This window comes from Laspinema olomoucense D3b (genome assembly GCF_025370785.1).
In the GTDB taxonomy this organism is placed as follows: Bacteria; Cyanobacteriota; Cyanobacteriia; order Cyanobacteriales; family Laspinemataceae; genus Laspinema; species Laspinema olomoucense.
On sequence record NZ_JAMXFA010000036.1, the window covers coordinates 1 to 57004 of the forward strand.

61 protein-coding genes are annotated in these 57004 nt (G+C 46.4%); 37 read left to right on the forward strand and 24 right to left on the reverse strand.

Annotated features, from left to right (window positions below; all coding sequences use genetic code 11):
* Window positions 1–116 precede the first annotated feature (116 nt).
* From NG792_RS21890 to NG792_RS21920, 8 genes are all read left to right on the forward strand, one after another.
* Complete coding sequence (locus NG792_RS21890; RefSeq protein ID WP_261236780.1) at window positions 117–239, forward strand: hypothetical protein; 123 nt, start codon at window positions 117–119, stop codon at window positions 237–239.
* Window positions 240–291: 52 nt separating this feature from the next.
* Window positions 292–657, forward strand: a complete 366-nt coding sequence (locus NG792_RS21895) for a hypothetical protein (RefSeq protein WP_261236781.1) — start codon at window positions 292–294, stop codon at window positions 655–657.
* Between the two features lie 3 nt (window positions 658–660).
* Window positions 661–2250, forward strand: coding sequence for an NACHT domain-containing protein (locus NG792_RS21900; protein WP_317619519.1), 1590 nt, complete (start codon window positions 661–663; stop codon window positions 2248–2250).
* A gap of 96 nt (window positions 2251–2346) precedes the next feature.
* Window positions 2347–2592, forward strand: coding sequence for a hypothetical protein (locus NG792_RS29010; protein WP_317619520.1), 246 nt, complete (start codon window positions 2347–2349; stop codon window positions 2590–2592).
* Between the two features lie 70 nt (window positions 2593–2662).
* A complete protein-coding gene (gene vap15 / locus NG792_RS21905; RefSeq protein WP_261236782.1) occupies window positions 2663–2911 on the forward strand; it encodes a type II toxin-antitoxin system VapB15 family antitoxin in 249 nt (82 codons plus the stop codon).
* A gap of 143 nt (window positions 2912–3054) precedes the next feature.
* Window positions 3055–3324: a hypothetical protein gene (locus NG792_RS21910; protein ID WP_261236783.1), complete on the forward strand. Its 270-nt coding sequence runs from the start codon at window positions 3055–3057 to the stop codon at window positions 3322–3324.
* Window positions 3321–3749: a type II toxin-antitoxin system VapC family toxin gene (locus tag NG792_RS21915; RefSeq protein ID WP_261236784.1), complete on the forward strand. Its 429-nt coding sequence runs from the start codon at window positions 3321–3323 to the stop codon at window positions 3747–3749. The genes NG792_RS21910 and NG792_RS21915 overlap by 4 nt, the downstream gene beginning before the upstream one ends.
* Window positions 3750–3833: 84 nt before the next feature.
* The gene (locus NG792_RS21920) at window positions 3834–4055 is read left to right on the forward strand and encodes a hypothetical protein (RefSeq protein ID WP_261236785.1); all 222 of its coding nucleotides are present in this window, start codon (window positions 3834–3836) and stop codon (window positions 4053–4055) included.
* A 206-nt stretch (window positions 4056–4261) separates the two neighbouring features.
* On the opposite strand, the gene NG792_RS21925 is transcribed toward NG792_RS21920, so the two are convergent.
* From NG792_RS21925 to NG792_RS21935, 3 genes are all read right to left on the reverse strand, one after another.
* A complete protein-coding gene (locus NG792_RS21925; RefSeq protein ID WP_261236786.1) occupies window positions 4262–4675 on the reverse strand; it encodes a putative toxin-antitoxin system toxin component, PIN family in 414 nt (137 codons plus the stop codon).
* Window positions 4665–4892: a hypothetical protein gene (locus NG792_RS21930; protein WP_261236787.1), complete on the reverse strand. Its 228-nt coding sequence runs from the start codon at window positions 4890–4892 to the stop codon at window positions 4665–4667. Before NG792_RS21930 ends, NG792_RS21925 begins: the two co-directional genes overlap by 11 nt.
* Window positions 4893–5151: 259 nt before the next feature.
* Window positions 5152–6963: a serine/threonine protein kinase gene (locus NG792_RS21935; protein WP_261236788.1), complete on the reverse strand. Its 1812-nt coding sequence runs from the start codon at window positions 6961–6963 to the stop codon at window positions 5152–5154.
* Between NG792_RS21935 and NG792_RS21940 the strand changes: the two genes are divergently transcribed.
* The 4 genes from NG792_RS21940 (at window position 6895) to NG792_RS21955 (ending at window position 9952) form a co-directional block, all read left to right on the forward strand.
* Window positions 6895–7299 carry a hypothetical protein gene (locus NG792_RS21940; RefSeq protein ID WP_261236789.1) on the forward strand — a complete coding sequence of 135 codons (405 nt, stop codon included), beginning with the start codon at window positions 6895–6897 and terminating at the stop codon, window positions 7297–7299. The genes NG792_RS21935 and NG792_RS21940 overlap by 69 nt on opposite strands.
* Before the next feature lie 173 nt (window positions 7300–7472).
* A complete protein-coding gene (locus NG792_RS21945) occupies window positions 7473–8903 on the forward strand; it encodes a form I ribulose bisphosphate carboxylase large subunit (protein WP_015147336.1) in 1431 nt (476 codons plus the stop codon).
* 255 nt (window positions 8904–9158) lie between these two features.
* The gene (gene rcbX, locus NG792_RS21950; protein WP_261201882.1) at window positions 9159–9548 is read left to right on the forward strand and encodes a RuBisCO chaperone RbcX; all 390 of its coding nucleotides are present in this window, start codon (window positions 9159–9161) and stop codon (window positions 9546–9548) included.
* Window positions 9549–9616: 68 nt separating this feature from the next.
* Window positions 9617–9952 carry a ribulose bisphosphate carboxylase small subunit gene (locus tag NG792_RS21955; protein ID WP_261201881.1) on the forward strand — a complete coding sequence of 112 codons (336 nt, stop codon included), beginning with the start codon at window positions 9617–9619 and terminating at the stop codon, window positions 9950–9952.
* A gap of 125 nt (window positions 9953–10077) precedes the next feature.
* Here NG792_RS21955 and NG792_RS21960 read toward each other — a convergent pair whose 3' ends face one another.
* The 6 genes from NG792_RS21960 to NG792_RS21985 all read right to left on the reverse strand — a co-directional run bounded on the left by NG792_RS21960 (window position 10078) and on the right by NG792_RS21985 (window position 16719).
* Window positions 10078–11196, reverse strand: a complete 1119-nt coding sequence (locus tag NG792_RS21960) for a fatty acid desaturase family protein (RefSeq protein WP_261201880.1) — start codon at window positions 11194–11196, stop codon at window positions 10078–10080.
* 218 nt (window positions 11197–11414) lie between these two features.
* Window positions 11415–11903, reverse strand: coding sequence for a PIN domain-containing protein (locus NG792_RS21965; protein WP_261236790.1), 489 nt, complete (start codon window positions 11901–11903; stop codon window positions 11415–11417).
* A complete protein-coding gene (locus NG792_RS21970; protein ID WP_261236791.1) occupies window positions 11900–12145 on the reverse strand; it encodes a UPF0175 family protein in 246 nt (81 codons plus the stop codon). The genes NG792_RS21965 and NG792_RS21970 overlap by 4 nt, the downstream gene beginning before the upstream one ends.
* A 58-nt stretch (window positions 12146–12203) precedes the next feature.
* Window positions 12204–12887, reverse strand: a complete 684-nt coding sequence (locus NG792_RS21975; RefSeq protein WP_261236792.1) for a hypothetical protein — start codon at window positions 12885–12887, stop codon at window positions 12204–12206.
* 87 nt (window positions 12888–12974) lie between these two features.
* Window positions 12975–15029, reverse strand: coding sequence for a twin-arginine translocation signal domain-containing protein (locus NG792_RS21980; protein WP_261236793.1), 2055 nt, complete (start codon window positions 15027–15029; stop codon window positions 12975–12977).
* 412 nt (window positions 15030–15441) lie between these two features.
* Window positions 15442–16719, reverse strand: coding sequence for a valine--pyruvate transaminase (locus tag NG792_RS21985; protein WP_261236814.1), 1278 nt, complete (start codon window positions 16717–16719; stop codon window positions 15442–15444).
* Window positions 16720–17383: 664 nt separating this feature from the next.
* Between NG792_RS21985 and glgP the strand changes: the two genes are divergently transcribed.
* Window positions 17384–19603: an alpha-glucan family phosphorylase gene (gene glgP / locus NG792_RS21990; protein WP_261201861.1), complete on the forward strand. Its 2220-nt coding sequence runs from the start codon at window positions 17384–17386 to the stop codon at window positions 19601–19603.
* A 95-nt stretch (window positions 19604–19698) separates the two neighbouring features.
* Window positions 19699–20532, forward strand: coding sequence for a Tab2/Atab2 family RNA-binding protein (locus NG792_RS21995; RefSeq protein WP_261236794.1), 834 nt, complete (start codon window positions 19699–19701; stop codon window positions 20530–20532).
* Window positions 20533–20814: 282 nt separating this feature from the next.
* On the opposite strand, the gene NG792_RS22000 is transcribed toward NG792_RS21995, so the two are convergent.
* Window positions 20815–21018 (reverse strand): hypothetical protein, encoded by a 204-nt coding sequence (locus tag NG792_RS22000; protein ID WP_261201859.1) that lies wholly within the window; start codon window positions 21016–21018, stop codon window positions 20815–20817.
* Window positions 21019–21418: 400 nt separating this feature from the next.
* Between NG792_RS22000 and NG792_RS22005 the strand changes: the two genes are divergently transcribed.
* The gene (locus tag NG792_RS22005; protein WP_261201858.1) at window positions 21419–21997 is read left to right on the forward strand and encodes a Uma2 family endonuclease; all 579 of its coding nucleotides are present in this window, start codon (window positions 21419–21421) and stop codon (window positions 21995–21997) included.
* 124 nt (window positions 21998–22121) lie between these two features.
* Here the strand turns inward: NG792_RS22005 and NG792_RS22010 are convergent, their stop codons facing one another.
* Entirely contained in the window at window positions 22122–22655 is a 534-nt protein-coding gene (locus NG792_RS22010; protein WP_261201857.1) for a helix-turn-helix domain-containing protein, read from the reverse strand.
* Window positions 22656–23037: 382 nt separating this feature from the next.
* Here NG792_RS22010 and NG792_RS22015 point away from each other — a divergent pair, with 382 nt between their 5' ends.
* The 6 genes from NG792_RS22015 (at window position 23038) to NG792_RS22040 (ending at window position 25902) form a co-directional block, all read left to right on the forward strand.
* Window positions 23038–23367, forward strand: a complete 330-nt coding sequence (locus NG792_RS22015) for a hypothetical protein (RefSeq protein WP_261201856.1) — start codon at window positions 23038–23040, stop codon at window positions 23365–23367.
* A complete protein-coding gene (locus NG792_RS22020; protein WP_261201855.1) occupies window positions 23367–23582 on the forward strand; it encodes a hypothetical protein in 216 nt (71 codons plus the stop codon). The genes NG792_RS22015 and NG792_RS22020 overlap by 1 nt, the downstream gene beginning before the upstream one ends.
* Window positions 23579–24115 (forward strand): hypothetical protein, encoded by a 537-nt coding sequence (locus NG792_RS22025; RefSeq protein ID WP_261201854.1) that lies wholly within the window; start codon window positions 23579–23581, stop codon window positions 24113–24115. Before NG792_RS22020 ends, NG792_RS22025 begins: the two co-directional genes overlap by 4 nt.
* A gap of 154 nt (window positions 24116–24269) precedes the next feature.
* Entirely contained in the window at window positions 24270–25127 is an 858-nt protein-coding gene (locus NG792_RS22030; protein WP_261236795.1) for an Rpn family recombination-promoting nuclease/putative transposase, read from the forward strand.
* A 90-nt stretch (window positions 25128–25217) separates the two neighbouring features.
* A complete protein-coding gene (locus tag NG792_RS22035; protein ID WP_261199694.1) occupies window positions 25218–25508 on the forward strand; it encodes a DUF2887 domain-containing protein in 291 nt (96 codons plus the stop codon).
* An 85-nt stretch (window positions 25509–25593) separates the two neighbouring features.
* Complete coding sequence (locus NG792_RS22040) at window positions 25594–25902, forward strand: DUF2887 domain-containing protein (RefSeq protein WP_261199693.1); 309 nt, start codon at window positions 25594–25596, stop codon at window positions 25900–25902.
* Between the two features lie 244 nt (window positions 25903–26146).
* Here NG792_RS22040 and cobJ read toward each other — a convergent pair whose 3' ends face one another.
* Together cobJ and NG792_RS22050 are read right to left on the reverse strand one after the other, a co-directional pair.
* Complete coding sequence (cobJ, locus tag NG792_RS22045; RefSeq protein ID WP_317619521.1) at window positions 26147–28045, reverse strand: precorrin-3B C(17)-methyltransferase; 1899 nt, start codon at window positions 28043–28045, stop codon at window positions 26147–26149.
* 172 nt (window positions 28046–28217) lie between these two features.
* Window positions 28218–31811 (reverse strand): DNA gyrase subunit B, encoded by a 3594-nt coding sequence (locus tag NG792_RS22050; RefSeq protein WP_261236796.1) that lies wholly within the window; start codon window positions 31809–31811, stop codon window positions 28218–28220.
* Between the two features lie 215 nt (window positions 31812–32026).
* Here NG792_RS22050 and miaA point away from each other — a divergent pair, with 215 nt between their 5' ends.
* From miaA to glcD, 4 genes are all read left to right on the forward strand, one after another.
* Window positions 32027–32962, forward strand: a complete 936-nt coding sequence (miaA, locus tag NG792_RS22055; RefSeq protein ID WP_261236816.1) for a tRNA (adenosine(37)-N6)-dimethylallyltransferase MiaA — start codon at window positions 32027–32029, stop codon at window positions 32960–32962.
* A gap of 51 nt (window positions 32963–33013) precedes the next feature.
* The gene (locus NG792_RS22060; protein WP_261199691.1) at window positions 33014–33754 is read left to right on the forward strand and encodes a GDSL-type esterase/lipase family protein; all 741 of its coding nucleotides are present in this window, start codon (window positions 33014–33016) and stop codon (window positions 33752–33754) included.
* Window positions 33755–33872: 118 nt separating this feature from the next.
* A complete protein-coding gene (locus tag NG792_RS22065) occupies window positions 33873–34595 on the forward strand; it encodes a class I SAM-dependent methyltransferase (RefSeq protein WP_261199690.1) in 723 nt (240 codons plus the stop codon).
* 92 nt (window positions 34596–34687) lie between these two features.
* Window positions 34688–36163, forward strand: a complete 1476-nt coding sequence (gene glcD / locus NG792_RS22070) for a glycolate oxidase subunit GlcD (protein ID WP_261199689.1) — start codon at window positions 34688–34690, stop codon at window positions 36161–36163.
* A 121-nt stretch (window positions 36164–36284) separates the two neighbouring features.
* Here the strand turns inward: glcD and NG792_RS22075 are convergent, their stop codons facing one another.
* Complete coding sequence (locus NG792_RS22075) at window positions 36285–36944, reverse strand: ribonuclease H-like domain-containing protein (RefSeq protein WP_261199688.1); 660 nt, start codon at window positions 36942–36944, stop codon at window positions 36285–36287.
* Between the two features lie 330 nt (window positions 36945–37274).
* Here NG792_RS22075 and NG792_RS22080 point away from each other — a divergent pair, with 330 nt between their 5' ends.
* Complete coding sequence (locus NG792_RS22080; RefSeq protein WP_261199687.1) at window positions 37275–37919, forward strand: HD domain-containing protein; 645 nt, start codon at window positions 37275–37277, stop codon at window positions 37917–37919.
* 32 nt (window positions 37920–37951) lie between these two features.
* Here NG792_RS22080 and NG792_RS22085 read toward each other — a convergent pair whose 3' ends face one another.
* Window positions 37952–38824: an S-methyl-5'-thioadenosine phosphorylase gene (locus NG792_RS22085; RefSeq protein WP_261199686.1), complete on the reverse strand. Its 873-nt coding sequence runs from the start codon at window positions 38822–38824 to the stop codon at window positions 37952–37954.
* An 86-nt stretch (window positions 38825–38910) separates the two neighbouring features.
* Window positions 38911–39264 (reverse strand): phage holin family protein, encoded by a 354-nt coding sequence (locus NG792_RS22090; protein WP_261236797.1) that lies wholly within the window; start codon window positions 39262–39264, stop codon window positions 38911–38913.
* Between the two features lie 129 nt (window positions 39265–39393).
* On the opposite strand from NG792_RS22090, the gene NG792_RS22095 reads away from it, so the two are divergent.
* Window positions 39394–39894 (forward strand): pentapeptide repeat-containing protein, encoded by a 501-nt coding sequence (locus NG792_RS22095; RefSeq protein ID WP_261236798.1) that lies wholly within the window; start codon window positions 39394–39396, stop codon window positions 39892–39894.
* A gap of 142 nt (window positions 39895–40036) precedes the next feature.
* Here the strand turns inward: NG792_RS22095 and NG792_RS22100 are convergent, their stop codons facing one another.
* The 3 genes from NG792_RS22100 to trpC all read right to left on the reverse strand — a co-directional run bounded on the left by NG792_RS22100 (window position 40037) and on the right by trpC (window position 42596).
* Window positions 40037–41182 (reverse strand): pyridoxal-phosphate-dependent aminotransferase family protein, encoded by a 1146-nt coding sequence (locus tag NG792_RS22100; protein WP_261236799.1) that lies wholly within the window; start codon window positions 41180–41182, stop codon window positions 40037–40039.
* A 153-nt stretch (window positions 41183–41335) separates the two neighbouring features.
* Window positions 41336–41599 carry a DUF5340 domain-containing protein gene (locus NG792_RS22105; RefSeq protein ID WP_261199681.1) on the reverse strand — a complete coding sequence of 88 codons (264 nt, stop codon included), beginning with the start codon at window positions 41597–41599 and terminating at the stop codon, window positions 41336–41338.
* Between the two features lie 112 nt (window positions 41600–41711).
* Window positions 41712–42596 carry an indole-3-glycerol phosphate synthase TrpC gene (trpC, locus tag NG792_RS22110; RefSeq protein WP_261199680.1) on the reverse strand — a complete coding sequence of 295 codons (885 nt, stop codon included), beginning with the start codon at window positions 42594–42596 and terminating at the stop codon, window positions 41712–41714.
* 258 nt (window positions 42597–42854) lie between these two features.
* Here trpC and NG792_RS22115 point away from each other — a divergent pair, with 258 nt between their 5' ends.
* Window positions 42855–43040 (forward strand): hypothetical protein, encoded by a 186-nt coding sequence (locus NG792_RS22115; RefSeq protein ID WP_261236800.1) that lies wholly within the window; start codon window positions 42855–42857, stop codon window positions 43038–43040.
* 97 nt (window positions 43041–43137) lie between these two features.
* Here the strand turns inward: NG792_RS22115 and NG792_RS22120 are convergent, their stop codons facing one another.
* The 3 genes from NG792_RS22120 to NG792_RS22130 form a co-directional block, all read right to left on the reverse strand.
* A complete protein-coding gene (locus NG792_RS22120; RefSeq protein WP_261236801.1) occupies window positions 43138–43776 on the reverse strand; it encodes a type I restriction endonuclease in 639 nt (212 codons plus the stop codon).
* A 65-nt stretch (window positions 43777–43841) separates the two neighbouring features.
* Window positions 43842–44270, reverse strand: coding sequence for a hypothetical protein (locus NG792_RS22125; protein ID WP_261236802.1), 429 nt, complete (start codon window positions 44268–44270; stop codon window positions 43842–43844).
* Window positions 44271–44300: 30 nt separating this feature from the next.
* On the reverse strand, window positions 44301–44621 hold the full coding sequence (locus NG792_RS22130; RefSeq protein WP_261236803.1) for a hypothetical protein: 321 nt from the start codon (window positions 44619–44621) through the stop codon (window positions 44301–44303).
* Between the two features lie 57 nt (window positions 44622–44678).
* Between NG792_RS22130 and NG792_RS22135 the strand changes: the two genes are divergently transcribed.
* Window positions 44679–44846 (forward strand): hypothetical protein, encoded by a 168-nt coding sequence (locus tag NG792_RS22135; RefSeq protein ID WP_261236804.1) that lies wholly within the window; start codon window positions 44679–44681, stop codon window positions 44844–44846.
* Window positions 44847–45177: 331 nt separating this feature from the next.
* Window positions 45178–45891, forward strand: coding sequence for a biliverdin-producing heme oxygenase (locus NG792_RS22140; protein ID WP_261199670.1), 714 nt, complete (start codon window positions 45178–45180; stop codon window positions 45889–45891).
* A gap of 180 nt (window positions 45892–46071) precedes the next feature.
* Here the strand turns inward: NG792_RS22140 and NG792_RS22145 are convergent, their stop codons facing one another.
* Window positions 46072–47577 (reverse strand): glycosyltransferase, encoded by a 1506-nt coding sequence (locus tag NG792_RS22145; RefSeq protein ID WP_261236805.1) that lies wholly within the window; start codon window positions 47575–47577, stop codon window positions 46072–46074.
* Window positions 47578–47805: 228 nt separating this feature from the next.
* Between NG792_RS22145 and rpiA the strand changes: the two genes are divergently transcribed.
* From rpiA to ftsH, 7 genes are all read left to right on the forward strand, one after another.
* Complete coding sequence (gene rpiA / locus NG792_RS22150) at window positions 47806–48504, forward strand: ribose-5-phosphate isomerase RpiA (protein WP_261199667.1); 699 nt, start codon at window positions 47806–47808, stop codon at window positions 48502–48504.
* Between the two features lie 182 nt (window positions 48505–48686).
* Window positions 48687–49868: an aldo/keto reductase gene (locus NG792_RS22155; RefSeq protein WP_261199698.1), complete on the forward strand. Its 1182-nt coding sequence runs from the start codon at window positions 48687–48689 to the stop codon at window positions 49866–49868.
* A 12-nt stretch (window positions 49869–49880) separates the two neighbouring features.
* A complete protein-coding gene (locus NG792_RS22160; protein WP_261199666.1) occupies window positions 49881–50477 on the forward strand; it encodes a GDSL-type esterase/lipase family protein in 597 nt (198 codons plus the stop codon).
* 8 nt (window positions 50478–50485) lie between these two features.
* Window positions 50486–51382, forward strand: a complete 897-nt coding sequence (locus NG792_RS22165) for a hypothetical protein (RefSeq protein WP_261199665.1) — start codon at window positions 50486–50488, stop codon at window positions 51380–51382.
* A 206-nt stretch (window positions 51383–51588) separates the two neighbouring features.
* The gene (locus NG792_RS22170) at window positions 51589–52731 is read left to right on the forward strand and encodes a ferrochelatase (RefSeq protein ID WP_261199663.1); all 1143 of its coding nucleotides are present in this window, start codon (window positions 51589–51591) and stop codon (window positions 52729–52731) included.
* Between the two features lie 382 nt (window positions 52732–53113).
* Window positions 53114–53536, forward strand: coding sequence for a hypothetical protein (locus NG792_RS22175; RefSeq protein ID WP_261199662.1), 423 nt, complete (start codon window positions 53114–53116; stop codon window positions 53534–53536).
* Between the two features lie 403 nt (window positions 53537–53939).
* A complete protein-coding gene (gene ftsH / locus NG792_RS22180) occupies window positions 53940–55940 on the forward strand; it encodes an ATP-dependent zinc metalloprotease FtsH (protein ID WP_435387604.1) in 2001 nt (666 codons plus the stop codon).
* A 75-nt stretch (window positions 55941–56015) separates the two neighbouring features.
* Here ftsH and NG792_RS22185 read toward each other — a convergent pair whose 3' ends face one another.
* On the reverse strand, window positions 56016–56666 hold the full coding sequence (locus tag NG792_RS22185) for a M23 family metallopeptidase (protein ID WP_261236806.1): 651 nt from the start codon (window positions 56664–56666) through the stop codon (window positions 56016–56018).
* Window positions 56667–57004 lie beyond the last annotated feature (338 nt).

The window sequence follows — 57004 nt, forward strand, 5'->3', positions numbered from 1 at the left end:
TGTTTATTGGTGCAGGAATAGGGGCCTCTTGTTCATTTACCCCCCCTGCTTTTTATAACTTTTTCAGCAAACCCTAACTATGGATGTAGGGCGATCGCTCCTAAAACTAACCATCGGTGGTACTTGTGCCTGGGAGTGATGGCAGAGGGGATGAGGGAGTTTCCCTAGAAAATCAGGATTTAACCAAAGCGGTGGGGAAAGCCATAGCCGCCGTCATCACCCTCGCCGCCAAATCCTAAAAAGAGCAAGATCGATTCAGATCAATTTCAGCTCAACTAATGAGGAAATATAATGTCAGAAGGGAAAAAGCAACAGTTTAACGCTCCAGTGGGCAGTGTGGATAATCAAGGTACTCAACATAATGTGGCGGGAGTCAACCACGGGATTCAGCAGACTAACACCTCGGCTCCTGAACTACAGGCTACAGTACAAGAGATTCAAACTTTGCTTTCCAGTTTAGACGTGACTCAGGCAACCACTACGAGTGAACAGATGAGGCTCGCGGGAATAGTCATTGCCAAAATTGAGGATCAGCCCACCTTTAAGCAACGAGCAATCCGGGCGGCGCAGGGTGGACTGATGGAATTACTCAAGCAAACTCCAGTCGGGGCGTTCGTTGCTGGGGCGATCGAGGGTTGGACAAAAGAGAAAGATTAGTCTATGTCAGAGCCAACTAATCAAAATACAGGAAGTCAAGGAAACCAGGGCCAGCAAGGGAATGTTGCTGGTGTTAATTATGGTGTTCAAAATACTTTCAACGTTAGTGAGGGGCGATCATTATCTAAACAGGAGTATCGCAATCGTCAAAATATATTGACTCAGATGCGAACCGAGGTAGAAAGCCGTTTAACCCAGTCTATCCACCGGGCGGCGTTCGTGAATTTGGGCAAAGAACAGCAACCCCAGCAGGTGCAACGTCCTTGGGATATGTCGGTGAAGGTGGGTGAACAGCGCAGCGTTCAGTTACCCCCCCAGACGACGATTCTGGATGTATTTGATAATCCCACCATTTCCGGCAAGTTCCTGATTTTAGGCAAACCGGGGGGCGGCAAAACCACGACCTTATTAGAGTTAGCGGAAGCCTTGATTGCGCGCGCAGAAGGGGATAGCGATGCCCCCATTCCGGTGATTTTGGAGCTTTCGACTTGGCAGGAGGTGACCAAACGGGAGTTTCCCAAAGTCTGGAAACAGAAAAAATATGACCCTTCGATTAAGGAGTGGGTTCTGTCTCAGCTTATCAGTAAGGGGGTGAGTCAGAACATCGGGGAACAGTGGCTTCGGGAGAAGGAGTTAGTGCTGTTGTTGGATGGGTTGGATGAATTGCAGCCGGAACGTCAGGGGAAGTGTGTCCGAGCAATTAATCAGTTTTTAGGGGGTGAGTTTTCGCCGTTGCATTTGGTGGTGTGCAGTCGCAAGGAGGAATATGAAAACTATGAGGAAATGTTGCAGTTAAATGGGGCAATTTGTTTGGAGGATTTGACGAATGAGCAAATTCGGGATTATTTTGCTTCGGTCAATCTAGGGGAGTTTTGGGAGAGCATCAAGGAGTCGGAGAAGATTGTCAACTTTATTCGTCAACCGTTGTTTTTAGCCATTACGAGTCTTGCTTATCAGCAGATTGATGTTGAGGAGTGGCGGACTTTAAATACCGAAGAGGAAGCAATCAATTATTTGCTTGGCGTTTATCGGTTTGAGAGACTGGGTAAAAAGCACAAAAGTACATTGTATCCCAATCAGGTGCCTGAATGGTTAATTACAAAAAATAGATTGATTAAGATTTCCAAAATTATGGAAAAATATGAATCAAATTCATTTAATTTTTCCGAAAAAAACTTGGAAATCATAGATTCTTCTATTCAAAAGACAATAATAAATACAATCCCATTATTGCCTTATCTTTTAGTTCTATTTTATATTTTATTGTACTTAACTTTTTTTGCATTCAACCCAACTATTGCAAAGATATTAATGAATTTAGAGACTATTTTTGTGATCTGCTTAACTTTATTTATTATGTTTGATTCTTCTAAGACATTACGAAGAAATATTAAAATTAAAGTAATAGACACTATACTTCCGAGATTTGTTGTTATTAAAACTTTTAAATTATATATTTTAGAATTTTTTATTTTAGGTTTAATAGAGATAAAAAATATCTTTCTAAAAAGTCTTAAAATTCAAAAATCGCTCAAAAAATCAGAACGAAAACTAGATAGAAAAAATAGGGGGGTAAGTGAAATAAAAAATTAAATTTTTTATTTAGATTTTATGTTATTGTTGGCATGGATTGCAAAAATTTTTATAAGGGTAATAGTTGCTACAATAGTTACTATTATTCTATATCCGGTGTTTTTCTTTATAACGTCGCTTATAGTTTTTATCATTATTCTTGGGTTAGAATTATATAACTTTTTTCGCCGCTTTATTTTACGTTTAACCCTGTGGCTAACAGGTCAAATGCCCTGGAATATCACTCGCTTCCTCGACTACTGTACAGAACGCCTCATCCTGCAACGAGTCGGCGATCGCTACCGCTTCATCCATCGCCTCGTGCAAGAACACTTCGCCAACCTGGAAATCCAGAAAGAGTAAAACCCAATCAAAGAAAACCCTTCCTCAAAACTCAATTAAAATATCACTGTATCCTCAACCCCATAAAACGATGAACCCAACTCAATATCAACTCTCCCTCAGCTTTGAACAAGTGTTGAGCCTCGTCAAACAACTACCGGAGGCTGACAAATTAAAACTCAGTGAAGCATTATCCAAAGAATTGCTAGATAGCAAACTGACTCATCTTCTCCAATCCTTCAAGACTGATGAACTCTCCTTAGCAGAAATCACCCAAGAAGTCGAAGCGGTAAGAACAGAAATTCATGCCCAGCAAACCGCCCATTTTTGTGCATTCTAATCCAGCGACATAGAAACCCGGTTTCTGGCAACTTGGCTATAATAGTCGTAACCCCCTTAGCCACTCCTCAACTTAAATCAGTTTAATGATGAGTTGGCGTAAATCAAGTACAATTATAAATCAATCACTACTCAGAAAAATTCATGCTGAACATAGAACTAGACCAAGAAACCGAAGCCCGTTTAGTGGAAATTTTAGCCAGGGAAAAAACGACTAGCGATGAATTGATTAAACGCTTGGTTAAAGAACGCTGGTTGAGTTTGCAACCCCGCCAAACTATTGTCGAAAGATTGGGCGGACATCCTGAACATCTGTTAGAAGATGCGCCTCCTGATTTATCAGAACGGGCCAATCGAAAAAAGGCGATCGCTGATTATTTGAAAAAGAGACATCCTCAATACGATTTGCAATGACCTACTATCCTGTAATTCTTGTAGATAGTGGAATTTTAGTCGCTTACTACAGTGCTAAAGATCCCTATCATCAACAGGTACGAGTCTTCTTTGAAAGATGTACCAGTAACCTAGTCACTACTGTTGGCTGTGCTACTGAGGTTATGTGGCTTTTAAGTTCTAATTGGCGAATACAAAATCTGTTTTTAGAGGCAGTTGCTAAGGGGGTTTTTGAAACAATCCCACTGCTGCCTGAAGATTTTTCCCGCATTGCTGAACTGAATCAGCAATATGCAGATTTGCCCGGAGATTTTGCGGATTTGTCTCTAGTTGCTATTTCAGAACGACTGAATATTCCAGCTATTGCTACTTTAGATAGTGATTTTGATGTGTATCGCCGTTATCGAAAACAGGCTTTTGAACGCGCATTTATCCCTGAATCATGAAGCGATTTTTACGGTTATAGATGATTTTTAGGAGCTAGTGATAAAACCTCAAATCAATACTTGAGTAACGACAACGGCACGAGGATGGAAGTTTTCAAAGAATTTGTTGTTTGCATCAAAAATACAGACTATGCGGATTCCCTAGAAGTTCGCAAGATTTATCAAGTCTTACCCGGCTCAAAAGCGAATAGTCATCAAATGCTGCGGATAATTGATGAATCAGGGGAAGATTATCTCTATCCTAACTCCTATTTTATGCCCATTGAACTATCCGCTCCTCTGCAACAAGTTCTGGAAATGTCTTAGGTTGAGTGGAATCAAAGAAACCGGGTTTCTGGAAAATTGGCTACAATAGTATCAACCCTTACCCTCTCCTCAAGATGACATTCACGACCGATACTCCTGTAACTTGGCAATACCTAGAGATTGATGCTCAAAATCAGGCAACCATTGCCCAGAGTCGCGTTTCAGTTGCCCAACTGATTCAAGAAAAACACGCCCACGCCTGGAGTTTATTCAGTACATTTATCAACAAACCTATCTGGAGTCAGAATTTCTATGGATTGAAAAGGATTTAACACCAATAAATCCAAATCTCCGGTAATCATGAAATTAGCATTACCACTAACAGCTAACTCTAAAAATTTATTGTCTTTTTTATCTCTACAAATTGTGATTGCCTCTGTAATCTTGACCAATTGGCAGGAATTGATGAATTTAATTAAAAACAGTTGTCTTTCTTCCGGAGAAAGGTATTTGTCAAACTTGGGACGATTCAGAACTTGCCCTAATTCACTTAAAGTTGCTTCAGAGTATAAAATTATTCCTTGTTCTTCTGCTAACTCTAACGCCCGAAATGGAACTGATGACTTAAACAGTAAAGCACTGATTAACACATTGGTATCGATGACAAATTTACTGGTCATTGTCATCGTCTAAAATATCTTGTAAAATTTCTGGGGTTAAGCCTCGTTGTTGTGCTTTGTCTGAAATTTCTGCCATCACCTCAGTGAAACGCTTGTCGTATAAGTTTCCTCGTAAAAATAACTGAACAATATGACTTAGCTGTTTCTGGATTTCCGGGTTAGCCTGTTCAAATGCCGCCTTAATCTCTTCATCAACCTGAAGAATAATACTAGCCATAGTTTTCTTGTCAATTGGCAATTTAGGGTTTGACCCAATTATAGCATCACATCCTGCCCCGCTTTAGACATCCCCCTGTGACGGTGGTTGTCCCTCAACCCCTCGCCGAGTGGCGACTGCCGCAATACCTAGAAAGGGACCCAGGTTTTCTCTCCATACTGACGAATTCCTAAAAGTGTCTTTAACTTTAATGATTTGCCCCAGACAGAATAACTTTTGAGAAAAACTCAGGTTTTTTCCCTCAATCATTAAATTTATTCTATCGAAATCCTAATAGTCTCAACACGGGCATTAGTAAATAGTAACTACAACCCAGACAAAAACTGCCGGTCATTCCGAGGAGGGCAAAAAAGGCGATGCTATCCCAGAATTGCGGCATTCCGATTCCCGAGGTGGCGGAAAATAGGTCTAAAATTAGGGGAAAATATGAACTATAGAGAAAGACGGCCATCACGATCGCAGTCCCGATCGCACTCATGGTCGCATGGAATAGTTGTGGTTTGGGTAATCCTAACCCCAGGGTAATAGAGGCGATCGCAATTGCTGTAAATCCAACTAAATCCGGTGCAGCTAGGGTCTCACTGGTTGAACTCACCGCTAATACAAACCATCCCAATCCATACCCAAATACTCCCATCAAGCCAGCCACGATAAATCGTCTTTGTTGTCCAAAACTTCCCGCTTCAGTTAATCCCAAAGCTGTACCTAAACCTGCCATTCCAAATAAAATTGCCACCGGATCAACGGCCAGTTGTAGATTAGGAAACCATTGTGCGATTAACTCACTTAGGCGGCTGCTGAGTCGGCTGCCCACAGGTAACCAATAGGCTAAGGCAAATCCGACTCCGGCACCGACACTCGCACCTAATCCGCCTAAGATAGTTCCTAATAAGGTATCAAAGCAGGCTGTAAATACCCAACTAATCAGATCTAAGGTGGTGCTCAGGATGCTTTCTAGGGTTTTGTAACTGACTATGCCTAGGGTGGCGATCGCCTTAATCGTCAATGTACCCACTCCCCAGCAAAATTTGATACTGTGCCTAGATGCCACCGCCGCAAACTCCGCCAAACGTCCACCCAGTCCCTGGTTGCGCTTGCGGACTAAGGTTTTTAAATACGAACCTTGTCCCAGTCGTCCTTGCAGTTCTGTTGCACTATCTAATCGCTTGTCAACCTGAAACTCCAGCATTTCATCGATGACCTTCACGAGATTCAGACTCACCCTGGCATGAGGATGCCAGCGACATTCTCCCGACATTCCATCATCGAAGTCCGTTGGAGATCGCCCGGTTAGCAGAAAAATTGCCGTTCGTCCCAAGGCATAAAAATCCGCTGCCGGTCCCACGGAACTCCCCATCATCTGTTCTGGAGGACTGTAACCCGGGGAGAACAACCGCGTGGAACTCGCCTGCTTGCCGCTGAGTTGTTTCACCCCGCCAAAATCGATCGCCACCAGTTGACCCACTGCACTTCCCCCCATCCTTCTATTAAATAAGGAGAAAGGAGTACCCGTATTTGTCGGAGTCGCCGCCATGCGAACCATCAAATTTGTCGGTTTCAGGTCCCGGTGAATAATGGAATGGCGGTGCAACTCTTCCAGAATATCTGCTGCCTGCATCAACCAATCCACCACCAACGCCTCGGGAAACCCTTGGGGATAATCTCGGTGTAGCATCTCATCCAATGTAAACCCCTCGATTTTTTCCATGACGAGACAAGGAAGGGTATGGGGTTGGGGATGTTTGAGAGAAATCTGAAAATAACCATCGCGATCGACCTTGGGAATTCCTGGGTGGGTCAGACTCGCCAAAACCGATGCCTCTTGTTCAAAGAGTTCCAAGGCTTTAGGCGATCGCTCACCCAACACCTTTAAGACTCGTTCCCGGTCCGTCCGCCGGTCATAAACGGTGAAAGTGACAGCAAAACCGCCGGTCCCTAATTTTTGTAAAGGAAGGTAACGGCCATTTAAAATCAGGGGGGTTCCACAACTATCACAAAAGTGATGACTCCGACTTTGGCCGGTGGGACTTGGACAATCCGGGTTGATGCAGTGGAGGAAAGCTGGCTGCATAAGTTTTTTAAAATCACCCCCAAGGGCGATCGCGCAACAAAGGGGATCAGGATTAAAGGGTCTCAAGGCCAGGGTTGCGATCGCATTGTGGAACGTTCGTCCCCCCTGTATCCGGGTCAGGAAGCAGAACCCATCGCCTTCTTAACTGCGATCAATTGTATCGTTCCTGCTGCTCCCCACACCGAAATTCTGCCCGTCCTCGCCAAACTGAGCGTTTTATTATATCAGAAAGTTACCGTTTTATATTATAACAAAAAATTAATATTTATAACGAAAAATAAAGAAATATTATCGAGGAATAAAAGAACAATGATGTTTAACTTATTGTTTTCCTGATACTATTGTTATGCAGCAAAACGAAGCAGCCGACTGATTTCGCTCCACCGATCCCCGACGTGGGTTTGGTAAGCAATAGTACCCAGATAAGTGAATAGCTTGTCAGGAGAACTAAAAACCAGGACAACTGCAACGATTTTCGATGATTCCGATGATTCCTAGGAAGGGGGATTATGTCTTACAGTTCAACCCAGACTCAAGCAAAAACCGGCTACCAAGCTGGCGTTAAAGATTATAGACTGACTTACTACACGCCGGATTACACTCCCAAAGATACCGACGTTTTGGCGGCATTCCGGATGACCCCTCAGCCCGGAGTTCCCCCCGAAGAAGCAGGAGCTGCAGTAGCTGCTGAATCTTCTACCGGAACCTGGACCACAGTGTGGACCGACCTTTTGACCGACTTGGATCGGTACAAAGGCCGTTGCTACGACATCGAAGCGGTACCCAACGAAGAGAACCAGTATATCGCTTACGTTGCCTACCCCCTCGACTTGTTTGAGGAAGGTTCTGTTACCAATATGCTGACCTCCATCGTGGGGAACGTGTTTGGTTTCAAAGCCTTGCGTGCACTCCGCTTGGAAGATATGCGGATTCCCGTTGCCTACCTGAAGACCTTCCAAGGTCCTCCCCACGGCATCCAAGTTGAGCGCGACAAAATCAACAAGTATGGTCGTCCCCTGTTGGGTTGCACCATCAAACCGAAACTCGGTTTATCTGCGAAGAACTACGGTCGTGCAGTATATGAATGCTTGCGCGGTGGTTTGGACTTCACCAAAGACGACGAAAACATCAACTCCCAGCCGTTCCAACGCTGGCGCGATCGCTTCTTGTTCGTTGCTGACGCTATCCATAAAGCTCAGGCAGAAACTGGCGAAATTAAGGGCCACTACCTCAACGTAACCGCCCCCACCTGCGAAGAAATGCTGAAACGGGCTGAGTTCGCCAAAGAACTCAAAATGCCCATCATCATGCATGACTTCTTAACCGCAGGGTTCACCGCCAACACCACCTTGGCTCACTGGTGCCGCGATAACGGAATCTTGTTGCACATTCACCGTGCTATGCACGCCGTTATCGACCGTCAGAAAAATCATGGTATCCACTTCCGTCTGCTTGCCAAGTGCTTGCGGATGTCCGGTGGTGACCACATCCACACGGGAACCGTTGTGGGTAAACTCGAAGGCGAACGCGGCATCACGATGGGCTTCGTCGATCTGCTCCGCGAAAACTATATCGAACAAGATAAATCTCGTGGGATTTACTTCACCCAAGACTGGGCATCCATGCCTGGGGTGATGGCTGTTGCTTCCGGTGGTATCCACGTATGGCATATGCCCGCACTCGTGGAAATCTTCGGTGACGACTCCGTGCTGCAATTTGGTGGTGGGACCTTGGGTCACCCCTGGGGTAATGCTCCGGGTGCAACCGCCAACCGTGTTGCTTTGGAAGCTTGCGTTCAAGCTCGTAACGAAGGTCGCAGCTTGGCTCGTGAAGGGAACGATATCCTCCGTGAAGCCGGACGTTGGTCTCCTGAGTTGGCTGTCGCTCTTGACCTCTGGAAAGAAATCAAGTTTGAGTTCGAGGCGATGGATACCGTCTGATGACGGATCCTTAGTAGAAAAGTTAACCGTTAACCTGAGATGGAAAACGGTTAACCTTTCTCCAGTCAGGCAATCGCTCAAGCTGGAGCGCAGTATCACGGCAAAATCCGGCAACAGTGGGTGGAAAGTATTCCCCTACGCTGTTTGATAAAGGAGATCCGGGTTATGGTTTGTACCCAAGGAAAGGTGCAACCACCCGTTGCGATCGCGGATGGTAGACATAAATAACCGCCGATATCAAACGTTGCCAACAATATGGATTTAAAACAAATTGCCAAAGATACTGCCAAAGTGATGAGCAGCTATTTGACCTACCAAGCCATGCGCATCGTCGTCAGTCAACTGAACGAAACTAATCCTCCCTTGGCCTATTGGTTGCAAAACTTTTCGGCCACGGCCAAAATTCAAGATGGAGAAGCGTACATTGAAACGTTACTTCAGGAAAAGCCAGACTTGGCGATTCGGATTATGACCGTGCGCGAACATCTCGCGGAGGAAGTTACAGAGTTCTTGCCTGAGATGGTTCTGACTGGCATCATGCAAGCCAACATCGACCACCGGAAGCAGTATCTGGAAAGAACAGTAACGGGATTACCCTTACTTGACTCAACCCCAGAGACGGAAACGGAACGCGAATCCGGTTGACGGTGGTGATTTATTTCTGGCCTAAACCGCCAATCCTTGTAGATCCCGCACCAAAGAGACAAAGAATTATGAAAACTCTGCCAAAAGAGCGTCGTTACGAAACCCTTTCCTATCTGCCCCCTCTGTCTGATGCACAGATTGCCAAGCAGATTCAGTACATCATCGACCAAGGCTACATTCCTGCCATTGAGTTCAATGAAACCTCTGACCCCACGGTTTACTACTGGACCATGTGGAAACTGCCTTTGTTCAACGCCCGTTCTGTCCAAGAAGTGATGGCTGAAGTTCAAGGCTGCCGCAGTGAATACCCCGCTTGCTACATCCGCGTTGTGGGTTTTGACAACATCAAGCAGTGCCAAGTCCTCAGCTTCATCATCCACAAACCCAACACCAGCCGCTTCTAAGTTTGTGAAGTAATTCTCACATAGTTGGCGGGGTAGGGGGAATGAGTTCGTTCCCCCTACTTTATAGGTAGGCTAAAGCAAAACAACCGACACCCTAAAAAGTGTCGGTTGTTTTTGCTTGAGGGTCAGTTTTTAGCTGAAGTCGGGATCACAGGACAAGGGACTGATTTTTCTCCGGACCAATCGGTAAAAGTATTTTCATCTTTGTAATGGCGAGGAGTTTGTAACAATAAACGCCAAGCTTCTGTCGCATCGATTAATTTCAAGCGACCAGGATAGTGAAGTTCTAGCAATTCTCGGACTAGGGGATAATAGTCTGAGTTGATGTTGGGGAAAATATGATGTTCGGTGTGGTAAGAAAAGTTTAAGTGCAACCAATCGAAGAGTTTAGGAACTCGGATAGATAAGCTATTAAAGGTAGGGTCATTAACGCTGCTCATCGGCGAGACCATGTGATTGGTATAAATATAAAACATCACACCGGCATAGCCAATGGCGATGGGTAGAAAGTAACTCAGCAGCAGTTTGATGGGGTCAAATTGTAGGGAAAACAAGATGGTGAGATGAATAGCTGCGATCGCCACTAATTCCAATGCGATCGCCCGTCGTTCTTTCGGCGTAATGGTAAACGCTGCCGGAACATAGTCTACGGATTTGTCATTGAAAAACAGCACGGAAGTGATGTTTCTAAAATTATGCACACCCCAAGCACTGGTCATCCCGACTGCTAACCACAAGGGATGAACCTCCGCAGAAGGCACAAATAGGTTTTGAATCCATTTGCCCCAATTTTTTGGCTGACCCTCCAAATAGTTGCGATCGGGGTCGTTCATGGAATTGGTTTTATTGTGATGTTCTCGGTTATGGACCGCTTTCCACATGGTTTGTGGCATCCATAACAGGGTTAATCCGAGAAATCCCATGATGTCCATCACCCGCTTATTTTTGATGACACTGCCATGCATCAGGTTATGAGAACTAAACAGCAGGACAATAATGCTATTGCCCATCATCAGGGCGATCGGGAGATAAAGTGGTATTAAGAAGACGGGCCAACGATCTAATGTAGAGGCGATCGCCCAACCCAGGATCATAATCACCAAATTAATCGATAAAATCCCTAACTTACCCGGATCGGGTGCAAACGCCTCTGATGGCAGCAGGGGACGCAATTTCTTCGCATACTCCGCATGAGGAATCATTAATTCTTCCTCAGTGCGGCTCATCAATTGTTGTGAATTCATTTCCGAATCAGTCGTCCCTAAAAGTTGAACTTTTAAACCTAACAGGTTAAGTATAGCGCAAAAAATAAAATTACTCAGGTCTATAACTATTTTTTCTACCCCTAAAAATATTTTTATTTTTAAAGCTTTTATGATATAATAGTGGACCGCCAAAAATTATTAATAACGACTAACAATTAGAATAATCTCGACAAAATGGACACAGGGGATATCAGGAATTATTCATCAACTGCTTGTAAAATTCTGATGTATAATTCTGTACTTATCCGAAAACCCGCCTGAGCAATGAGGGCGTCCATAATCGGTTGAACCGCAGGAATCAGCAATCTGGCTTTAGCTGCAACCAGAATCCCCAGTATCCCTGTAATCTCTATTCCCAAATTGCTGGCTTCTCGTCTACCCAGTTGTTCATCTATCAGCAGTCGATCCGCATTTAGCTCCAGAGCAAGGGCGATCGCTTCTGCTTCTCCAAGATCGAGTTTTTTTTGCAGGAGAGTTTCCACTTGGCTCCTATGGGTAACGGGTTGAATTTCAATCCAATCCAAGTTTGACACCGTTCGGATTGCTGCATCCTCTGGAGGTGCATTAGTCAGTTCATTCGCAACCGCTTGGGGAATAATAATTTTTGGATAAATTTGTGACAACAGATGCAAATGACCGATCGCCGCTAAATTACTTAAAGGGGAAGTATTGCTGACAATTATCATTGCCAACCTCGTTCTCGCAAAGATTCTAAATCTTGTTCAAAATCTTCTATTTCATAATGAATACAAATTCCCCGGGTTGCCATCTCCCGCTGGAAGGCGATCGGGTGCAGTCCGGCAAGGTGTGCTGCTTTGCCGAGGCTAATTTTTTTTTGCTGAAACAGCATCATGACAATTTCTAATAATAACTCCGGTTCAGACAAACCGCTGGCTTCTACCAGTTCCTCAGAGATGACTAGACTCATGGGGTATTTTGATAACTCGATAAGTTAATTATAGCAAAATTTACCCATACTCACTCCTTCATCGAAACCGAACCCCCAGGGTTAAACCTGTTTCATCTAAACTCAGGTTCAGTTTATTTTCAATGGATTGAATTACAAAATCCACCGCATTTGGACCAATTCCAATGGGTTCCGCCAGGGTATTGAGTTGATTGAGGGCAACAAATTCATCTAATCTTTTCCCATTAAATCTAGCTAATTCTTGGTCCAGTTTTTGAGTAATCATCCCCTGCTTAGACTTGAGAACTAATTTGGAGCTTTCTAAATCCGTCTCCCCCGCTTTAACATAGAGATATCCATCTTTGATACTCAGGGATAAATCTTGAGCGACTGAAACCGGCACGCTTCCCGGGATTGCTTTGAGATTAACAAGAACATCCCCCTGGAGGTGAATTCCTTCTGGAATTAACGCATAGTTGAGATTGCTGACGGTGATTTTGTTGCGACTTTTTTCCGCAATGATGGGTTCTAACCGCTGGAGTAACTGACTCAAATGGAGTTTTTGCTCTAAACACTCGGGACTGTAGTGAACTTCCAAAGTGTTATCGATAATTGTCGCGACGTTTGCACAGGGGGAAGGGATGGGAGAGGCGATCGCCAGATAATCCCCTGGCAGTGGGGTTTGTCCCCAAGGTAGAGCAGGCGCAGTCAGAACCAGTAACAATGCTAATCCTAAACTAATTAGAATTGATGGGAGTTTCATGGGAGGAGGGAGTTGAGGATAAGGGGAGAGGGAAGGGGCGATCGCACCGTGGAAAGCAAAACCGTAAAAGGTGCGATCGGCTAAAATTTAAGTCATCTTAAATGTATTGTGCATCTCCCAAATCACATCAGCTAATTGAGCCTTCTGCTCTTTATCAACAAGCACATCAGCGATTTTGCCTGCTGTATATATATCTAAATCTCGATAGCTAACAGACCCACTAGACCCGAGTTCTCTCCAAATAATTCCTTGATTGGTGAAAAATATTCCTGCCTTACCGTTATCGAATAGGCTGATATCTACAAAAGATAGTATTTTTTCTCCCTTGCCAACTTTTCCCCACTTTTTCAAAGCTTTGGTTAATTTATCTAGGGGAATATCGGGAGCAAAAAATACTTCTTCAATATCATATTTTTCCTGGGGTAGCTTAGTTTTGAGAAAAGCAAACAAACTATCATCGACACTAATTTCTTCAATAAAAGTGTACAGACGAGCTTCTAATTGGTGAAGGATGTTATCATCTCGCTTCTTTTTCCCTTTCAAAAATGACCAAACCACATAACCCGTACCAAATGCCACCAGGGATGCGCCACCAGTGAGTACACTGAGTCCACCCAAGGCTGATATTGTAGCAGTAATTGCAGCGGCTCCCGATAAAGTACCAGCAAAACCCAAAACACTAGCACCCGTCCAGGCTACAAAAACAGCCGCCGCACCCGCTAGAGTTCCAGTTAGTCCAGCTACTCCTAAGTTTTTTAAATCTTGTCCATCCAATTGAGACACTAGCGCAATGGAAAGGATTCCGGCTGCACCAATTAAAGCGGCTCCACCTGTAGCGACTGCCAAACCTCCGAGCATACCGAAACCACCTGTGGCGATCGAACCCCCACCTAACGCTGCTAACGTTGCATTTGTAGCGGCTGCTCCACTCAAAGAGCTAATTGTTACGCCTGTCCCTGCTTCTACTCCCAAAAAACTCAGGGCGTTGGTCGCAGTGGGGACAATACCAACACCAGTACGTTTCACTTTATTTGCGACTCTCGTCAGCTCTCCAAAATCTTCTTGGGCTGATGCAGCATCTTCAAAAAAGCGGTCTTGTGCCAATAAATAAAGCACTTTACAGGTTTCAAGGATGTTAGAATTGGCGATCAATTGATCTAACCCATTCAAAGTTTCTTGGTCTGAAACTTTTTGTCCATCACGGACCTGCTGATAAACGTTTAAATACTTGCTCCGATCTTCCTCAGTTAATTGGGGGCTTTGTTGGGGGTCTGCAATTAATTGAACGATGATAAAATCAGCGGTTACTGCTTTAGCTTTAGCAAGAGCCTGTAAGTAATATTGCTGAAGTCCGGGACTTAATTCAGCACCGGCAATGATAGCAGCGAGATCCGTGAGCTCTTCAAAGTTCGGTACAGGGTCGCCAGCACGCACATATTGGTGGGTTCCCCGAATCACTTGTTTCTGATTTTGATTTAACTCGGAGTTCGCTAAAACCTTCTCAATGGCTTCCTCAATTGCCACTAATCGAGAGCTTTGACTGGCAACTTCGTAGCGCTGCTGAATTGTTTCATCTAATTTAGAAGAGGCCACGACATAATCGAGTAAGTCTAAGGTTGCCAGGTCATCAAAATATTTTCCTTCGGTGATTTGTAAATAAGCTTCTTGGCAGTTTTCTTTCGTCACATCTTGGATAAATCCGGCTGATTCTATTTCATATTCTATGTTTTCCTGAATTTTAGCGCTCGGCTCATATAAGGTATGCATGACAATTACAATATCGTTGCCTTGAAGACCTTTGCCTTTGACTGTAAATTCGCTCTGATCGGCGACCCGGCGAGGGATATCGATGGTGCAATTTTCGCCCGATCGCAATACGACTGTTGCCTTACCCCCTCGGGCAACCGTAATATTAGGAACAAAAATTCGATACCGTTCCTTAATGTTGAGATTTACATTGGAATCCCCATTACTTGTAGTACCCGAAACACTACTATCAGCACTGACGGGTTGGGGCCATCCTCCTAGGGTGAGGGCCAGAACCGCGCTGGCGGATAAACCGAGAAACTGGCGACGTGCGATCGCAGAAGTGGTGGGATTGGGTTCGGGATTAGAATAGGGTTGAGATTGGATAGAAGACATGATGATCGTCCTTAAATGGTGTTCAGGTAACAAAAATTACCCAGCCAGTTGCGCGACATAAAACTGTATAACCGTTTACAAACTGTTACTATTGAGAAGAGGTTTTAGGCAGCAACCTGAGATTTTAGGTATTTTTTTGTTGAGAGGGTCGTCCTATATTTTAGAGGGGTTAAAAAATCAGCGTCAATCCGTAGAATCACCGAAAAACCTATTAACTTTTATTAAGCGCTTCTTCGTTAGAAACCAGGTTTCTGCCTCAATTTGGGTGGTGTGGCAAAGATTTGGTCAAGAAACCCGGTTTCTGAATTTTTCCCTGGGGGTTAGAAACCGGGTTTCTGCCTAAATTTGGTTGGATTGCCAAAGCTTGAGTTAAGAAACCCGGTTTCTGAATCTTTCCCTGGATTGAATTGAGTTAGGCGATAACGCCTTGAAAGACTTTTTCAACCACTTTTGCTAAACGTTCCATGCCCATTTCTATGGCTTCATCACTGGCGGTTAAACTCAGGCGAATACATTCATGTTTGTGTTTCCAATCTTCGCGTAAACCGGGGAAGAAACTGCTGCCAGGAACGGCTATGACTCCGACTTTTTTCAATTCTTGATAGAGTTCCCAATCCGTCATGGGTAAGTCTTGGAACCACATCCAGGCGAAAATTGCGCCTTCACCGCGATGCAAGAACCAGGGGAGGTCTTTTGGCATGGCGCGATCGAGGGTGGTTTCTAGGACGGTGAATTTTTGCTGATAGTAAGGACGGATGACGGTTTCGGCAATTTCGCCTAATGCGCCTGATGCGATCGCCCGTGCTGCGATCGCCTGTCCATAGCGAGAGGAGTGAATACACAAATTAGTTTGGAAGGACTGCAAAATCTGAATTGTGCGTTCATCCCCGATCGCAATCCCAATCCGTTCTCCCGGTAATCCCGCCTTGGACAAACTCATACAATGAATAATATTCCCGCCAAAAATTGGCGTCATATCGGTGAAATTCAACGCTGGATAGGGCGGTGCATAGGCGGAATCTACAAATACTGGCACATCATAAGGCGCTGCCATTGCGGCAATTTTCTTCACCTCGTCCTCAGTTAGCACATTCCCCGTGGGATTACAGGGACGAGAAAAGATTACACAACCGGCATTTTCATTAATCTCTAATTGACTGAAATCGGGACGATATTTAAACCGATGTGCCGCCGCATCTAAATCTAAGGTGGGTTTATAGGCGACTAAAGATTCCGGTACTAAGCTGACTCCCCCATAGCCTGTATAATCGGGACTCAGGGGTAAGACAATTTGTTTGAGTTGTCCGCTGCTGCTGTATCCCCCCAAGGTATTGGCAGCAAAAAAGTAGAGGCATTGACTCCCCGGAGTAATCAGAATATTGCGATCGCTCAGGTTTAATCCATAGCGCTTGTTAAAATCTGCTTTGATGACATCAATAAACGGCTGATACCCTTGGGATTCTCCGTAGCGACAGACGACTTCCCCATACTCCGAGGAGGAGAGTAAATCTGCGGTACAATCGCGCCACAACTGTTCAACCTCGGGCAAAATGACCGGGTTTCCGGCACTCATATTAATTAAATCCCGATCTGCACCGGCGCGTAAGGTTTCACTAATATCTTTCATGATGGCCCGCACTCCAGTAAGCTGGGACATCTGTTCACCAAATTTAGTCAGATCGGGATTCATAGGACTTCTACTATTAACGATAAGTTTGCCGTGATTTTTACCGATTTTAGCTGATTTTTGGTGTCGCGATCGCCGCCTTTGGCTCATCTTCATAATTTCCAGGTCCCTTTGCTGGGACCTAGCCCTGTTGCTTATGGGGAATTACCCATGAGCCACAGGATGAGGTCCCTCAAAGCGGGATCAACCTTTCCACCACCGCGATCGCCCCTGTAGAGACTGGACGTCAAGAATTGCTCACAATTAATAACCCTGACTAACCCACCGTGATCCCCAAAATTGCTCAAGGAATTGCCCTGAACTCAACCCGTAGAACGATGCAAAATTTTGGGGCTTAATTGCAAATAAAACCCGGTTTAAGCGTTACACAGAAAGAGATTGCCGGATTTCTGATCTAGGCAAACTGGCAACCCCAGGAGACGGGTCAAGAGGCGATCGCCCCTAGGGGTAGTTCTAGGAGAATCTGAAGCAAAACTTAAAATTGTGTAAGAAAACACCTATTTACCGCCTAGAGGTAATAAATTTATAATTCATCCTAATGTTGTTGCCAAAAGAGCAGCCCCGGGATACTCTTTGCAGCGCTCGGTCCATCGAGAGTCTTCGGGGTATCGCCCTTGTGTCAAATGTCCGACAACCGAAAACGTCTCGAAAGCATGGTGTCATAAGTATGGTGATTAAAAATTACACGAAAGCCAGCCAACAGTTGCGGGAAAAATTACCTCTTCCCCTGAAACCCTTGGCAGAAATCGCTTATAACTATTGGTGGTGTTGGACGACGGAACGAATTTCGCTGTTTCGCAACATCGATCCCGACGCATGGCAGCAGTGGAACCACAATCCCGTTGCCTTGCTGCAATTTGTTTCCCTAGAACGCCTCAGTCAGTTGGCGAATGACCCCGATTACATGAAGCGGGTGAAAGCAGTATCCGAGCAATTTCACCGCTACATGGCGATCGAGGATACCTGGGCGAGTCGAGTGGCCCCTCAGATTACCCACGATCGCCCCGTCGTGTACTTCTGTGCCGAATTTGGCATCCATGAATCCCTCCCCATCTACTCCGGTGGTTTGGGGATGTTAGCCGGGGATCACCTCAAATCCGCCTCAGACTTAGGCGTCCCCTTAATTGGGATTGGTTTAATGTATCGGCAAGGATATTTCCGCCAACGCATTAACGGTCACGGCTGGCAAGAAGATTACTATGTAGATAACATCTTCGAGCAGATGCCTTTGGAGTTGATCACCGATGCTGATGGTAAACCGATTACGGTTGAATTAGAAATCCGCAATCGGGTGGTCAAAATCCAAATTTGGCGAGTACAAGTCGGACGAGTTGCTCTCTATTTACTCGATACCGATCGCCATGATAACGACCCCCTTGATCGCTGGTTAACTGGACACCTCTATGGCGGTAACCAAGACACCCGGATCGCCCAAGAAGTTGTTCTCGGTATCGGCGGTGTCAGAGCATTAGAGGCCCTGGGAATTACACCCGCGATTTGCCACCTCAATGAAGGACACGCCGCTTTCTGTACCCTAGAAGTTGCCCGCATGGAAATGCAGCGTACCGGCAAGAGTTTCTATGATGTAGAACAGTCAGTTCGCGAACGTTGTGTGTTCACGACTCACACCCCAGTTCCTGCGGGTCACGATGTATTTTCCGGAGACTTAATCGAGTCTTACTTCTCGCACTATTGGCCTACCCTGGGATTGACTCAGGAACAATTCATGGCTGTTGGTGCAAGGCGTTTGGGAGATCCTTGGGAACCGTTTGGCATGACTGTACTCGCTTTGCGGATGTGCCGGACCGCTAACGGAGTTTCGGCGTTACATGGTGAAGTCTCCCGGAAGATGTGGCATATTATGTATCCCGATCGCCCGATGGAAGAAGTCCCGATCGGTCATATCACCAATGGAGTGCACCAGCGCACCTGGACCGCCCCTCTCCTCAGTGACCTGTATTCTCAGTATTTGGGAGAGGATTGGATCAACCGGATCGCTGATCCGCAAATGTGGAACAAAGTAGATGAAATTCCCGATGAGGAACTCTGGTGGCGTCATCAACTGCTGAAAGAGCGGTTAATTGCTCACACTCGCACGAAGATTAAACGAGCAAGGCAACAACGGGGAGAAAATCCCCAGTGGGTAGATGCCGCAGACCGGATTTTAGACCCGAATGTGCTAACCATTGGGTTTGCGCGCCGCTTCAGTACCTACAAGCGGGGGTATCTGTTGATGCATGATTTGGAGCGATCGCTGCGGCTGTTCAGCAACCCCGAACGCCCGATCCAAATCGTGTTTGCCGGGAAAGCACACCCAGCAGATGAACAAGGGAAGCGGATTCTGCAAAGGATTTATGAATGGAGTCAACAACATTCCCTGTTGCAAAACCGCGTGATTGTGCTGCCTGATTACGATATGTACACGGGACGCAAGTTAGTTCAGGGTGTGGATGTGTGGCTAAATACCCCCCGTCGTCCCTTGGAAGCCTCGGGAACCAGTGGTCAAAAGGTCTGCTTTAATGGCGGGATTAATTGCAGCGTCTTAGACGGATGGTGGTGCGAAGGCTATCAAACGGGTCCCGATGGTAAAGGGATGAATGGTTGGGCGATCGGTGAAGATGCTCATACCAGTGACCAAGAAATGCAGGATAAAATTGATGCAGAATCCCTGTATCGGTTATTAGAGGAGGAAATTGTTCCCCTGTATTACGACATTGACCCGAATACTGGCTTATCTCACGGTTGGATTAAGATGATGAAGGGTTCGATTAAGACCAATGCACCATTATTCAACACCGATCGCATGGTGGCGGATTATGTGGCGAAGGTTTATGCACCTGGGATTCAGCTTGATGTAGAATCGATTCGCGCCAGCGTTTTGGTGTAATTGGGATTAACGGCGGGGGTTTGAACGTTGGAGGCTTTTTTAAGAGCATTTCGCGTTTGAACTCCCGCCGGTATTGATAAATTTGGATTGTAGTTGTGGTCATTTGGCAAGCAGATTTTTACCGTCGTCCTTTACAAAGTGCTACAGGGGAACCGTTATGGGAATTGTGCCTCTGTGATGCAACGGGGAATTTTCAATGGAGTAGTCGCTGTTCCCAAGGGGAGGCAAACTCGACTTGGTTAGCAGAACAACTGCAAATCGCTGGGGGAGGGAAGTTACCGGAGGCGATCGCGGTGTTTCGTCCCCAGTCACTCACTTTGATAGGAGCGGCAGGGGAAAAACTGGGGGTTAGGGTAGAAGCTTCTCGACGCACTCCAGCTTTAAAATCATGGTTGGTGGAAAAGGCGCAGGAGTATAAGAATGAGCCAAATTATACAGGTGCACCTTACGAACCCTTAGTCCGCGATCGCCCGCCACCGGGACCCCTGCCGGAAGCGTTATGGGGCGATCGCTGGCGGTTTGCTTCCGTGAGTGCCGCTTATTTAATGGAAGTATTTGCTGAAAGAGCAATCCGGATTCGTCACATCCCGGAAGACTTGACCCCAGTCGCCTTGGGACTCCCTTCTACTGCGGTGATTCCTGGAGTAGTCCTCGATGGCGGACGGCAATCCCTGAAAATTGCCCAATGGTTACAGGAAGCATCCCCAGTGGCGATCGATTACAATCCTGGACCTCCCAATGGATTAATTTTAGAGGCGGGATTAGTAGATCGTTGGATTATTGCTACCTTTGAGGATGCAGAAGTTGCAGAAGCGGGGGAAACCTTTACACAGCGCAAACAGGCAACTCAGGGGTTACATTTTTTACTAATTCAACCCGATGATTCTGGGATGACTTATAGTGGGTTTTGGTTATTACAGAATAGCTAAAAGCTGCTTGCTACAAAGAGGGCTATTTGTTTTTTTTTAGCTCTTCAATATTGATAGCGCCTGCTGGAGGACTTTATCCAGCAGGCTGCTTTTTATAGATAGACATTCATAAGTCCCAGTAATAAGCTTGAAGAGATTGTATTAACAGGAAAACAGACCAAGGTGCGTAGCTTAACAGTTGTTGCTACTAATGTTCTTAACTTTGGAGAGTTCAAGACAGAAGAAAACCTGCTGAAACCGACTTAGGACAAGCATTTTACATCCGCACCCACTCCAAAAACCTTACTCGACGACCCGAACTAACCCTCGTTGGACAGCATCAAAAACGCGGCTAATTTGCGTATGTTCCCGGTCATTTAGGGCATTTTTCGAGAGTAGCGTTGTCATCAACAGTTGTTGGTCAACGCGGGTTATTTGCCGCAGAGCAAAGATTCTTTCCACAATTTGATCCACTGAAAGTTTGGGTAAAGTTGTTTGACCTAGCATGATTACACCGAATTTAGACCAATTGCACAACACTCATACTTTATTATTAAAGATTTGGTAAATTTAGCAAGCGATCGCGAACATAGGATGACTGTGAAAATTTGGCAGAAGATTGGCGATCGGTATCATTGACAAAATTGAAAAAATGGTCATAGTTTCGGGAGGCTCCGACGGGCTTGAACTGAGGGACCTATCCTTGTAGGCGATCGCCTCCCCAGAAGATCCAGAAGTTCCCCAAGGGCGATCGATGATACTCCGTATCAATCAAGGGTATAATTCCTGGAGCAGATTTCTCCCCCCATAGTTCCTCCCTGCGCACCCCTCTCACCCGTCAACCCCCACAGTTATAGTCATGTGATGCGCTATAATGGCATCCATCAACCCCATCTAAACCATTGCCATGAATACTCTAGTCGCTGATAAATTATGCAGCTTTGAAGACTATCTCCAGTATGATGATGGAACCGATAACCGATATGAATTAGTCAAGGGGAGATTAGAGCTTATGAATCCACCGACAATCAGACATTTACTGATTGCTGATTTTATTCGGGATAGCTTAAAAGCAGAAATTAATCGAAAACAATTACCGTGGCTATGTTTTAAAGAAGCAGGGGTCAGAACCGGATTGCAGAAATCTCGGATAACCGATATCTGCGTAGTTTTACAAGAACAAGCCCTAGACTTGTTGGATAAATCTGCTGTTTTCCAAACCCCGCCTTTATTAGTAGTAGAAGTGGTCAGTCCTGAATCCATCAACCGGGACTATCGATATAAGCGATCGGAATATGCAGCCGCCGAAATCGTCGAATATTGGATTGTAGACCCCATCTTAAATCAACTCTCCCTCTTGCGCCTAGAAGAAGGATTCTATGAAGAAACCATATTAACAGCAAGTCAGCCCATAGTCTCTCAAGTTTTCCCCGAATTAACCTTAACGGTTGACCAAGTGTTAGCCGCCGGAAACCTCGGCGCTTGATAGAATATTCCGACATTTTAAGTCTTTATATTTAAAAATTTTAGAAATAAAAAAAAACTGTATCTTACCCCATTTAAAAACATTAAGTTCCGAATAAAGTAATTTGCAATTAAATGGGTTTAAGTCATTTGAGTGAATCTAAGACTTCACCTAATGGTAAATTCATTGTTTCGGAGATTTCCTCTGGGGTTAAACCTAATTCATTGAACTTGGAAATAGTTTTTATAAGGGTAGAATTTAAAATATTTTTATTTTTGCTTTCCTGATTTGTGGGATTAGAGCGAGGTGAATCAGGATTAACAGTATCCTTATTATTTACTTCAAAATTATCCGGATTAGTGCAGAGGTTGAGGTTACCAATCTGGACGGGATTCCCAATGATTTGATGTTGAGAATTCACAAATCCCAATCGTTCAATGGTAGCGCAAAAATTTGATTTGTTTAAGTCCTCGCCTAAAATTTGAGACAAAATTTGCCAAAGTTCGTATCCCTCATCTTTGACATGACCCATCGTGCATTTATACTGTTCCGCAATGTCTGCATACTTCTCACCATTAAGGACGCCCTTCAAAATTGCCATTTGCAGATTATCAAGATGTTTACCCGTTTGCTGAAACACTAAGTCATCAATTGATTTCAACACCGATTGCCAGTTCATAGTGCCGCGATCAACCCTCCCAAACTCTTTCCTATCCGCTATTATCCGCTATTATCCGCCCTTTTAAGATTTTTTAAGAAAAGAGCCGTCTTTATCCGTCCTTTTCCGACTTGCCTAGAATAAAAGGAGCAGAAGACAATAAGGATTGAGCGGGCGATCGCGCTGCCAGAACTTGAGCAATGCTTGTCTAGGGGCTTGCCAGTGAAGCTTGCTATCGGGACTCAAATCGTAAGCTGAGGAACTCTTAGGGTTGCAAGCCTGCGCGATCGGTCTGGACCCTTGAAAGCATTCTCAGTCCTACGGTCAGATCTGAGCAAGGTAAGGGGTGAGGGGCCAAAATTTACCGAAAATCTGAATTAAGAGGCGCAAGGAGCAAACGATTATGATTCAACTCATCGTCGGATGGGTTCAAGACTTCTTCAATTTTTCCAACGTCAAGGAGTTCAAACCCGTAGAAAAATTAACCCCTAGTCAAAAGGGGTACAAATTTGAGCATGATGAACTCAAACGCTTAATGCTGAGACTCAAACGATTTGAAACCGTTGAATTTACCGATGTAGAGGGGACCCCACTGACTCCACAAATTGTAGAAAATCGCTATGGTAAAGATGGGGGAATTGATTGCGTCATTCGGATTATTGCTCCCACGGAAAGAGGAGCTAAAATTGTGGCAACAAAAATTAGAAATATTTTGATAAACGGAGATTATTGATGGCCTATCAGAAGATTGCCTTAGAGTATAAAGATCGCCATCTGACCCGGCCCATGTTAGATCAGATTGTAGGCGCTCAAACCCGGGCGGTTCCGGATGCAACAGAACTTATCATTCGATGCCGTTCCGCAGCTAAGACCGCCTATGAAGCGGTAGACTCCTACCCCATTAAAGTTACAATAATTGCTAGAGAAGTTACCCCAGAAGCCCTATGACCTATACCCTTAACTTTGCCCTAAACTTGAACAAGGAGGGTGAAAATATTATCTATGATTCAGAGCAATTTGCGGATCAACCTATTCAGATATCAGTTCCGCAAATTATTACAATTTTGGAACGGTTCATCGGAAAACCATTTCACCGGGCTGGACTTATTGAAAATCGAAAATCAGAAAAGGTTCAGATTAAAGACGCTTTTTCCGAGAAAAAAGTTCAGGATGAAGTAAAGGCAATAAATGAAAATTTGATTGCCAAATCATCCCTAAAAGGTCTATCTGGTCAAGCCTATTACTGTCAAATTAAAGAGTTAGACACCCAAAAAATCAATGAAATCACAAGTGATTTAAGTAACTATTTGCAAGAATCAATTTCCAGCATTAATTCGGAGAATTTTCTTGCTGATGAGACATCCGTTTTAATTTCTGCACTCAAAGAAGTGGTTGAAATTAGAAACTACTTAGCAAGGTATTTTAAAAAGGCTCCCAATAAAATGTATCGAAATGGATATTTTGTTATTATTTTAATGTAAGATCACCTAATCATATAGCGTTCCTAAATTATTCTGACAATGAATTCGAGTCTGAGTCTTGTAAGCTTTGGCGCAGCCTGGTAGGGGCGGGCTTACATCTAGCTCGCTTTCTCTATGATAAACTGACTTAGGCTGGCTATCGACTCCTGCTGATATGGAAACAGACCCGATATTTTACCGACTGTTTAAACAACAACCCAGTTGCTTCTTTGAATTGATTGGTCGTCCCGCCTCCGAAGCAGAAGCTTATGAATTCTCCTCTGTGGAACTCAAACAAACCGCCTTTCGCATTGATGGGTTGTTTATCCCCAAAGCTGAGTTTCCAGAAATGCCGCTGAATTTGGTGGAGGTGCAATTTTACAGCGACAAAAAATTTTATGCCAATTTATTTGCCGAACTTTTTCTATACCTACATCAGAACAATCCCGCTCAAAACTGGCGAGTGGTGGTCATTTTTGGCCGACGCAGTTATGAACCGAAGGAACTGGCCCCCTATCAAGCGCTACTCAATTCCCCTCAAGTTCAGCGTATTTATCTCGATGAGTTAGAAGCGGTCCCCGAAACCTCGTTAGGAATGCGGATTGTCCAGTTAATCATTGAGAAGCAAGACGCTTCTGCTGCGGAACAAGCCAGACAGCTTGTGGTTCAGGCAAGGCAGAACTTGACCGATGACGCCGATCGCGCAGAAGTTGTAGACTTAATAGAGACGGTCGTATTGTACAAGTTTTCTAGGTTAAGCCGCGAGGAGGTACAAGAAATGATAGGCGTGAATGAATTCAAGCAATCCAGACTGTATCAAGATATTAAGCTCGAAGGCAAACTTGAAGGTCTGATGGAAGGCAAACTGGAGGGTAAACTTGAAGGCAAACTTGAAGGCAAACTTGAAGGCAAACTTGAAGGCAAACTTGAAGTAGTCCCGCAGTTGCTGTCTCAGGGATTTACGGTACAGCAAACGGCCCAAATTTTGGGATTAACCGTCGAACAAGTGCGCCAAGGTAGTCAAAATACCTAAGTTTGACAACGGGTTAAAACATTTGAATCTGCGGTAGGGTGATTGACTCTATCGCAGGATTTTTTAATCAAAGATACTGTAGCTTTCGCAATGACCGATGACGCCGATCGCGCAGAAGTTGTAGACTTGATAGAGACGGTCGTATTGTACAAGTTTTCTAGATTAAGCCGCGAGGAGGTACAAGAAATGATAGGCGTGAATGAATTCAAGCAATCCAAGCTGTATCAAGATATTAAGCTCGAAGGCATGATTGAAGGCAAGCTTGAAGGTAAACTTGAAATAGTCCCGGAGTTGTTATCCCGGGGATTTACGGTAGATCAAACGGCCCAAATTTTGGGGTTAACTGTTGAACAAGTGCGCCAACAAATTCAAGAAACGTAGGTTAGACGAAGGGTTAAACCCTTTCAATTTGCGGTAGAGTCCATTACCCTACCGCAGTATTTTTTTATTTTAAAATAATCTTGCTTTGGAAATAACTGATGACGCCGATCGCGCAGAAGTTGTAGACTTAATAGAGACGGTCGTATTGTACAAGTTTTCTAAGTTAAGCCGCGAGGAGGTAAAAAAGATGATAGACGTGAGTGGATTCAAGCAATCCAGACTGTATCAAGATATTAAGCTCGAAGGCAAACTCGAAGCCAGACTGGAAGCCAGAATCGAAGGTAAGCTGGAAGTAGTCCCGCAGTTGCTGTCCCGGGGATTTACCGTAGAGCAAGCGGCTCAAATTTTGGAGTTAACCGTCGAACAAGTGCGCCAAGGAATTCAAGAAACTTAGGTTTTACGAAGGATTTAACCCTTTCAATTTGCGGTGAGGATCTAGCTTAAATGTAGAGGCGATTCGCGAATCGCCTCTACATTTAGGGTTGTATGTTAAAGATTTTGTAAGTCCTGAAGCAGTAGGAACAGAAACCGGGTTTCAGGCCATTGATTTCTGATTCACAAAAAGTTAGTGAAGGAACCCGGTTTCTGGCTTTAGCTAGATTGACTTTTTAGGGACACCGGAGAAGCAAGGGAAGGGGTTATGGGGTCTCGAATCCGAGATACCCTCTGGGGGTAATCATCCAATTTTCATAGAGACTGGTGCTTTGATTACCGATGAGGATGGTACTGAGCATATCGATGGGATTTTCTAGGAGTTGTTCTAGGGTGGTGAGGGTGATTTGTTCGTCTTCTCGATACGCCGATCGCACGATCGCCACGGGAGTATCGGCTTTTCGATGCTTGAGAAAGATCCCCTGTGCGATCGCAATCTGTTCGGTTCGAGTGCGCGATCGCGGGTTATAAAGCGCCACCACAAAATCGGCTGCTGCTGCTGCTTCTAGCCGCTTTTCTATCATCGCCCAAGGAGTCAGCAAATCACTCAGGCTAATCGCACAAAAATCATGCATTAACGGCGTTCCTACCCGAGAGGCAGCCGCTTGTAAGGCGGTAATTCCGGGAAAGACTTGTACCCCTGGGGTTTTGCCATCCCAACCCCCCTCCCGAAGTTGTTCTAAAACTAATCCCGCCATGCCGTAAATTCCTGCATCTCCAGAGGAAATCACAGCAACGGTTAATCCCCCCTGTGCAAAAGCGATCGCCAGTTCTGCGCGTTGTCTTTCCTGGGTAATCGGCAACGATTGCACCAGTTGACCCGGACGCAAGAGGGGTTTAATTAAATCAATATATAGAGTATAACCAATCACCAAATCTGCTGTGGCAATGGCGGTTTGTGCTGCCGGAGTCATCTGGTTTAACGCACCCGGACCCGTTCCCACTAACCAGAGTTTTCCCTCACGTCCGGTATATTCTCTCTCCCCTTGGGCGATCGCAATGGTTACGGCACCAGGTTCCCCCTCTAGGCGAAAAATTTGCTTAGAAACGAGAAGAGAATTGGACGTTTCACCCGGGGAATTCCACTCTTGTGCCGCCATGATCGCTGCTGCTTCTGCCACGCTGGGAGTCCCCACTTCTTGTTCCACCACCGTTGACGGGGTGGGAACGGCAACGGACTTCAAAACCTCTGAGGCAAAGGTTTTTAACGGCCACTGACGCGCCTCGCACAACTCCAATAATCCCACTTCATCGGCTTTAATATCAATGGTGGCAATCCCGGCAATCGCACCTTGTGCAAAATGATGAGACTGACAAACTTGGGCGATCGCCGTTTCCACCACCCGCCGCGAAGTTCCTCGTTCGCAACCGACTCCCACCCACAAGACTCGCGGATGCCACTGCACCTTTGGAAATTCAGAATCCGGTGCAAATTGGCGCTGAATGGCACTAATCCAGACTCTTGCCTTGGGGCGTTTGGAATTATCCGGCGATTCTAGGACAAAGGGATGATCCTCGGGTAAATTCTCTTGCCAGAGGGTACAACCGACTTCCTGGATGACTTCTACGGGTTCCTGACGGGCGATCGCCGCACTGACAGCCGTCCAATTACCCTCCCCTCTGGTCCAGCCAAAGGGGACGCCTAGCACATCAATTCCCGGCAATTGCAACGCCGATGATGCGCCGGTGAGGACGGGGGTTGCACCGAGGTGGTAAGCGACTGCCTGAGTCAGGGAGTCTGCACCCCCTTGATGTCCGCTACATAAACTAAGGGTAAATTTCCCCGCTTCATCCACCACCACCACTGCCGGATCGATGGACTTGTGCTGTAACAAGGGTGCGATCGCCCGGACGACTGCGCCGGTTGCTAAACAAAAGATCAAAGCGCGACAATCCGGCCAAATCTGAGCGAGATGATCCGTCAATGAACCTGTATAAACCTGCACTTTGGGGTGAGTCGTCCCCTCGATCGCACCTTGACAAGATGCGGGTATCCAGAGGATAGCATCGGTGGCATCACACAGAGATAGTAATCGTTTGACCCCAGAAGGGGTAACGGCGATCGCAGCGATCGGCTGATAATCCTCAAATAGTGACAATTTCAACGGACAATTCCTGATATTCAACGCGCCAGTCTATTCTATTTATCCGTTATAGGCGGGGCAGTTTATATACTGCCCCTATCCTATCGGATGTTCTCCCTAATAATGACCTCAGTCCTGAGTAGATTCCGGTGACTCACCTTTCCCTTGACTCAGGACATCAAACCCAGAACCCTTAAATATCCAGGTCCATGAGTTTGAGTTGAGGACCGTAGGTTTCGATGAATTCGCGACGGGGGGCGACCCGATCGCCCATCAATACCGTAAACACGCGATCGGCTTCTGCCGCATCCTCAATTTCCACCCGCTTCAAGGTGCGAGTTTCTGGATTCATGGTGGTTTCCCAGAGTTGAGTAGGCATCATTTCACCCAACCCTTTAAACCGCTGAATCGTGTAGTTCGCATTCGCCGGGAATTCGTTGCGGATCAGGGTTTGCAGTTCGCGATCGCTGTAACAGTAGAAATGATTCCGTCCCCGTTCTACTTTATACAGCGGCGGGCAAGCAATATAAACATACCCTTGATCCACCATTTCCCGTTGATAGCGATAGAAGAAAGTGAGAAGCAGGGTCCGGATGTGGGCTCCATCTACGTCCGCGTCGGTGTTATGTGCACATAACCCGCCAGTTCCGCAGACAAAGTTTTCATCCCCTTCTACGGAGAAGTCATAAACATAGTCACCCACTAATTCAATCTCTTCAGCCGATATTACTTTCAGTCCCATTAAATCATCGCTGATGGGGACGAAATCCTGTGCTTTGCGAGTGGGACGGGCTAAATGGTCCTCCAACTGCGGTGCATAGGCGTGATGTTGCCAGATTGCTTGACAGAAGGCGATTTGCTCTTTCCCACAAATGGTCAGGGTGTAATAGGGATGGCGGGTTTGGATCGGCGCATCCGCTGGAGTGGAGGGTTGATGTTCGGTGGCAGTGGCAATTAACCCCAGTTGTCCGAACAGATACAGCAACCCTTCTTTCAAGGCGGGGGAATTGGTAGTCCAGGAGAAGTTATTGGTGCCAATCGTGCCATCTCCGAGGAAATAGCCTTCCAAAAAGGCCAATTGCAGGTCTTCTGGGAGACTGAAGACTAAATCGGGCAGTTGCTTCTCATGGGCGGGTTTGGCTAAACCCCAGGCTTGCAATAAGCGTGCGGCAGCAACACTATGGAAGTAGAGTTTAATGCCATCACTGTCCGGGTCATTATAGCGCCGTGGAGTTTCTCCGAAGGTGGTGGCGATCGCCTCACTCAATGCCGGAATAAACCGCTCATCTTTTTTACCCAGATTTAAGCTAACTTGGTGTTTACTTAGGGTTCCCTCGGCGACATACCACCCCAAGAAGTTCATCAATTCCTTTGTAATCGGCAAATAGCGATTAAAGGCTTTATCTTGATGCGCCTGGGGGACAATTTCCACCGCTTCCCCAAGTTGAATCAGTTCGCTGGGGGTGAAATACTCAAATGCTTTGTAGGCACTGACTTCACGCCACAGCGCATTTTTGCTGGTATCATCCTGCGCTAAGAGGCGATCGAGTTTAGAAGGGACGGTTTCATAAACGATATTCTCGTTCCCCCCGATCGCCTCTAGGTATTCCAAAAAGTTCGGTAACGTCGGACGATTGATCCCCCGTTCCCAATGACTGATGGTAATCGGTTGTTTGACACCACAGACGGTTGCCACCTGTTTTTGGGTGATACCGGCCATTTTCCGTTGGGAAATCAGTTGTTGCCATGCCGTCGCTTCCAATTCCACCCGAGGGTCATTCCATTCCCCTGGGGTGGCAACTTTAGCCAGCAGACGCTGACTGGCAATCCGGCGCACATCTTCGCCTTTTAAGTAGAGCGATCGCGTCAGTCCAGCGCGATACAAGGTCTCCAGCAAATCAATCCGGGTTGGACTTTCTGCCGGACGCGGTAACCGTCGAGAGGCGACTAACAAATCTCCCGGTTTGACTTCGTTCCCTTTTTTGAGAATCACTTCCCCGTTTTCATAGACGAATACGCTATGGGAGGAGGTGACTTTGACTGAGCGATTATACCGGGTGGTAATTTTATACATGGCTTCTTCATGGCCATGTCGAATCACCGCTTTCAAGGGTTTAAAGCGGGTGGCATGGGTCACGGGGTCAAAGGACACCACGCGATAGCGTTCGGGACTGCGACGCCCTTCTACGCACTCGTCGATAAATTGACCAATTTTGACGAACTCAGTTTGCCCTTTGTCATCCATGACCAGGGTGGGTTCGTCTCCCGCTACGCTCATGATGATGATACGATGATAGCGCAATTGTGAGGAGTCAAATTCTTCCCCTTTAATCCCTAAACCGAGGGCAGCAATTAAGGCTTGGATTTCGGTATTCTTGTAAATCTTGGCATCATCGGTTTTTTCGATATTCAGGATTTTACCGCGCAAAGGGAGGATGGCTTGGAAGCGGCGATCGCGTCCTTGTTTGGCACTGCCGCCCGCACTATCCCCTTCTACAATGTAGATTTCACTTTCGCTGGGGTCTTTGGTACTACAATCCGCCAGTTTTCCAGGCAGGGGGGACGATTCTAAAACCGATTTCCGGCGAACCAATTCCCGGGCGCGTCGGGCAGCTTCTGCGGCATTATAAGCTTGAATGGCCCGTTCTAAAATCGCATCTGCCACACTGGGACGAAATTCTAAATACTCCGTGAGCACTTCACCCACTAAAGAATCGACAATTCCCCGCACTTCGGTATTGCCTAATTTGGTCTTGGTTTGCCCTTCAAATTCCGGGTCTGGCACTTTCACGGAAATTACGGCAGTCAACCCTTCCCGAACGTGTTCACCGCCGAGATTAGAGTCGCCTTCTTTGAGTTTATTCCGTTTGCGGGCGATCGCATTCATAGTCCGTGTCAGGACAGCTTTCAGTCCTTCTAGGTGCGTTCCTCCATCAATGGTCCGGATGTTGTTGGCAAACCCAAGGACGTTATCGGTGTAAGCATCAGTACACCATTGCAACGACACTTCCACATGAACATTATTACGCTCGCCTTCGACGTAAATAATTTCTTCATGAAGGGGCTGTTTGTCTCGGTTCATGTATTCTACATATTCCCGAATTCCACCTTCATAGCAATAGGTTTCAACCCTTGGCTCATTATTTTTGAGCAGGTCAATCCGATTATCGGAAAAGGTGATTTTAACCCCAGCATTCAGGTAGGCCAGTTCGCGCAATCGTCCCGCTACGGTGCTGTAATCAAATTCAATGCCGGTACTGAAAATTTGCAGGTCCGGTTTAAAGCAAACGGAGGTTCCAGTGCGATTTTCTTTAATCGGTTTGGCTTCCAATTCTCCAATGGCTGCACCCCGTTCATACCGTTGGGTATGGACTTTTTTCTCCCGCCAAACCGTGACTTCCACCCATTCTGATAAGGCATTAACTACGGAGATCCCAACCCCGTGCAATCCTCCAGAGACTTTATAACCGCCTCCTCCAAATTTACCACCGGCGTGGAGGACGGTCATCACCGTTTCCAGGGCGGACCTTCCTGTTTTAGAATGGATGTCCGTAGGAATACCTCGACCGTCATCGGTTACGGTACAAGAGCCATCGGGATTGAACTCGATTTCAATATGGGTACAGTGGCCAGCAAGCGCCTCATCGATCGAGTTGTCCACAACCTCGTAAACTAGATGGTGGAGTCCTCGGGGTCCGGTGGTCCCGATGTACATCCCCGGTCGCTTGCGTACTGCTTCGAGTCCTTCAAGAACTTGTATTTGGTCAGCGCTGTAGTTGCTGGTCATACCACGATAGCTCCATTAATCGGGCTTTTGCAGCCCACAAAGTGTCAGAATACCAAAAACTATCAAAATTATAACACTAAACGGTTGTCAGCGATGATAGCGCAATTAGAAGAGAAATTTTTTGGGGGGATGCAGGGGGGGATTGGGGAAGATGGGGAGGATGGGGGTGATGGGGAGGATGACCAAGGACATAAGACCAAGGACAAATGACGATCATGCCTGGATTAATTGTGATTTGTGGGGCGACGGCGACGGGGAAATCGGGTCTGGCGTTGGATTTAGCCCAGCGTCTGGGGTCGCCAATTTTGAGTGCAGATTCCCGTCAGGTGTATCGCGAGTTCGATATTGGGACCGCTAAACCCACCGTAGCCGATCGCCTGTTGGTCCCTCATTATCTCCTAGATATTTGTGATCCGAGGGATAATTTGACCGTTGCCGATTATCAGGACCGGGCGCTGAAGGAGATCGCCGAGGTTCAGGGACTCAATCAGGTGCCTTTGTTGGTGGGAGGGACGGGTCTATATCTAAAAGCAGTGGTTAAGGGGTTGAAAATTCCCCGGGTGGCCCCTAATCCCCAGTTGCGATCGCAGTTGGCGGCGTTGGGTCAAGGTCAATGTTATGCCATGCTACAACAGGTGGACCCCGAGAGTACCACCCGAATTCATGCCAACGATTCGGTCAGAACCTTACGGGCATTGGAGGTATTTTACGTCACGGGCTGCCCAATTTCTCAACAACAAGGAGAAAATCCCCCCAGTTATCCAATTTTACAGATTGGTTTAGATTGTACGGAGGTCCAAGAGGGCGATCGCCGAATTTTAATTCGCACTCAGGAAATGTTTGATGCGGGTTTTGTGGCGGAGGTGGAATCAATTTGTGAAAAATATGGGACGAACTTACCCCTGCTGCATACTCTCGGATATGCTGAAGTTAAGCAATATCTGGCGGGAGAAATTTCTCGGGAAGAAGCGCAGGAATTGACGGCATTACATACCCGCCAATTTGCCAAACGGCAGCGGACTTGGTTCCGAGGCGATCGCACGATTGAATGGTTCGCCGTGGATCAGCCCGATTTGCTAGAACGGGTATGGCATCGAGTCCAAGGGTTTCTTGAACAGCCGAAAATTGCCTCTGTTTCGGTCACTTCTTGACGAGGCAGAAGCGGGAATAAGGACTATTTCAACCAAGTTTAAGTACGGTTTATGAAATCTGCTAAGTTTGAACCCAAGTTTATTTTATCCTTAACCTTCAATGCGATCGCCTTGATTATAGCCGGGGTCTTTATTGCCAAAAGAGGAGGAATTTCCTACATTTTAAGCCAAATCGGCACAACTCCCCCAGAAACTTCTTCTCCCTCCTGGGCTGATATTTACTATCAACATCGCCGGAGTGTGTTTGAAGGTCTCCCAAAAGTCAGCCGTCCCATTATTTTTCTGGGGGATAGTTTAACGGATTCCTGTGAATGGAACGAGATTTTAAATCATCCCCAAATTTTGAATCGGGGAATTATTGGCGATACAACCGATGGGGTCTTGGAACGGTTAAATCCCATTCTCGCCTCTCAACCGCGTCAAATTTTTCTGATGATTGGCATTAATGATTTAGCCAGAAAAAAAGATTTGTCTGAAATTTTAGCTAATTATCAACAGATTTTAGCAACCATTCAACAACAATCCCCCCAAACCGAAGTTTATGTAAAAAGTGTTCTACCCATCCACCCCAGACTTTTTGAAGAAGGCCCTAGCAATGAACTGATTAGAAATCTGAATACTCAATTGCAACAATTAAGCGATAATTTCTCTTATTCTTATATTGATTTACATCGTCAATTTGTCGATGAAAATCAACAACTCGATGAACGCTACACTTTAGATGGGTTACATTTGAATGGGACTGCCTACTTGATTTGGAAAGCGGCGATCGAAAATTATGTGGACCGTTAAAAGGGCCGGATGAGAGGGGTTAAGAGGGAAGAGGACAACAAGTTATGTTAAATTATAACCACCAGGCAACAGTCTGATTAAGCGGGATACGAATCCCCACATTCTCCGAGGTGAATTGATGGATTATCTTAAGTTTATTGAACTGCTTCCTAAGCAGTATGAAAATTGGGGTCAAGATTCAGTCAAACCCTGTTCTGACAAGTTCCAGGAGGTACTCGATCGCGTCCAAGGGACGACGACTGCAAATTTGATGCAGTTAATCAATTTGGCGGTGTCTTGTCTGGAACCCGGGGAAATTTATTGTGAAATTGGCACCTATCAAGGGTCGAGTTTAATTGGCGCATTGCTGGATCAAGGCGATCGCCAAGCTTATGGAGTGGATAATTTTTCAGAATGGGATGAGAGTAGCGAGAGTTATGAAACCTTGATTGAGAATTTAACTCAATTTAAGGTGGTGGATCGAGTGGAGTTTTATAATGAGGACTTTGAAACGTTTCTTCTGGATCTGCGCGATCGCCAACCGACGCCTAAAGTAGGGGTTTATTTTTATGATTGTGCTTATGACTATCGATCGCAACTGATTGGCTTACTGTTCATGAAAAACTTTTTAGCCGATCGCGCCTTAGTGATTGTCAACAATGGTCACTGGAAAACGGTACAACAAGCACAACAAGATTTTATTGCGGCTCATCCCGAATGTCAAGCGATCGCCGAACTTTCTGCCGCAGTTGGGGAAGCAACGTTTGGCAATGGAATTCAAGTGCTCAGTTGGACAAGTTCCTCGGATAATCGCTATTCTGCTGCTTCCGCCCAGAGTCGCGATCGGCAACCCGTGGGATAACAAATGGCGGGCAATGCTGCCTAAAATTTAGCTTAAATCCGACGATAATTTAACCTTAACCCTTCAGAAACCCTAAGTTAGGAACAATTACCATGCTGGCCCAAAAAACCCAAGCAGAACGCGACTGGAAACCAATTATTAAAGAATTTGAGCGAGTTGTTGGCAAAGATGGAGTAGTCCGACGAAAAGAAGAACTCCTCACTTATGAATGTGATGGATTAACCAGCTACCGCCAACGTCCCGCATTAGTGGTATTACCCCGAACCACCGAACAGGTTTCTGAAGCGATTAAAATTTGCGATCGCCATAACATTCCCTGGTTACCCCGAGGTGCAGGAACCGGACTTTCCGGCGGTGCATTACCCATTGAAAACTGCGTGTTAATCGTCACCTCGTTAATGCGAAAAATCCTCAAAGTTGACCTAGAAAATCAGCGAGTTGTCGTCCAACCGGGAGTAATTAATAACTGGGTCACCCAAACTGTCAGCGGCGCAGGATTTTATTATGCCCCCGACCCTTCCAGTCAAATTATCTGTTCCATTGGAGGCAATGTTGCCGAAAATTCTGGGGGCGTTCACTGCCTCAAATATGGTGTCACCACCAATCATGTTTTAGGGCTAAAATTAGTCCTGCCTGATGGTTCCATTGTGGACGTGGGAGGAGAACTCACCGAAATGCCCGGTTATGATTTAACGGGCTTATTTGTAGGGTCCGAAGGTACATTAGGACTCGCCACAGAAATCACCCTTCGCATTCTCAAAACCCCGGAAGCCATTTGCGTCCTCTTAGCCGATTTTACCAGCGTTGAAGATGCCGGGGCGGCAGTTTCTGCCATTACCAGTGCAGGCATCATTCCCGCTGGCATGGAAATGATGGATAACCTCAGCATTAATGCCGTAGAAGATGTGGTTGCCACCGGATGCTATCCCCGAGATGCCACAGCCATTTTATTAGTTGAAATTGATGGATTGCAGGTGGAAGTTGATAAAAATAAAAAACGCATTTCTGAACTTTGCAAGCAGAATGGGGCGCGAAATATCACTTCCGCCAATGACTTAGAAACCCGTATGAAATTGTGGAAAGGGCGCAAAGCCGCCTTTGCAGCAGCGGGACATTTAAGCCCCGATTATTATGTTCAAGATGGCGTCATTCCTCGGACTCAGTTGCCTTATGTCTTAAAAGAAATCGAGAGACTCAGCCAAAAATATGGCTATCGGGTGGCAAATGTCTTTCATGCGGGAGATGGTAACCTCCACCCCTTAGTTCTGTATGATAATGCTATCCCCGGGGCTTTAGAACAAGTGGAAGAACTAGGCGGAGAAATTCTCAAACTCTGCGTGAAAGTCGGCGGAAGTCTCACCGGAGAACATGGCATTGGTGCCGATAAAAAATGCTACATGAGCGAAATGTTTAATGAAATTGATTTAGAAACCATGCAATGGGTGCGTAGCGTGTTTAATCCCAAAGGATTGGCAAATCCGGATAAACTATTTCCCACACCCCGGACCTGTGGAGAAGCAGCCAATGCCCTACAAACTCAAAAGTTTGAAGGAATAGAGGCTTTTTAAGGTTCGGGTGAAGCAATCCATTTTAAACCTCTTTGGAACGAGTTGAGTTTTCTAAAAAGCCCCCCTTATTTAAGGGGGGTTGGGGGGATCACACCCGTATTTTGCAAAAACTCAACTGGGTTTAATAGCGTTTTACTTTAAACTCATACTGGAGGAAAGTATTCGGATCTAAAGGGGTAAATTTTTGTTTCCAATTAGAGACAATATGAAAATAATTTTTGGCATCTTCTAAACAATATTCGTAAATTCTATTAATAATTTCACTAGAATTTTCTTTCTGAGATAGGACGCGCTTGGCATTACGGCGAATATAAAGGCCATTGATTTCTTTATCAATAGTAATATCCAGATATTCAAATAATCCATTTAATCCACCCCGATATCGAGATTGTTTGGGGTCGTATAAATCTAAAATGGTTAAAGGACTGATGTCCGGCTTGAGTTTCAAGGAGCGGATTCGCTTGGTTAAACAATATAAATCACTGTTAATAATATTGAATCCGACAAAAATTTTGTCTTGCAATAGTTTTAAATCATTAATTATTTCTTTGATAAGATATTTTTCTTCTCGATGATTTTCAATTAATTGAATTTTAATATATTGAGAATCGTTGGTTTCTAAAATCCGCGTAATTGTATAACCAAAAATTCGTTGTTGAACTTTGTTGGCCGTGATATAAACGGGGAAAAATTCTAAATCTATAAAGACTAATTTATGGAGAGGACCCGGATAAAAATTGTTAATGAACTGAGTTTCCAGCCAGAGTTCTTTTTTCCACATAGTAGCCTACAATACAAGAAGATAGTTAATAAGAGATATACTATATCATACAATTCTATCGGGACTTTCATGGCAACTTCCCCGGGCTAATCGCACCCTGGCCCTAGGAAAGTTGAGAGAGTCTCTGGGATATTCACCAAGAAGGGGAGGATTACCGCGATCGCCCGGTAACGGTGAAGGTTTCCCAGAAAAATCTGCGGACGGTCCTCTGCTGCTTAGGATGCCTGTAGAAAATCACTCGGGTAAAGTTTGACAGTTACAGCAGTTGCAGGCTACAACCGAGGAGACGATTTGTATTGAAACGATTATTTTGGGCGATCGCGGGGATTCATGAGCTATGTAGATGGATTGGGCCTCAAATTAACTTGGGATGCCTTGTTAGAACAGTTTTCTGCCGATCGCAAACTCGGTAAAAAAGTCTTATTTAATTTAGTAACTACCTATTGTCATCCGCAACGATATTATCATAACCTCGGACATATCCAGTTGCTGCTTGAAACCTTGGACCAGATGAAATCTCTAACCCGGGATTTCCCCGCTATTTATCTAGCCACTTGGTTTCATGATGCCATTTATGACCCCACTGCCCATGATAATGAGGAAAAAAGTGCGGAATATGCTGGGGAAGTCTTAACCACATTAAACTTTCCCGCCTCAACGATTGCCGCCACCCAAACTCTGATTCTCAGGACGAAACGTCATGAAGCGGCAGCGGATGAATTGGATATTCAAATTTTTCTCGATGCAGATTGGGCAATTTTGGGGGCAGAACCCTCAGAATATCAGTTTTACACCCAAGCCATTCGCCGAGAATTTGTAGCATTTTCAGAAGCCGACTATCGCCGAGGGAGAACCCAATTTTTGGAAGGGATATTACAGCGCGATCGCCTCTATTTTACTCCCCCGATGTTGGAGCAACGAGAGGCGACTGCCCGCCGTAACTTAGAACAAGAAATCCAAACCCTTTCCCGGTAGAGGCAGCGATCCAAACCCTACCCCAATCAAGCTTACAAATATTTCTGCAAAATCACCTTTAACTTATCCTTAATCCGAGGCGGCACTCGATCCAAGGGTGTTAAAATAGCATATTTTAACGCCGAATGCGCCTTACTTTCCGGCGGATTATTCCCCAACCGCCCTACTACTTCTCGGATCACTTTTTGGGCATGGTCGGCATTAGCATGGAGGTGTTCCAAGATCATCTCCACCGTTACACTATCATGCATCGGATGCCAACAGTCATAATCTGTAACCAAGGCCAAAGTCGCATAAGCAATTTCCGCTTCCCGGGCCAATTTGGCCTCGGTTAAATTCGTCATGCCAATGACACTCGCCCCCCAACTGCGGTACAAATTAGATTCAGCTTGAGTGGAAAAAGCCGGACCTTCCATACAGACATAAGTCCCCCCGCGATGCAGATTAACCTCCGCTAAATTCAAACTGGCAACTGCATCCCCAAGAATTTCGGCAAGGCGATCGCATACAGGTTCCCCAAAGGCAATATGAGCAACAATACCCTCACCAAAAAAACTGGAAATCCGATGTTGAGTGCGATCGATAAACTGATCCGGAACCACCATATCCAGCGGTTTCACCTCCTCTTTCAAAGACCCCACCGCCGAAGCCGAAATAATATAATCCACTCCTAATTGTTTTAGGGCATAAATATTAGCCCGAAACGGAATTTCCGAAGGCATCAAACTATGGTGACGACCATGACGGGCTAAAAAAGCCACCCGGATGCCATCTAAAGTCCCGATGATTGCCGCATCCGAAGGAGAACCAAAGGGGGTATTCATCGGCACTTCTTCGATATCTTTAAGCGCCTCCATTTGATAGAGTCCGCTTCCCCCAATAATGCCGATTTTAACGGGTTCCATTTGCTTCTGATTCCTCTATTCTTTCACAACAAAGCCCGCCTCAGCGGGCTAAACTTAACGAATTTTAAATTAAATGGCCTCGGTTTTTAAGCATTCGTTCCCTCTCTAACCAGATGCCCGATCGCACTCGACACCAACGACAGCACAATTGCTCCAATGATAGCCGGTAAAAAGCCATTGACATCAAATCCTGGGGTGAGATATCCCACCAGGGCTAGAGTGATGCCATTAATCACCAACAAAAATAACCCCAAAGTCAAAATCGTTAAAGGCAACGTCAAAAGCACCAGAATCGGTTTGACAATCGCATTAATCAATCCCATTAAAATCGCAGCTAGGGCAGCGGATGAAAACCCATCGACATAGATACCAGGGACAACATAGGACGTAATCAGCAGAGAAATGGCCGCAACTAACCAAGTAATGATAAAACCGAGCATAAGTCTGTCTCCAGGGTGACTTCCACTTAAATTGTAACCACAAATTTGGGCAATTAGCCCCCAAATGCAGTACCCTAAGCTATAGACCTAGTTGGGTTAGTGTAATCAAGAACCTTAAAAAACCCCGTTATGAACTGGCGACATTTGGCTGCTACTGTTTTAGCACTCTTCCTCTTATTCATGCCCTTACCGGCATTAGCGCAAGCTTATAAATACTATCCACCCCCGCTGTCCTATAGCAATGCCCAACTTTCTGGTAAAGACTTTTCCGGGCAGTTTTTAAGGACCGCAGAGTTCTCAAATGCGGATTTGCAATTTACGAATTTCTCAAATGTTCAGGCAGAGGGGGCCATTTTCAGCCTCTCCATGATGAAAGATGCGAATTTTCATGGGGCGAATTTGACCAATTCCATGCTGGAATGGACCAACTTAACCAATGCGGATTTTACCGATGCGGTGTTAGTTGAGGCGCTGTTTCTCGGTGCGAATGTCAAAAATATGAAGATTACAGGTGCAGATTTCACCGATGCCATTTTAGATGGGGATCAAATCAACAAACTCTGTAAAAATGCTAGTGGAGTTAATTCAAAAACCGGGGTAGATACTCGCGAATCCCTGGGATGCACATAATCCTCGTGACTTGGCTCTGCCTCCAGTCCCTCACGGCACAGATGTAGTTGTTATCTGAGCCTAGGAGTATCAGGAGGCAGAGCCTCCAATTGGGCATTCCCAGGCAGAGCCTGGGAACGAGGAGGGGTTGGGTGGGGGTGGGTTAGGATTCCCCTAGAATTTTGGCGGCAGCGGCGACACCGGCACCGACTTGGGTTGCCTTACCGAGTTCTTGCAAGGCGGCTTCTAAGGCAGCAATGGCGGTTAGGATATCGCGATCGCTCACAAATCCTAAATGTCCAATTCGGAAGATTTCACCCTTGAGGTGGTCTTGTCCTCCTGCCATCACGATATCAAACCGTTTCTTGACAATAGCCCGAATTTGTTCTGCATCAGACGTCGCCACAGCGGTAATCGATCGCGCTGCTGCATCATCCGGCGCATAGAGTTTTAATCCCATTGCCGTTGCTGCTGCACGAGTGGCCTTCATTTGCCGTTCATGGCGCTTAAAGATATTTTCTAACCCTTCCTGCTTCATCATCCGCAGGGTGGCTTGTAAGGCAAAAATCAGGTTAACTGGGGGAGTAAACGGACTGCTATTTTTATCCGTGGCTTTCTTGTATTTGCCTAAATCCAGATAAAATTTCGGGAGTTTAGCAGTTTTGTAGGCTTCCCATGCTTTGGCGCTGACTGCCACAAAGCCCAGTCCCGGAGGAATCATAAAGCCTTTTTGTGACCCCGAGGCGACCACATCCAGTCCCCAAGCGTCGATCGGCACATTCATCGCCCCTAAACTGGTGACGGCATCAACGATAATTAAAGCCTGACCATGCGCTTTCACGTGACGATTGATGGCTTCTAAATCATTGACAACCCCAGTAGAGGTTTCGCTGTGGGTGACGATGACGGCTTTAATTTCTTTGTTCGTATCCGCTTCCAGCTTTTGCCGGAATAGGTCGGGGTCCAAAGCTTGTCCCCAGTCAGCGGTGATGGGGTCTACGGTGAGGCTATAGGCTTTGGCAACTTGGGCCCAGCGTTCCCCAAATTTACCATTGCTACCCACAATCACGCGATCGCCTGGACTCAGGAAGTTAATGATTCCCGCTTCCATCGCGCCAGTCCCCGACGCCGTAAGCATCAAGACATCGCTTTGAGTTTGGTGCAGCCATTTCAAATTTTCCGTCACCTCGGCGATGACTGCCTCAAAATCTTTGCTCCGGTGGCCTATGGGATGTTTTGCCAAGGCTCTCAATGCTTGTTCTGGCACCGGAGTAGGGCCAGGAATCATTAGCATCAGCTTGTCGTCCATTGAATCTAGTCCTAATACAATTAAATTTAAGTGTGAGGAGTTCCGATCAATGCCTCGGGTAAGGCTCTGTACCGGCGAGTGCTGTTGCTGAATGCGCTTTCACCCGAATCTTTAATTCTACTGGTTTACGGTATTCGATGCAAGACCTTCTGATTACTCAGGATGGGCCGAATTTCCTGGGGTCTTAGCAGCGGCTACTTCGTTGAGGGACCAGCGGTGTTCTATTGGGATATTTTCGCGCTGAAACTTAGACTCTAGCTGCTTCTGTTGGCTTTGGGCTTTTCTGAGGGTCACAATCAGTTGTTGAACCTGTTCCCTAGCAGAGGGATTCTGATTAACCGCATAGAGGGTTTGCCGTTCCAACAGTTGCAGCAGCAGTTCATAGTGAATAGGGGAAGGAAGAGGAATGGGTTCCATAAATTGCCGCAGCGGTCTCCCGTAAATGGATATCCAATTCCTAGGGAATCAGACATTGCATTGTTTTAGTATAGAACCTGATGGTCCCTGAAGGGCGATCGCCCCCCAGGAATCAATGACTGGGAAAAATTGCGGCAAGGGCTTCCCCGGGGTCGGGTTGTTTCATAAAGGCTTCCCCAATCAACACGGCTTTGGCACCGGCATCAACTACCCGCTTGAGGTCATCGGGGGTCTGGAGTCCGGATTCGCTGACTACTAGGATATTTTCCAGGCGATCGCGCCGTTGTTCCAGCAATTGACAGGTGGTGGCTAAATCTACAGTAAAATTTTCGAGATTGCGATTATTAATCCCAATTAATGTCACCCCATCTAAGGCTAAAACCCGGTCCAATTCTTCTAGGGTATGCACTTCAATTAGGGGAGTTACTCCTAATGTTTTGGCAATCTTAATAAAATACTGTAAGTCTTTATCCGAGAGAATTGCGGCAATCAGCAAGATAGCATCAGCCCCATTAACCCGGGCGAGATAAATCTGATAGGGATAGATGATAAAATCTTTACAAAGCAAGGGTAAATCGACCGCTTCTCGGACCGCTTTGAGGTAGTCAAAACTGCCTTGAAAGAATTTACTATCCGTGAGGACCGAGAGACAGGCTGCGCCGCCTTTCTGGTAAGATTGAGCGATCGCCACCGGGTCGAAGTCTTCGCGAATGACCCCTTTGCTGGGAGAGGCTTTTTTAATTTCCGCGATCGCCGCCGGTTGTTTGGCGGCGGACACCAAGGCCCCCACAAAATCCTTCGGTGCAGGGACCCCCTGGAGGAGTTTTTGTAATTCTACTAAAGGCTGGCGATCGCGCAGTGCCTCCACCTCCACTTCTTTGTGCCAAACGATTTCTTCGAGAATATGTCGAGGTTCAGCATCAGGCACCTGGATTTGATAGCGCATCGACTTGACGCCTACAGCAGGATTGGGAGGACGGCGGCGAATATTTGGCATGGGGGTTAGAATCAATCAACAGAAATAACAGCAGGGCGAGGAAAAGAGACCTGACCTGCGTCGTCTCTCCCTCAGTAGTAAAGATTTAACCATAAAAGCGAGCGATCGCATTGATCCGTGCTGTCCAAGGGGTTCAGAATTTTTTAGTCCCCAATTTAGACAGGCAACAGATTCGGGAGGCGATCGCCTGAACAATCTCTCGCCTAAACTGGTTTAACATACAACAAAAAGCAATCCCATAATCCAAGGTAGGGAACAATGGACGCGCTGATAGAGACCCTCAATGCCAAATTAACCCAATGGGAACCCGATGTGGCGGAAGCAGTACGTCAAAGCATTTCTGAGATTATAGAAATGGCCGATCGCAACCTTCTGGATATCATGCGATCGCGCCTTGTCGAACAGGAGGTATTAGATTTAATCGATGAATCCGAAACCCGGTGAAGTCTGGCTAGTCGATCTGGGATTAGGCGCAAAGATGCGACCTGTTCTCATCGTATCTCGTGCCGATCCAAATAATCCCCATTTTTGAGGGTGCAGATTAAAGCTCGATCGCCATCTGTCCCAACCGTTTGAGAATCTGTAACACCTCATAGAGTTGATTCCGCCGAGGCAACAAGGAAAACACACTCGATAATTCATATTGAGGAAATTCTTGATGTTGCAGTTTCACAAAAATAAAATTTCCCCCATTGGTTACCATCCCAAAAACTGGCCGTTGTGAATTGGGATGAGCCAGCATATAAGCTAAAGTTTGCGGCAAAGCCATTTCTAAGGAAAAACTGGTTTCCTTAGATTCAATCACCACCACCCAAAGCCTTTCCAACAGAACCAACGCATCAATCCGACCCCGATAAATTATCTCATCCCGTTCAGCGGTAATTTGCACAGTCGGTTCCGTGGTAAACCGAAAGGGAGGCTGAAAAAATCCTGCCAAATCCAGGAGTGGGGACAACACAATTAATTTAATCGTTTCTTCTCCCAGTTGACCATCAGAGAGTTGATAAAAGTATTTTTGCTGAATTTTATCAAGGGTTTGTTGCTCTGCTTCAGTCAGAGTATTGTCCAGGTTTAACCACTCGGGGAAAAATTGGTCATCGGTACTACGCTGGAGATTAAATTGGGTTTGCAGTTGTCTGAAGGTTTTTACAGTCCGCTCTATGGGTAAAGTTTGGGTCATAATTGAAGGGTTAGAGCAATAATTAAGGGGGTGAATATCAAGCCCTGTTTTATTTTAGCATTGGGTTAGCGACCTAATGGGGCGAGAGCGGGTTGGGTTAACTGATCAATGGAGAGCGATCGCATCACCGCTTCAATTTTATTGTTGCCACCAATCTCAAAAAACAAATGAGTCCAGTCGGAAGCAGGAAGAGAGAGGTTTTCTAACCAAGGAGAGGGCGTAACTTGACCCCATCCCACAATCGTACCCAACGTTTGGGGAGGTTGAATCTCTGTTTCTAGGTTGGGGTTGATTTGGACATCCAGCCGAATGCAAGAACAGAGAACCAGTTTCATGGGTTGGTCAACCGATGCCACTTCAGAACCAGAACCCCTACCATTGAGTTCCCAGTAGTAGTTCAGATTCAAAACATAATCATAAGGAAACTGCCAACCCATTGACAGTAATTCAGATTCCGTAAAGTCGTATTGTTGCCAAACTTCTTGAAATTGCATAATTCTTTTTAATTAATATGATTGATAGAATTAAGGAATCAGCGAAAAATGGGTTTCTCCTCTAGTTCCCGGTTTACCGAATGCGTTCAAAGGTTGCTCGCCTGGTGCACCACCTCCAGGGCCATTGTAAACTCTGGCATAACAGGAACCATCCGGTTTGCTCATAATTCTAACGCTGCATTGATGTCCAGGACTTGTCCAGATGTTTCCCTGACCGCTTTTAGAACCCCCTTGGGCTAGGGTTGATGTCCAACCGGAAGCAGTGAGAGTGATTTCTAAGGTAGTTTTATCAATACCTTTGCCCAGTAGATTGAGGACATCTATGGCAGTTAAAATGTTACCTGATGGCATAATTTCAAGGAGTCTTGTGGCATGAGTAAGGATTGGCTATATTAGGAGCAAGCAGCATTGCGGTTGCTGGAGGAGCGAGAAAAGCGCTATCAGGAAACGTTAGCGCAATTGCAGGAAAAAATTACAGCAGGCATCGACTCCCTGGATCGAGGTAAAGGGATTGATGGGGAAACGGCACTTCAGAAGCTGCGGGAAAAGATAATCAGTCGGTCTCAAGAGCAATGAGTATTAATCCCTAATCCAGTTGTAAAAAGTCCGTTTTCTCTATTTTCTCTTTTAGCCCGCGCAGGCGGGCTTCGTCTGTGTAGCTCCACCCTTTAGGGTGTGAGTTCAGAGGAACTGAACGCTCTACACCCCTTTTTCTACAAGCAATGTAGCAGTTGCACTGGCGGATTGAAGCGACGGACAGGCCATAGATGGATCCTTAAGTTAAAAAAACTTAACAAAAATTCTCATCGATTCAGTCTAACCTAACCCTTTAGAGGTTATTTTTTATGGCCTCTTGCGAAGGCGATAGGTCCGCTGTTTTATTAAAGTTGGAAAGTTAAGGAAGCGAATGAGTAGCAATTTAGCAACAAAACTGCGTGAAGGCACGAAAAAGTCTCACAGCATGGCCGAAAATGTGGGTTTTGTCAAGTGCTTTTTAAAAGGAACGGTTGAGAAAAGCTCTTATCGGACTCTGGTGCGGAATCTCTACTTCGTCTATTCGGCGATGGAAGAGGAGATGGAACGGCATCGCAATCACCCGATTCTGTCTCAGATTTACTTTCCTGAACTGAACCGCAAGGCAAGTTTAGAGCAAGATTTAGCTTTCTACTATGGCAGCAACTGGCGCGAGCAGGTGGCTCCTTCTGAGGCGGCTCAAGCCTATATTCAGCGGATCCGGGAAGTGTCGGAAACGGCCCCAGAACTGTTGGTGGCTCATTCCTACACCCGTTATTTGGGCGATTTGTCCGGGGGTCAAATTCTCAAGGGAATTGCTCAACGGGCGATGAATTTAGAGGGTGATGGAACTGCTTTTTATGAGTTTGAGCAGATTTCTGATGAGAAGGCGTTCAAAACTCAGTATCGGGCGGCGATGAACAATTTGCCGATTGATGATGCGGATGCCGATCGCATTGTGGATGAAGCCAATCATGCTTTCGGGTTGAACATGAATATGTTTAAGGAACTCGAAGGGAGCTTGATTAAGGCGATCGGGCAAATGGTGTTTAATGCCCTGACTCGTCGTCGCAATCGTGGCAACACGGAACTGGCAACGGCTGAATAATCTCTCAAGAGTGAACGGAGCGATCGCCTATTGGCGCTGGGCAGTAAAGTCGAGTGTCAATGGGCGATCGCTCCGGTTCGTTGAGGGGATTCACGAAAAGGCTTCACAACCCTTGTTGTCTAAGGAAGCGACAAACGCTCTCAGGTCCTTGTCAAGGTTTTGTAAAACCTCAAGGGCCAGTTAAGAACCCCCAGAACCGGACTTCAGGGCGATCGCCGCTTCAATATCGCCCAATTCATCCAGAATTTGCCCTAATTTGTCCCGGAGTAAGCGGCATTGGGTACTGTCAACCTTGCTCGTTTCTAACAGTTTGAGAGCGGTTGCATAGGCGCGACTTGCTTCTAGGAGTTTCCCCGCATCCTGGAACGTATCCCCTAAAATTTGATAGGTTTGGGTGAGTGTTGGATTGAGTTTGAGGGATTGTTGACAGAGGGTCAATGCCCGGTTTAATTGTCCTTGGTGATAGGCAAGTTCGGCTTGTTGAGTGAGGGTTTCAGCGGTTGGAGGAACGGAGGGAGTATTCAATCCACAGAGGTGACTTAACCAGTCAATCCAGGTAGTGGCACGCACCTCCCAAGTGCAGGAATGATGGATATAGTCCACCTGTTTTTGGAGTTGGGATTCAGCATTGAACGCTTGCAAATCTGCGATCGCCTGCACCGTTGTCTCAACAAACCGACTCGCATAATTTTGCCAATCGGTTCTTGAGGAAAATTGCCAATCCCTAACGGTTGAAAATCCCTGAACATCCTCAACCGAAACTAAGGGACAAAAACCGGCTGTTGTTTCCGCGAGTGCCGCTAAATTGCTCGTCACCACCCGACATCCACTTGCCATTGCTTCCATCACTGCAATACAAGAGGTTTCTTGGAAAGTATTGGGATAGGTTAAGACAGAAACAGAGCGCAACTGGTGAGCGAGTTCCGGTTGAGAAACGGACCCTAAATATTCTACTCCTTCCATTTCTCGACAGCGCTGATAGAGGGAACCATAGACGGATTCATCGATATCTTCCCGCAGTTGGTAGACTTTTTTACTGGAGAAAACTTTGAGGATAGTTCCGGGCACCGCTTGGCGAATTTTTGGGAAAATAGATAAGAGTAAATCTAATCCTCGGAAGGGAGTGCTGGTGTAGGCGAGAAGGGGAGGATGAGGTTTATGAGAGAGGATAGAAGTATCGGGGGGAAAGAGGTTTTGAAAGGCGGGGGCGATCGCATTCCTCAGAATTGCACTGCGAGCGGAATTAATGTTAAAAGCTACTTCAAATTGATGTCGCTGCCACTCACTAACAAAGGCAAATCCATCATAAACATCTCGTTCCGCCGGATTTTCTAACGGCTGCATTGCGTTGAGGTTAGGAAGCTGTTGAGTCCACAAAATTAAGCGAATTTTATCCCCAAAGAATTGCCGGAGTGGGATACCTTTGCCTGCCACATTTAAAATAATGGCTACATCCAGCGATCGGCGCACTGTCTCCGAAATACTATTTAAGGGAAAAGCTAAGCAGTTTACCCCCCGGGAAATCCCCGGGTTAGACGTTTGATTAAAAACAAACACCTCATGACCCTGTTGTGCCAATTGTTCCGCTAAATAACATAAAGCAGATTGAGAACCACCCATTGGCATCTGATAGGCGCTTTCTACCCGGTAATCCCAATCGGAAGTGTCTATAAATGCAATTTTCATACCAAGTTTACAGCGGGAGAAACGATTGGAAACAGGTTCGGAACCCAGGGGTGACTTGAGCCACCATCCCTTAGACATCGACACCCATTGATAATATCACCCAGGACTGGATCAGTCATCAGGACGGGAAAAAATGCGCGATGGGGACAGGAACAGGGTAAATTTGACAGTGGAGTTTATTTTAACTGTCGTTCTGTCCCAGAGGGGACAAACATAGGAGTGGATCTGATGAGTACAGCAAATGCCATGAAACGCGAAGTCGGCAAGGCAGCCGCGCAACGAGTGAAATCTGGTTCCATCGTGGGATTAGGGACGGGTTCTACCACCGCTTATACCATTGAGTTCCTCGGGGAACGGCTTAAAAATGGGGATTTAAAAGATATTAAAGGGATTCCGACTTCGTTTCAGGCATCAGTGCTGGCGAAACAGTTTGGTATTCCTTTAACGACTTTAGATGAAGTCGATCGCATTGATATTGCTATTGATGGTGCTGATGAAGTTGATCCCCATAAAAACCTGATTAAAGGCGGCGGTGCAGCACATACTCGCGAGAAAATTGTAGATTGTCTAGCGGATATATTTATCGTAGTGGTAGATAGTTCTAAATTGGTGGATAAATTGGGTTCTACCTTTTTATTACCCGTTGAAGTATTGCCGATGGCAATGACGCCGGTGATGGCGGCAATTAAAAAGTTAGGGGGAGTACCCGAATTGCGGATGGGGGTGAAGAAAGCCGGACCCGTGATTACGGATCAAGGGAATTTTGTGATTGATGTGAAATTTGAGAGCATTGACAATCCAGCGGAATTAGAAAAGACTCTCAACAATATTCCCGGCGTGTTGGAAAATGGGTTATTTGTTGGGGTCACTGATGTGGTGTTAGTGGGTGAAGTGGTAGATGGTAAAACTGTGATTCGGGAACTGTAAACTGGGCGATCGCCTATCCAGGTTCAGGCATTTTACAGCCATTGCATCATTCACAACCCGGGAGTGGGAGCGTCTTGCTCCCTTGCTATAATAGTGAGCAAGACACTCCCAATCCGGGCTTTGATGACAACTTCCGATGAAATGCAATCTAAATTATTAAATTACAGCTCAAATTTATGATCATGCAATACCGACGCTTTGGACGAACTGAATTGCAAATGCCGGTATTTTCTTGTGGCGGCATGAGATATCAGTACAAGTGGCAGGATGTACCGCAATCCACGATTCCCGCGAATAATCAAGAAAATGTAGAAGCGATTATCCGGCGTTCCCTGGAAGTGGGGATTAATCACATTGAAACCGCCAGGGGATACGGCACCTCTGAAATCCAACTGGGCGAAATTCTCCCCAACTTACCCCGAAAACAACTCATCGTCCAAACCAAAGTAGAACCGACAGAAAACCCGGAGAAATTTCGAGCAACTTTGGAACAATCTTTGTCTAATTTAAAATTAGATTATGTGGATTTATTGGGAATTCATGGAATTAATACTCCTGAATTATTAGACTACAGCATTCGTCCTGGGGGATGTTTGGATGTAGTCAAAGAGTTTCAAGCTCAAGGCAGAGTTCGGTTTGTCGGGTTTTCCACTCATGCGCCAACTGACGTAATTGTCAAGGCAATTAACACCAATTGCTTTGATTATGTAAACTTACATTGGTACTATATCAATCAGGGAAACTGGCCTGCCATTGAAGCGGCAACCCAACAGGATATGGGGGTATTTATTATTAGTCCCTCTAATAAAGGGGGAAACCTCTACAGTCCTCCGGAAAGATTAGTAGAACTCTGCCGACCCCTAAGTCCAATGGTATTTAATAACCTGTTTTGCTTGTCTCATCCCCAAGTGCATACATTGAGTATTGGTGCATCCAAACCCACAGATTTTGATGAACATTTGAGAAGTTTAGAACTTTTAGAAAAAGCCGAGGAACTTTTACCCCCGATTATTGAGCGGTTAGAACAAGCGGCGATCGCCCGATTTGGAGAAGATTGGGTAAAAAGCTGGCATATCGGCTTACCCACCCCGGAAGAAACCCCCAATTCGATTAATATTTACCAGATTTTATGGCTAAGAAATCTGGCGATCGCCTATGATATGGTCGAATATGCCAAAATGCGCTATAATTTACTTGGAAATGGTAACCATTGGTTCCCTGGGGAAAAAGCCGAAGCCAGCGAAACTTTAGATTTTACCCCCTGTCTAGCACGCAGTCCTCACGCCGATAAAATCCCTGGACTTTTAGCTGATGCTCATCAGTTACTCGGCGGTGAAAGTGTGAAACGACTCTCTCAACAATAATATGTTCAAAATATGACAGCAAGCCGGATATGTTTTGTCGGTGACTCCTTTATCAACGGAACCGGAGACCCACAATACTTAGGCTGGACCGGCAGAATTGTTGCAGCAGCTTGTCAAGCGGGAGAAGAAATTACCTATTATAATCTCGGGGTCCGACGAGATACCTCGGCGGATATTTTAAAGCGGTGGCTGCCGGAAGTTTCCCATCGCTTACCCCCGGATTGTAACGGAAAAGTCCTATTTTCTTTCGGTGCAAACGATATTACCCTCGAAAAAGGAAAAACTCGCATAGACTTTCCGGACTCCCTGAACAATGCATGGCAGATCCTTGAACAGGCGAAATTGTTGTTTCCGGTGTTAATGGTGAGTTCTCCTCCCCTTGGCGATCGCGAAGACAACTTGAGACTGGCTGCGCTGTCCAACCAATTTGAGCAAATTTGCTTTAATCTGTCCATCCCTTATTTAGATGTTTTAACCCCCCTTCAAAACTCTCCCATCTGGATAAATGAAGTGGCGGCTAATGATGGAGCACATCCTCAATCCGCAGGATATGCAGAATTGGCAGAATTGGTAAAGAATTGGTTAGGCTGGATATCTTGGATTAACTAAAAGAAGACATGAATACCTTAAAACTTTCCCTCCCCAAGCCAAAAACTCAAATTTCTCTAACCCTTTTAAGTCTTCTACTCCTTTTACCCGGACTAAATAGCTGCACAATCCCAGGGAAGAATAGCACTCCAACTATCCCAGAAGCCGAAAAAGATCTACCGGAACAGCGATTTTTAGAATTTCCGGGATGGCTAGGATTTGGGACCAAAGTGCAACAAGATGGGGTCAGTAAGTTTCCCTTTTCTCCAACCAGTGGGGAATCACAAATTGCCATGTTTTCTGAACAGTGGTCGTTAGTTGATCCCGGAACTCCTTTGGTGGCGATCGCACCGGGAATTCGCGAAGAAGTGACCTTGCGGCGCTGGCAAAATGAACCCTACGGTTGTGACAACAGTCCCACCCCAATGGCAACCTTTAATGCCTCTCAAACCTTCCCAGAAGGAGCAGTTTGGGTATTGCCTCCCTCTCAAGGAGATGCTGCTACTGCCTTAACCGTAGAAACCCTACCCCTGGAGCGCATTCCCGAGGGAGTCTTGCGTCGAGATCCGCCCGATGCCAAGCAAATCCGCGCCTGGGAAGCGGGAGAAACCATCATTGTATTGGAACAAACCGGCGAGAAGACGGCAATGTTAACAGTTGCTGACAATGCCGGAACCGCTCTCTACACCAACCCGGTGGAAATTTTGTCGATACCGGGTTCTTACGAGAAACCGATTGATTTTTCTCAACGCTTTCAACCGGGAATTCCTCAACCCATTGGTGCGTTCCAATTCCAAAATAATGCCGTTCCCCTCTTGGTGTTTTGGCGTTCCAGTTTTGAGGGTCACAGCTTTGAGGCAGTGGTTCCTAGACCCGATCGCCTAGAGTCCGTGGATCTGGGTTCCGTCTACTATTGTGCCTTTTAAACGAACCGGCAGCCACTAAATCCTTGTCCCGTCCCCACTCCAATACATGGGGGAGGGCTTTTTCATCTTTACCCAGACTTGCTAACCCCGTTCCGGGGTTGGGTCCACCCCATCCCTCATTCCCCCCCGAGGGGATGTTACCCTAGAGGGAATCGGAAACATGAACCCGATCGCAGAACCCTAACTCGAATATTGAGGAGTCAAACGTGGTTGCAAGTCCCGAACAACAACAAGCAACAACCCAAATCAACAGCAGCAGTCATTCCCACGGCGATCGCGTCGCTGTTTTATTGATGGGGTATGGAGAAGTCGAAAGTTATGACGACTTCGCCAACTATAACGAACAAGCACTGAATCTGCTCACGGCGAAGTTCGCACCCGTTCCAAGCTGGATCTACCCCCCCCTAGCCAAATTACTCGCTATCTTTGATTTCCATGAGTGGAGTCATCAGCATGGCAAATTCATCTCCCCTCACAACGCCATTTTTGAGAAACAGCGTGAGGGAATCGAGCATGAGCTGCAACATCAGTGGGGCGATCGCATTAAAGTCTTCAAAGCTTTTAACTTTTGTGCGCCGCATCTTCCCGAGCAGGTTCTCACCCAAATTAAAGCCGAAGGATTTGATAAACTGCTGATTTATCCCCTGTTAGTAGTCGATTCTATCTTTACCAGCGGTATTGCCGTAGAACAAGTCAATTTAGCCTTAGAAAATCTCAAAGATGGCAATGGCGAACATTGGGTTAAGGATATGCGATATATCCCTTCTTTTTATAACCAACCCGCCTATATCAATTTGATGGCACAAATGGTCGAACAAACCATTGCCGCTGAACTCACAGGGGAACATCTCGCCTCACAAATCGGGATTGTGTTAATGAATCACGGTTGTCCTCACAAGGCCAAAGGCTTTACTTCGGGAATTACGGAAAGTCAGGCCCTGTATGATGCAGTCCGGGATAAGCTGATTGAGCGCTATCCTCTGATTTCCGTGGGTTGGCTGAATCACCAAACCCCGTTAATCGAATGGACGCAGCCGAATGCCACCCTCGCCGCCGAAAACTTGATCCAACTCGGAGCAAAAGCCGTTGTGTTTATGCCGATCGGGTTTGCCACGGAAAATCATGAAACCCTGCTGGATGTGCATCATATTATCCATGATTTAGAAAAACGGCACTCGGATGTCAGTTATATTCAAATGCCCTGTGTGAACGAACAGCCAGAGTTTTTGAAAATGGTGGCAGAATGGGCGAACCCTTTAATTGAAGAGTTACTCAGCGATCGCGCTGCGGTAGCCGGAACCCCCTTAGTGGCGGCTCCTCACACCCATCACCATCACCACCATCACTAAAAATCTATCCTCCGGTAGAGAGGGGATCGCACATGGCTGGTGATCCCTCTGTGAAGTGAAATTACAGAAAAATCAACGGACCCGTTTTCCCTGGGAAGACGGGTTTTGTCCTGTCAAAGTAGAAAACAGATAGCCCTTTAACTTCTGTGGTAAACTGGTCGAACATCCCCCGCTGAAACAATTGATCACAAACGAGAGTCATACGGGGATACGGTTGAGTGGGGGGTGGGGATAAACCTCCAGAGAATCCCTTGAATAGAGGGATAATTCAGGAAAAGGCTGTCAGGGATTGGATCTTAGATTACAAAAGTGACACAATTGATTAAAATTGAGTCGTTTGTAGGGGCTTTCTACCGGAAGAAAGCGCCTTCCCATCCTCTTAGTGAGTACATTTTGTTATGGTGAGGGAGAGTCCAAAGGCTTTGAAAGTCAGAAATTGCATAAAAATGGAGCATCAGGAAAATCACAATCCCTCCATTTTTTTACCCGTCAGTCCAGGCGATCGCCTACGGGGATCACAAGTATGATAGGTGCTCTAGCGATCCCCAAAATGGGGAAACCGCCAGCCCTGCGATCGCCATCCAAATTCCCAGTGATTACGATCGCACAAACCAACGAGATCAAATCACCCCAATGGGTGGAGAATTCGTTGATCATGCAGGTCAGTATTCCTCACGGTGTTGAGGAGGAGTCAATTATGGATTATACGTGGAAACCTTTTCTCTGGTTAGCAGGCACAATCGCTTTGCAAGTCGTCACTTTGAGCGTTGCCGCCCTCATGTTAGGGGCAATTTCATCCCATTAAACTCGATTGCGATCGCACATTTTCCCGCTCTCCCCATCCCTTGGGACTCTTGGCATCTAGACAATCCATTCAGATCAGCATTCCCAATAGCTAAATAGGACCAAATGCCATCCCCAGTCCGTCCCGTTCACCTCTAACCCGACGCCTACCCCGTCGTCGGTGGAATAGGGTGAGGGTCAACAGACGCCGGATCCCGCGATTCGGCAGGCATTAAACCCTCCCCTTTGGCGTATCGCCAAAGGGGAGGGTTTTAATTGCAGGATCACCAGCGGATCAAGGCAGTGCGACCGGACAAACGTTAAACTAGAAGCGGGACCTAATTTCGAGGGATAGATAGCCGAGGGTTCATCTTTGGGACCTCAGCATAGACAACTTCAAACAGGCACAGGTGAAGCGATTGAATATGAAAGGTTTTTTGAAACAGTGGATCGAGGGACAACGGGGAGTCAGTCAACCGAGTTCACTCAAAGGGGAGAGCATGACAAAACAAGGCAACCGTGCCAACAGTACAGGGCCTGTCGCTAAAAAAACATCTCTCCCCGTCAAACTAGCCAGCACCCTAGGGGCAATGCTGGCATCGGGAATACTGACTCAAGGGGTGCTGCTGACGACTCCAGCGATCGCCCAAACTGAGGCAAATACCCTGAGTTATAGCGAATTATTGCGGAAAATTGATGCCGGAGAAGTCCAACGAGTGGCAGTGGATCCGGCTCAAGGGGTTGCCCGAGTTAAGTTACTACAGGGCGATCAGGAATATAGCGTCCCCCTGTTTGATCGGCACCCGGAATTATTTGAAAGAATTAAATTACAAAACGAGGAAGCAGAGACGATTCAATTGGAAGTTCAGCCCACTTCCGACCCCTCAGCCGCCGTTGGCATGGCCGCCAATCTCCTCTTAATTCTCCTCCTAATTGGGGGATTGATGATGATTGTAAAGCGATCGGCCCAAGCTGGAAATCAAGCCATGAGCTTTGGCAAATCCAAAGCTAGGTTTCAAATGGAAGCCAAAACCGGCGTTATGTTTGATGATGTCGCCGGAATTGAGGAAGCTAAAGAAGAACTGCAAGAAGTGGTTACGTTCCTGAAAAAACCCGAACGATTTACGGCGATCGGGGCCAAAATTCCCAAAGGCGTCCTGTTAATTGGGCCCCCCGGAACCGGCAAAACCTTACTCGCCAAGGCGATCGCCGGAGAAGCAGGCGTCCCCTTCTTCAGCATCTCGGGTTCTGAATTCGTGGAAATGTTTGTGGGCGTCGGGGCCTCCCGCGTCCGGGACCTGTTCAAAAAAGCTAAAGAAAACTCCCCCTGCATCGTCTTCATCGATGAAATTGACGCCGTGGGCCGTCAGCGTGGCGCAGGCATTGGCGGCGGCAACGATGAGCGAGAACAAACCCTCAACCAACTCCTCACCGAGATGGATGGATTTGAGGGCAACTCCGGAATTATTATTATTGCGGCCACCAACCGGCCCGACGTCCTGGATCAGGCATTACTCCGTCCCGGACGATTTGACCGCCAGGTAACCGTAGATTTGCCCAGTTATAATGGCCGCCTGGGGATTTTACAAGTCCATGCGCGGAATAAGAAGCTGGCCCCAGAAGTTTCCATCGAGGCGATCGCCCGTCGCACCCCGGGATTTTCCGGTGCCGACTTAGCCAACCTGCTCAACGAAGCCGCCATTTTAACCGCAAGACGGCGCAAAGAAGAAATCGGCCACTTGGAAATCGACGACGCCATCGATCGCATCACCATCGGAATGCAACTGACTCCCTTGCTCGATAGCAAGAAAAAGCGCCTGATTGCCTACCACGAAATCGGTCACGCCCTGCTGATGACCCTTTTGGAAAATTCCGACCCCTTAAACAAAGTCACCATCATTCCTCGTTCCGGCGGCATAGGCGGCTTCGCTCAACAAAGTTTCAACGAAGAAATGATTGATAGTGGTCTCTACACCCGGGCTTGGTTAATAGACCGGATTACCATTACCCTAGGGGGGAGAGCCGCCGAACAGGAAGTATTTGGGGATACAGAAATCACCATTGGAGCCAGTAACGATATCCGCGTTGTCGCCGATTTAGCTCGGGAAATGGTCACCCGCTACGGAATGTCCGCCTTGGGTCCTCTAGCCCTAGAAACCCAGAACGCCGAAGTCTTTTTAGGTCGGGACCTCGGCAGCAAAGCCGACTACTCCGAAGAAGTTGCCTCTAAAGTGGACCGGCAGGTAAGAGAAATCGCCTTTGACTGCTATGAAAAAGCCCGAGTCATCCTCCGTCAGCATCGATCGCTCCTGGATTCCCTCGTGGATATGCTGTTAGAGCAAGAAACCATCGAAGGGGAGGACTTCCGGAAACTCGTCAGCCAATCCGTTGATCTCCCAGAAAAACAGCTTGTCAGCAAAGGTTAACTGTCAAAAAAAATAGCCCGCGTAGGCAGGCTTTATCCAGTCAGCTTCCACCCTCAACCGGGGGGGAGCTTTTTTTTAAGGTTGCATCGAAATACTCCGGGAAGAGCCATACATGGCGCGCAGAATCAACGCCGGGTCATACCAGTCATTAGCGTATCTGAGACCCCAGTGGAGATGAGGACCCGTACTGCGTCCGGACATCCCCACTCGACCGATGCGGATCCCAGCCGGAACCTGTTGACCTTCAAAAATTTGTAAGCCCCCGGTGCGATCGATCAGGTAACGACGCCCCCCCGACCGCTCAACGGCTCCTTGCATATGGCAATAGATATGCTCCCAGTCCCCGGATTGGATCACCAAACCAATGCCACAGCGATCGTCATCGATCGCCTGAGACACGGTTCCCGCCCACCAATTGCGGACATAGCTTCCCATCGGTGCCGCAATATCTAAACCCGAGTGAAATTCACTGCTATAACCGCCCGTCGGGGACTGACGATAGCCAAACGGCGAGGTATAAGCCTGAAAATTTTCCACAGGAAAGGAAGCCCCTTGCCAATGATTCGCCGCTGCAGTCTGTGGTACTCCTGGTCCCTGAGATTGAGCGATCTGGGGTTGCAACCCTAGAACCAGCATCACCACTAAACCTAGTCCGACAAATAACAGCCGTCGTAAAGTACGGGTTAAGTTTTTGTGCATCCATCCGGGGATAGCATTTCGCATCATCACTTCAATTCCTCAACCGCAGATTAACATTATGAATCCGTTCAAACCCGTTTCAGCATCAAACCGATAAATCTCATCTCAAGAGGGCCAGGAAATTAAATGCGCCCCCATCTTGAGGGTGGATTGATTCACCACGTCGAGGGAATGGTCCCCCTTGAGAATCCATTGCCTTCCATAAAATCCTGCACCCCAGTCACTCAGAAGGCCCTAACTCCAACGCGGGTCAAAAAGTTATTTTCTCGACGTGGATTTTACCCTAAGTTGTACCCTTGTCACTCATTCACGCACCGAATCCATAAATCGGTTTAATTTTGGGGCTACCCTGAATCAATCTCATT

Coding starts and splice junctions, on each gene's coding strand:
- NG792_RS21895 (WP_261236781.1), top strand. CDS start 292: ATGTCAGAAGGGAAAAAGCAACAGTTTAACGCTCCAGTGGGCAGTGTG.
- NG792_RS21900 (WP_317619519.1), top strand. CDS start 661: ATGTCAGAGCCAACTAATCAAAATACAGGAAGTCAAGGAAACCAGGGC.
- vap15 (WP_261236782.1), top strand. CDS start 2,663: ATGAACCCAACTCAATATCAACTCTCCCTCAGCTTTGAACAAGTGTTG.
- NG792_RS21910 (WP_261236783.1), top strand. CDS start 3,055: ATGCTGAACATAGAACTAGACCAAGAAACCGAAGCCCGTTTAGTGGAA.
- NG792_RS21915 (WP_261236784.1), top strand. CDS start 3,321: ATGACCTACTATCCTGTAATTCTTGTAGATAGTGGAATTTTAGTCGCT.
- NG792_RS21920 (WP_261236785.1), top strand. CDS start 3,834: ATGGAAGTTTTCAAAGAATTTGTTGTTTGCATCAAAAATACAGACTAT.
- NG792_RS21925 (WP_261236786.1), bottom strand. CDS start 4,675: ATGACCAGTAAATTTGTCATCGATACCAATGTGTTAATCAGTGCTTTA.
- NG792_RS21930 (WP_261236787.1), bottom strand. CDS start 4,892: ATGGCTAGTATTATTCTTCAGGTTGATGAAGAGATTAAGGCGGCATTT.
- NG792_RS21940 (WP_261236789.1), top strand. CDS start 6,895: ATGACTCCGACTTTGGCCGGTGGGACTTGGACAATCCGGGTTGATGCA.
- NG792_RS21935 (WP_261236788.1), bottom strand. CDS start 6,963: ATGCAGCCAGCTTTCCTCCACTGCATCAACCCGGATTGTCCAAGTCCC.
- NG792_RS21945 (WP_015147336.1), top strand. CDS start 7,473: ATGTCTTACAGTTCAACCCAGACTCAAGCAAAAACCGGCTACCAAGCT.
- rcbX (WP_261201882.1), top strand. CDS start 9,159: ATGGATTTAAAACAAATTGCCAAAGATACTGCCAAAGTGATGAGCAGC.
- NG792_RS21955 (WP_261201881.1), top strand. CDS start 9,617: ATGAAAACTCTGCCAAAAGAGCGTCGTTACGAAACCCTTTCCTATCTG.
- NG792_RS21960 (WP_261201880.1), bottom strand. CDS start 11,196: ATGAATTCACAACAATTGATGAGCCGCACTGAGGAAGAATTAATGATT.
- NG792_RS21965 (WP_261236790.1), bottom strand. CDS start 11,903: ATGATAATTGTCAGCAATACTTCCCCTTTAAGTAATTTAGCGGCGATC.
- NG792_RS21970 (WP_261236791.1), bottom strand. CDS start 12,145: ATGAGTCTAGTCATCTCTGAGGAACTGGTAGAAGCCAGCGGTTTGTCT.
- NG792_RS21975 (WP_261236792.1), bottom strand. CDS start 12,887: ATGAAACTCCCATCAATTCTAATTAGTTTAGGATTAGCATTGTTACTG.
- NG792_RS21980 (WP_261236793.1), bottom strand. CDS start 15,029: ATGTCTTCTATCCAATCTCAACCCTATTCTAATCCCGAACCCAATCCC.
- NG792_RS21985 (WP_261236814.1), bottom strand. CDS start 16,719: ATGAATCCCGATCTGACTAAATTTGGTGAACAGATGTCCCAGCTTACT.
- glgP (WP_261201861.1), top strand. CDS start 17,384: ATGGTGATTAAAAATTACACGAAAGCCAGCCAACAGTTGCGGGAAAAA.
- NG792_RS22000 (WP_261201859.1), bottom strand. CDS start 21,018: ATGCTAGGTCAAACAACTTTACCCAAACTTTCAGTGGATCAAATTGTG.
- NG792_RS22005 (WP_261201858.1), top strand. CDS start 21,419: ATGAATACTCTAGTCGCTGATAAATTATGCAGCTTTGAAGACTATCTC.
- NG792_RS22010 (WP_261201857.1), bottom strand. CDS start 22,655: ATGAACTGGCAATCGGTGTTGAAATCAATTGATGACTTAGTGTTTCAG.
- NG792_RS22015 (WP_261201856.1), top strand. CDS start 23,038: ATGATTCAACTCATCGTCGGATGGGTTCAAGACTTCTTCAATTTTTCC.
- NG792_RS22020 (WP_261201855.1), top strand. CDS start 23,367: ATGGCCTATCAGAAGATTGCCTTAGAGTATAAAGATCGCCATCTGACC.
- NG792_RS22025 (WP_261201854.1), top strand. CDS start 23,579: ATGACCTATACCCTTAACTTTGCCCTAAACTTGAACAAGGAGGGTGAA.
- NG792_RS22030 (WP_261236795.1), top strand. CDS start 24,270: ATGGAAACAGACCCGATATTTTACCGACTGTTTAAACAACAACCCAGT.
- NG792_RS22035 (WP_261199694.1), top strand. CDS start 25,218: ATGACCGATGACGCCGATCGCGCAGAAGTTGTAGACTTGATAGAGACG.
- NG792_RS22050 (WP_261236796.1), bottom strand. CDS start 31,811: ATGACCAGCAACTACAGCGCTGACCAAATACAAGTTCTTGAAGGACTC.
- miaA (WP_261236816.1), top strand. CDS start 32,027: ATGCCTGGATTAATTGTGATTTGTGGGGCGACGGCGACGGGGAAATCG.
- NG792_RS22060 (WP_261199691.1), top strand. CDS start 33,014: ATGAAATCTGCTAAGTTTGAACCCAAGTTTATTTTATCCTTAACCTTC.
- NG792_RS22065 (WP_261199690.1), top strand. CDS start 33,873: ATGGATTATCTTAAGTTTATTGAACTGCTTCCTAAGCAGTATGAAAAT.
- glcD (WP_261199689.1), top strand. CDS start 34,688: ATGCTGGCCCAAAAAACCCAAGCAGAACGCGACTGGAAACCAATTATT.
- NG792_RS22075 (WP_261199688.1), bottom strand. CDS start 36,944: ATGTGGAAAAAAGAACTCTGGCTGGAAACTCAGTTCATTAACAATTTT.
- NG792_RS22080 (WP_261199687.1), top strand. CDS start 37,275: ATGAGCTATGTAGATGGATTGGGCCTCAAATTAACTTGGGATGCCTTG.
- NG792_RS22085 (WP_261199686.1), bottom strand. CDS start 38,824: ATGGAACCCGTTAAAATCGGCATTATTGGGGGAAGCGGACTCTATCAA.
- NG792_RS22090 (WP_261236797.1), bottom strand. CDS start 39,264: ATGCTCGGTTTTATCATTACTTGGTTAGTTGCGGCCATTTCTCTGCTG.
- NG792_RS22095 (WP_261236798.1), top strand. CDS start 39,394: ATGAACTGGCGACATTTGGCTGCTACTGTTTTAGCACTCTTCCTCTTA.
- NG792_RS22100 (WP_261236799.1), bottom strand. CDS start 41,182: ATGGACGACAAGCTGATGCTAATGATTCCTGGCCCTACTCCGGTGCCA.
- NG792_RS22105 (WP_261199681.1), bottom strand. CDS start 41,599: ATGGAACCCATTCCTCTTCCTTCCCCTATTCACTATGAACTGCTGCTG.
- trpC (WP_261199680.1), bottom strand. CDS start 42,596: ATGCCAAATATTCGCCGCCGTCCTCCCAATCCTGCTGTAGGCGTCAAG.
- NG792_RS22115 (WP_261236800.1), top strand. CDS start 42,855: ATGGACGCGCTGATAGAGACCCTCAATGCCAAATTAACCCAATGGGAA.
- NG792_RS22120 (WP_261236801.1), bottom strand. CDS start 43,776: ATGACCCAAACTTTACCCATAGAGCGGACTGTAAAAACCTTCAGACAA.
- NG792_RS22125 (WP_261236802.1), bottom strand. CDS start 44,270: ATGCAATTTCAAGAAGTTTGGCAACAATACGACTTTACGGAATCTGAA.
- NG792_RS22130 (WP_261236803.1), bottom strand. CDS start 44,621: ATGCCATCAGGTAACATTTTAACTGCCATAGATGTCCTCAATCTACTG.
- NG792_RS22140 (WP_261199670.1), top strand. CDS start 45,178: ATGAGTAGCAATTTAGCAACAAAACTGCGTGAAGGCACGAAAAAGTCT.
- NG792_RS22145 (WP_261236805.1), bottom strand. CDS start 47,577: ATGAAAATTGCATTTATAGACACTTCCGATTGGGATTACCGGGTAGAA.
- rpiA (WP_261199667.1), top strand. CDS start 47,806: ATGAGTACAGCAAATGCCATGAAACGCGAAGTCGGCAAGGCAGCCGCG.
- NG792_RS22155 (WP_261199698.1), top strand. CDS start 48,687: ATGCAATACCGACGCTTTGGACGAACTGAATTGCAAATGCCGGTATTT.
- NG792_RS22160 (WP_261199666.1), top strand. CDS start 49,881: ATGACAGCAAGCCGGATATGTTTTGTCGGTGACTCCTTTATCAACGGA.
- NG792_RS22165 (WP_261199665.1), top strand. CDS start 50,486: ATGAATACCTTAAAACTTTCCCTCCCCAAGCCAAAAACTCAAATTTCT.
- ftsH (WP_435387604.1), top strand. CDS start 53,940: ATGAAAGGTTTTTTGAAACAGTGGATCGAGGGACAACGGGGAGTCAGT.
- NG792_RS22185 (WP_261236806.1), bottom strand. CDS start 56,666: ATGATGCGAAATGCTATCCCCGGATGGATGCACAAAAACTTAACCCGT.